This window comes from Dermatophilaceae bacterium Soc4.6, from assembly GCA_039889245.1.
Taxonomy (GTDB): domain Bacteria; phylum Actinomycetota; class Actinomycetes; order Actinomycetales; family Dermatophilaceae; genus Lapillicoccus.
This window is the reverse complement of record JAZGVH010000002.1, coordinates 226,033-283,703: the sequence shown is the minus strand read 5'-3', so window position 1 is coordinate 283,703 and position 57,671 is coordinate 226,033. Positions and strand designations below refer to the sequence as shown.

General features: G+C 71.6%; 45 protein-coding genes, 1 tRNA gene and 4 pseudogenes (2 of these 50 only partly in view). 23 read left to right on the top strand and 27 right to left on the bottom strand.

The genetic code is table 11. The annotated features are described in order from the left end of the window. Window positions 1–178, top strand: partial view of an enoyl-CoA hydratase/isomerase family protein gene (locus V3N99_01365; GenBank protein MEO3935381.1) — the final stretch only. The gene continues 683 nt to the left of window position 1, outside the view; only the last 178 of its 861 coding nucleotides appear in the window; the start codon falls outside the window, past its left edge; the stop codon is at window positions 176–178. Between the two features lie 111 nt (window positions 179–289). Next, window positions 290–2,248 carry an ABC transporter ATP-binding protein gene (locus V3N99_01360; protein ID MEO3935380.1) on the top strand — a complete coding sequence of 653 codons (1,959 nt, stop codon included), beginning with the start codon at window positions 290–292 and terminating at the stop codon, window positions 2,246–2,248. Between the two features lie 111 nt (window positions 2,249–2,359). Here V3N99_01360 and V3N99_01355 read toward each other — a convergent pair whose 3' ends face one another. Beyond that, a complete protein-coding gene (locus V3N99_01355; GenBank protein MEO3935379.1) occupies window positions 2,360–3,277 on the bottom strand; it encodes an SURF1 family protein in 918 nt (305 codons plus the stop codon). A 58-nt stretch (window positions 3,278–3,335) separates the two neighbouring features. On the opposite strand from V3N99_01355, the gene moaA reads away from it, so the two are divergent. Then, the gene (moaA, locus tag V3N99_01350) at window positions 3,336–4,373 is read left to right on the top strand and encodes a GTP 3',8-cyclase MoaA (GenBank protein ID MEO3935378.1); all 1,038 of its coding nucleotides are present in this window, start codon (window positions 3,336–3,338) and stop codon (window positions 4,371–4,373) included. Here the strand turns inward: moaA and V3N99_01345 are convergent. Both V3N99_01345 and V3N99_01340 read right to left on the bottom strand, forming a co-directional pair. Further along, window positions 4,370–4,597, bottom strand: coding sequence for a hypothetical protein (locus V3N99_01345; GenBank protein ID MEO3935377.1), 228 nt, complete (start codon window positions 4,595–4,597; stop codon window positions 4,370–4,372). The two genes, moaA and V3N99_01345, sit on opposite strands and share 4 nt — an antisense overlap. Beyond that, a complete protein-coding gene (locus V3N99_01340; GenBank protein MEO3935376.1) occupies window positions 4,572–4,979 on the bottom strand; it encodes a DUF3099 domain-containing protein in 408 nt (135 codons plus the stop codon). The genes V3N99_01345 and V3N99_01340 overlap by 26 nt, the downstream gene beginning before the upstream one ends. 166 nt (window positions 4,980–5,145) lie before the next feature. Between V3N99_01340 and fabG the strand changes: the two genes are divergently transcribed. From fabG to V3N99_01325, 3 genes are read left to right on the top strand one after another with little or no spacing between them, the layout of a single operon-like run. Further along, window positions 5,146–5,895, top strand: a complete 750-nt coding sequence (gene fabG, locus V3N99_01335) for a 3-oxoacyl-ACP reductase FabG (protein ID MEO3935375.1) — start codon at window positions 5,146–5,148, stop codon at window positions 5,893–5,895. Window positions 5,896–5,946: 51 nt separating this feature from the next. Then, window positions 5,947–6,708 carry an enoyl-ACP reductase FabI gene (fabI, locus tag V3N99_01330; protein MEO3935374.1) on the top strand — a complete coding sequence of 254 codons (762 nt, stop codon included), beginning with the start codon at window positions 5,947–5,949 and terminating at the stop codon, window positions 6,706–6,708. A 7-nt stretch (window positions 6,709–6,715) separates the two neighbouring features. Then, window positions 6,716–9,010 carry a tetratricopeptide repeat protein gene (locus V3N99_01325; protein ID MEO3935373.1) on the top strand — a complete coding sequence of 765 codons (2,295 nt, stop codon included), beginning with the start codon at window positions 6,716–6,718 and terminating at the stop codon, window positions 9,008–9,010. Window positions 9,011–9,031: 21 nt separating this feature from the next. Here the strand turns inward: V3N99_01325 and cphA are convergent, their stop codons facing one another. From cphA to serB, 3 genes are read right to left on the bottom strand one after another with little or no spacing between them, the layout of a single operon-like run. After that, entirely contained in the window at window positions 9,032–11,986 is a 2,955-nt protein-coding gene (cphA, locus tag V3N99_01320; protein MEO3935372.1) for a cyanophycin synthetase, read from the bottom strand. 35 nt (window positions 11,987–12,021) lie between these two features. Beyond that, window positions 12,022–12,933, bottom strand: coding sequence for a cyanophycinase (locus tag V3N99_01315; protein ID MEO3935371.1), 912 nt, complete (start codon window positions 12,931–12,933; stop codon window positions 12,022–12,024). A gap of 16 nt (window positions 12,934–12,949) precedes the next feature. After that, complete coding sequence (gene serB, locus V3N99_01310; protein MEO3935370.1) at window positions 12,950–14,218, bottom strand: phosphoserine phosphatase SerB; 1,269 nt, start codon at window positions 14,216–14,218, stop codon at window positions 12,950–12,952. Window positions 14,219–14,261: 43 nt separating this feature from the next. Between serB and V3N99_01305 the strand changes: the two are divergent. Continuing rightward, window positions 14,262–14,570 (top strand): annotated as a pseudogene (locus tag V3N99_01305) (HAD-IA family hydrolase). 99 nt (window positions 14,571–14,669) lie between these two features. Further along, window positions 14,670–16,280, top strand: a complete 1,611-nt coding sequence (locus tag V3N99_01300) for a DUF222 domain-containing protein (protein MEO3935369.1) — start codon at window positions 14,670–14,672, stop codon at window positions 16,278–16,280. A 338-nt stretch (window positions 16,281–16,618) separates the two neighbouring features. Here V3N99_01300 and V3N99_01295 read toward each other — a convergent pair whose 3' ends face one another. From V3N99_01295 to glgC, 3 genes are read right to left on the bottom strand one after another with little or no spacing between them, the layout of a single operon-like run. Beyond that, window positions 16,619–17,446 carry an LLM class F420-dependent oxidoreductase gene (locus tag V3N99_01295; protein ID MEO3935368.1) on the bottom strand — a complete coding sequence of 276 codons (828 nt, stop codon included), beginning with the start codon at window positions 17,444–17,446 and terminating at the stop codon, window positions 16,619–16,621. Window positions 17,447–17,505: 59 nt separating this feature from the next. Further along, window positions 17,506–18,168, bottom strand: coding sequence for a methyltransferase (locus V3N99_01290; protein ID MEO3935367.1), 663 nt, complete (start codon window positions 18,166–18,168; stop codon window positions 17,506–17,508). A gap of 30 nt (window positions 18,169–18,198) precedes the next feature. Next, window positions 18,199–19,452, bottom strand: a complete 1,254-nt coding sequence (gene glgC / locus V3N99_01285; GenBank protein MEO3935366.1) for a glucose-1-phosphate adenylyltransferase — start codon at window positions 19,450–19,452, stop codon at window positions 18,199–18,201. A 98-nt stretch (window positions 19,453–19,550) separates the two neighbouring features. Between glgC and glgA the strand changes: the two genes are divergently transcribed. Further along, window positions 19,551–20,741 carry a glycogen synthase gene (gene glgA, locus V3N99_01280; GenBank protein MEO3935365.1) on the top strand — a complete coding sequence of 397 codons (1,191 nt, stop codon included), beginning with the start codon at window positions 19,551–19,553 and terminating at the stop codon, window positions 20,739–20,741. Here the strand turns inward: glgA and V3N99_01275 are convergent. Then, complete coding sequence (locus tag V3N99_01275; GenBank protein ID MEO3935364.1) at window positions 20,720–21,757, bottom strand: WcbI family polysaccharide biosynthesis putative acetyltransferase; 1,038 nt, start codon at window positions 21,755–21,757, stop codon at window positions 20,720–20,722. The two genes, glgA and V3N99_01275, sit on opposite strands and share 22 nt — an antisense overlap. Then, a complete protein-coding gene (locus V3N99_01270; GenBank protein ID MEO3935363.1) occupies window positions 21,754–22,524 on the bottom strand; it encodes a hypothetical protein in 771 nt (256 codons plus the stop codon). Before V3N99_01270 ends, V3N99_01275 begins: the two co-directional genes overlap by 4 nt. A 103-nt stretch (window positions 22,525–22,627) precedes the next feature. Between V3N99_01270 and V3N99_01265 the strand changes: the two genes are divergently transcribed. The 5 genes from V3N99_01265 to V3N99_01245 all read left to right on the top strand — a co-directional run bounded on the left by V3N99_01265 (window position 22,628) and on the right by V3N99_01245 (window position 26,999). Beyond that, window positions 22,628–23,416: an ABC transporter ATP-binding protein gene (locus tag V3N99_01265; GenBank protein MEO3935362.1), complete on the top strand. Its 789-nt coding sequence runs from the start codon at window positions 22,628–22,630 to the stop codon at window positions 23,414–23,416. 38 nt (window positions 23,417–23,454) lie between these two features. Then, window positions 23,455–24,012: an NfeD family protein gene (locus tag V3N99_01260; GenBank protein MEO3935361.1), complete on the top strand. Its 558-nt coding sequence runs from the start codon at window positions 23,455–23,457 to the stop codon at window positions 24,010–24,012. An 89-nt stretch (window positions 24,013–24,101) separates the two neighbouring features. Then, window positions 24,102–25,280 carry an SPFH domain-containing protein gene (locus tag V3N99_01255; protein MEO3935360.1) on the top strand — a complete coding sequence of 393 codons (1,179 nt, stop codon included), beginning with the start codon at window positions 24,102–24,104 and terminating at the stop codon, window positions 25,278–25,280. 75 nt (window positions 25,281–25,355) lie between these two features. Then, entirely contained in the window at window positions 25,356–26,126 is a 771-nt protein-coding gene (locus V3N99_01250; protein MEO3935359.1) for a sulfite exporter TauE/SafE family protein, read from the top strand. Window positions 26,127–26,216: 90 nt separating this feature from the next. Continuing rightward, window positions 26,217–26,999, top strand: a complete 783-nt coding sequence (locus tag V3N99_01245) for an RNA methyltransferase (protein ID MEO3935358.1) — start codon at window positions 26,217–26,219, stop codon at window positions 26,997–26,999. 6 nt (window positions 27,000–27,005) lie between these two features. Here the strand turns inward: V3N99_01245 and V3N99_01240 are convergent, their stop codons facing one another. Genes V3N99_01240 through V3N99_01225 form a run of 4 tightly spaced genes read right to left on the bottom strand, consistent with a single transcriptional unit; the run spans window position 27,006 to window position 30,389 of the window. Then, the gene (locus tag V3N99_01240) at window positions 27,006–27,827 is read right to left on the bottom strand and encodes an acyl-CoA thioester hydrolase/BAAT C-terminal domain-containing protein (protein ID MEO3935357.1); all 822 of its coding nucleotides are present in this window, start codon (window positions 27,825–27,827) and stop codon (window positions 27,006–27,008) included. 54 nt (window positions 27,828–27,881) lie between these two features. After that, window positions 27,882–28,307, bottom strand: a complete 426-nt coding sequence (locus V3N99_01235) for a DUF3037 domain-containing protein (protein ID MEO3935356.1) — start codon at window positions 28,305–28,307, stop codon at window positions 27,882–27,884. A 1-nt stretch (window position 28,308) separates the two neighbouring features. Beyond that, complete coding sequence (locus V3N99_01230) at window positions 28,309–29,067, bottom strand: HipA family kinase (protein ID MEO3935355.1); 759 nt, start codon at window positions 29,065–29,067, stop codon at window positions 28,309–28,311. A 50-nt stretch (window positions 29,068–29,117) separates the two neighbouring features. After that, window positions 29,118–30,389 carry an MFS transporter gene (locus tag V3N99_01225; GenBank protein ID MEO3935354.1) on the bottom strand — a complete coding sequence of 424 codons (1,272 nt, stop codon included), beginning with the start codon at window positions 30,387–30,389 and terminating at the stop codon, window positions 29,118–29,120. Window positions 30,390–30,509: 120 nt separating this feature from the next. On the opposite strand from V3N99_01225, the gene V3N99_01220 reads away from it, so the two are divergent. Beyond that, window positions 30,510–31,055 (top strand): YbhB/YbcL family Raf kinase inhibitor-like protein, encoded by a 546-nt coding sequence (locus tag V3N99_01220; GenBank protein MEO3935353.1) that lies wholly within the window; start codon window positions 30,510–30,512, stop codon window positions 31,053–31,055. Window positions 31,056–31,075: 20 nt separating this feature from the next. On the opposite strand, the pseudogene V3N99_01215 reads toward V3N99_01220, so the two are convergent. The 3 genes and pseudogenes from V3N99_01215 to V3N99_01205 form a co-directional block, all read right to left on the bottom strand. Further along, window positions 31,076–32,284: pseudogene (locus tag V3N99_01215) on the bottom strand (acetate kinase). Between the two features lie 2 nt (window positions 32,285–32,286). After that, a complete protein-coding gene (pta, locus tag V3N99_01210) occupies window positions 32,287–34,401 on the bottom strand; it encodes a phosphate acetyltransferase (GenBank protein MEO3935352.1) in 2,115 nt (704 codons plus the stop codon). Window positions 34,402–34,418: 17 nt separating this feature from the next. Next, the gene (locus tag V3N99_01205; protein ID MEO3935351.1) at window positions 34,419–35,831 is read right to left on the bottom strand and encodes an MFS transporter; all 1,413 of its coding nucleotides are present in this window, start codon (window positions 35,829–35,831) and stop codon (window positions 34,419–34,421) included. 99 nt (window positions 35,832–35,930) lie between these two features. Between V3N99_01205 and V3N99_01200 the strand changes: the two genes are divergently transcribed. Further along, complete coding sequence (locus V3N99_01200) at window positions 35,931–37,256, top strand: alpha-hydroxy-acid oxidizing protein (GenBank protein MEO3935350.1); 1,326 nt, start codon at window positions 35,931–35,933, stop codon at window positions 37,254–37,256. Between the two features lie 100 nt (window positions 37,257–37,356). After that, window positions 37,357–37,439 (top strand) — tRNA-Leu (locus V3N99_01195). 556 nt (window positions 37,440–37,995) lie between these two features. On the opposite strand, the pseudogene V3N99_01190 reads toward V3N99_01195, so the two are convergent. From V3N99_01190 to V3N99_01170, 5 genes and pseudogenes are all read right to left on the bottom strand, one after another. Next, a pseudogene (locus tag V3N99_01190) lies at window positions 37,996–38,799 on the bottom strand (SDR family NAD(P)-dependent oxidoreductase). A 164-nt stretch (window positions 38,800–38,963) separates the two neighbouring features. Further along, window positions 38,964–39,380 (bottom strand): MarR family transcriptional regulator, encoded by a 417-nt coding sequence (locus V3N99_01185; GenBank protein ID MEO3935349.1) that lies wholly within the window; start codon window positions 39,378–39,380, stop codon window positions 38,964–38,966. Between the two features lie 32 nt (window positions 39,381–39,412). Next, window positions 39,413–39,541, bottom strand: a complete 129-nt coding sequence (locus V3N99_01180; GenBank protein MEO3935348.1) for a hypothetical protein — start codon at window positions 39,539–39,541, stop codon at window positions 39,413–39,415. Between the two features lie 518 nt (window positions 39,542–40,059). After that, a complete protein-coding gene (locus V3N99_01175; GenBank protein MEO3935347.1) occupies window positions 40,060–40,920 on the bottom strand; it encodes a glycosyl hydrolase in 861 nt (286 codons plus the stop codon). A 494-nt stretch (window positions 40,921–41,414) separates the two neighbouring features. Then, window positions 41,415–41,516: pseudogene (locus V3N99_01170) on the bottom strand (dihydroxyacetone kinase subunit L). Window positions 41,517–42,028: 512 nt separating this feature from the next. Here V3N99_01170 and V3N99_01165 point away from each other — a divergent pair. Both V3N99_01165 and V3N99_01160 read left to right on the top strand, forming a co-directional pair. After that, window positions 42,029–43,033 (top strand): patatin-like phospholipase family protein, encoded by a 1,005-nt coding sequence (locus V3N99_01165; GenBank protein ID MEO3935346.1) that lies wholly within the window; start codon window positions 42,029–42,031, stop codon window positions 43,031–43,033. 117 nt (window positions 43,034–43,150) lie between these two features. Further along, window positions 43,151–44,113 carry an Ig domain-containing protein gene (locus tag V3N99_01160; GenBank protein ID MEO3935345.1) on the top strand — a complete coding sequence of 321 codons (963 nt, stop codon included), beginning with the start codon at window positions 43,151–43,153 and terminating at the stop codon, window positions 44,111–44,113. Window positions 44,114–44,857: 744 nt separating this feature from the next. Here V3N99_01160 and V3N99_01155 read toward each other — a convergent pair. Further along, window positions 44,858–45,181, bottom strand: coding sequence for a response regulator (locus V3N99_01155; GenBank protein ID MEO3935344.1), 324 nt, complete (start codon window positions 45,179–45,181; stop codon window positions 44,858–44,860). On the opposite strand from V3N99_01155, the gene V3N99_01150 reads away from it, so the two are divergent. Next, complete coding sequence (locus V3N99_01150) at window positions 45,180–45,350, top strand: hypothetical protein (GenBank protein MEO3935343.1); 171 nt, start codon at window positions 45,180–45,182, stop codon at window positions 45,348–45,350. The genes V3N99_01155 and V3N99_01150 overlap by 2 nt on opposite strands. Before the next feature lie 5 nt (window positions 45,351–45,355). Here the strand turns inward: V3N99_01150 and V3N99_01145 are convergent, their stop codons facing one another. Next, window positions 45,356–47,539 carry a PAS domain S-box protein gene (locus tag V3N99_01145; GenBank protein MEO3935342.1) on the bottom strand — a complete coding sequence of 728 codons (2,184 nt, stop codon included), beginning with the start codon at window positions 47,537–47,539 and terminating at the stop codon, window positions 45,356–45,358. A 1,010-nt stretch (window positions 47,540–48,549) separates the two neighbouring features. Here V3N99_01145 and V3N99_01140 point away from each other — a divergent pair. After that, a complete protein-coding gene (locus tag V3N99_01140; GenBank protein MEO3935341.1) occupies window positions 48,550–49,323 on the top strand; it encodes a beta-phosphoglucomutase family hydrolase in 774 nt (257 codons plus the stop codon). Then, complete coding sequence (locus V3N99_01135) at window positions 49,320–51,677, top strand: glycosyl hydrolase family 65 protein (GenBank protein ID MEO3935340.1); 2,358 nt, start codon at window positions 49,320–49,322, stop codon at window positions 51,675–51,677. Before V3N99_01140 ends, V3N99_01135 begins: the two co-directional genes overlap by 4 nt. Here V3N99_01135 and V3N99_01130 read toward each other — a convergent pair. Together V3N99_01130 and V3N99_01125 are read right to left on the bottom strand one after the other, a co-directional pair. Next, complete coding sequence (locus tag V3N99_01130) at window positions 51,656–54,166, bottom strand: plasma-membrane proton-efflux P-type ATPase (protein MEO3935339.1); 2,511 nt, start codon at window positions 54,164–54,166, stop codon at window positions 51,656–51,658. The genes V3N99_01135 and V3N99_01130 overlap by 22 nt on opposite strands. Window positions 54,167–54,259: 93 nt before the next feature. Next, window positions 54,260–54,712, bottom strand: a complete 453-nt coding sequence (locus tag V3N99_01125; protein ID MEO3935338.1) for a PRC-barrel domain-containing protein — start codon at window positions 54,710–54,712, stop codon at window positions 54,260–54,262. Window positions 54,713–55,835: 1,123 nt separating this feature from the next. On the opposite strand from V3N99_01125, the gene V3N99_01120 reads away from it, so the two are divergent. Continuing rightward, window positions 55,836–57,671, top strand: partial view of an EAL domain-containing protein gene (locus V3N99_01120; GenBank protein ID MEO3935337.1) — the 5' portion only. It continues 399 nt past the right edge of the window; only the first 1,836 of its 2,235 coding nucleotides appear in the window; it begins with the start codon at window positions 55,836–55,838; its stop codon lies off the right edge, out of view.

Sequence of the window (57,671 nt, the reverse complement as noted above, 5' to 3'; positions counted from 1 at the left end):
CGGCGGGCTGCTGGCCGCGCCCGATCTCGCGCTGCGGGCCCTGAAGCCGCTGCTCCGGGCGGCCGTGACGTCGACCCCGTCGCAGCAGCAGGCGGCCGAGCGTGCGGCCAACGCCCGGTTGCTGGCCACCATGGCGCGGGTCGCGACGGGCGACGACGCCCCGTCCGGCCAGGAATAGCCGACCGCGCGGCATACGTTGCCTGCCTGCCTGCTGGCGGGCGCAGCACTGGGCCGCAGACGGTCACGAGCAACGAGCTGAGGAGGGGATGACGTGAGTCACTCCGGCTGGATGATGATGCGGTCGCTCTCGAGCGACGACTCCGTCAAGGACGTCTCGCTGGCGCCCGGTACGTCGCGTCGGGTGATGGGCTACGGGCGGCCCTACGTGGGTCCGCTGCTCGGGTTCCTGCTCATCGTGGTGGTCGACTCGGTGGTGCTCGTCGCGTCGCCCCTGCTGCTGCGCGACATCATCGACAACGGGGTGACCCCCCGGGACTCCTCGGTGGTCGTGCGGCTCTCGCTCGTGGTCGCGGCCCTGTCGGTGGTCGACGCGGGCCTGACGGTCTGGCAGCGGTGGTACTCCGCGAGGATCGGTGAGGGCCTGATCTACGACCTGCGGTCGGAGGTCTTCGGGCACGTGCTGCGCCAGCCCATCGCCTTCTTCACCCGGGCCCAGACCGGCTCCCTCGTGAGCCGGCTCAACTCCGACGTGATCGGTGCCCAGTCCGCCTTCACGACCGTGCTCTCCAGCGTGGTCAGCAACGTCGTGTCGCTCGCGCTGATCGTGGTCGCGATGCTCACCCTCTCGTGGCAGCTGACGCTGGCGGCGCTGCTGCTGGTGCCCTTCTTCATCGTGCCGGCCAAGATCATGGGCAAGCGCCTGGCCGCGCTGTCCTACCAGCAGATGAGCCTCAACGCCGAGATGGGCACCCGCATGACCGAGCGGTTCAACGTCGCGGGGGCGCTGCTGGTCAAGCTCTTCGGCGACCCGCGCCGCGAGGACGAGGAGTATGCCGTGCGCGCCGCCTCGGTGCGCGACTCCGGCATCAAGATCGCCATGAACCGCACCGTCTTCCTCGTGGCCCTGTCACTGGTGGCGTCGCTGGCCACGGCGATGGTCTACGGCTTCGGGGGGGTGATGGCGGTCAACGGGACCCTCACCGTCGGGACCCTGCTCGCGCTGGCCGCACTGCTCGCCCGTCTCTACGCCCCGCTGACCGCGCTGTCCAACGTGCGGGTCGACATCATGACGGCCCTGGTGTCGTTTGCCCGGGTCTTCGAGGTGCTCGACCTCCAGCCCCTGGTGCGCGAGGCCGAGGAGCCGGTCGCCCTCCCGGACGGACCGCTCGGGGTGCGGCTGTCGCACGTGGCCTTCCGCTACCCGTCGGCCGACGAGGTGTCGCTGGCCTCGCTCGAGTCGACCAGCAGCGGTGACCGCGGAGCCAGCGCCACGGTCCTGCACGACGTGTCGTTCGTCGCCGAGCCGGGGCAGCTGGTGGCCCTGGTCGGGCCGAGCGGCGCGGGCAAGACCACCATCACCTCCCTGGTGTCCCGGCTCTACGACCCGACCTCCGGCTCGGTCCTCCTGGGCGGTGTGGACGCGCGCGCCGTGTCCTCCCGGGCCCTGCGTGACGCGGTGGGTGTCGTGACCCAGGAAGCGCACCTCTTCCACGACACGATCCGTGCCAACCTGGCCTACGTGCGCCCCGAGGCCACCGAGGCGCAGATGTGGGAGGCCATCACGGCCGCCCAGGTCCGTCCCCTCGTCGAGGCCCTGCCCGCCGGTCTCGACACCGTCGTGGGCGACCGCGGCCACCGTCTGTCCGGAGGGGAGAAGCAGCGTCTCGCCATCGCCCGGCTGCTGCTCAAGGGGCCACGGGTCGTGGTGCTCGACGAGGCCACCGCCCACCTCGACTCCGAGTCGGAGGCGGCTGTTCAGCGCGCCCTCGACGTCGCCCTCGAGGGGCGCACCTCGCTGGTCATCGCCCACCGCCTGTCCACGGTGCGCGGCGCCGACCAGATCCTCGTGGTGGACGGCGGCCGCGTGGTCGAGCACGGCACCCACCGTGAGCTGCTCGAGGCCGGTGGCCTCTACAGCGACCTGTACGAGACCCAGTTCGCCACCGGCGTCGCCGTGCTCGACGAGGTCGACGAGGTCGACGAGGTCGACGAGGTCGACGAGGTCGACGAGGTCGACGAGGTGCCGTCCGCGCCCGAGGTCGAGCTGGCTTCGGGGCCAGCACACTGAGCTGCGGCCGCTGATCGGGGTGGGCGCCCACCGTCCGCTGCCGGTCGACGTGCTGAGCGACGTCGTGCGCCGTCGCGCCGACGAGGTCGACGCGGCCCCCGACCGGACGCGCTAGGAGTCCTCCTCGTCCCAGATGCGCACCTTCTTGGCTTTCACCGGCTTGGCCCGCTTGGCCGGCTGGTCAGCGCCGTAGGCGGGGCGGCCGGCCGGGACGAGCTGACGAGGAGCCGTCGCGACGAGGTCGAGACCGTCTGTGCCGCTGCCGGCGCCGTCGAGCTCGTCCCGCCGCTCCTGACGGTCGACCTTCAGGCGGTACCCGTAGAAGACGAACCCGAAGGCCGAGAACAGCCACCACTGGAAGGCGTAGGCCTGGTTGGTGCCGAGATCGGTGTCCGGTGGCTCGAGGTCGGCCGGGCGGGCCGGGGTGGCCCCGGAGCCGGTGCGCTCCGACTCGAGCACGAGGTAGGTCGGCAGGACAGGGCTGCCGATCTGCCCCTCGACGTCGGCGATGGCGATGCTGGCCAGCTGGCCACGCGGCAGGTCACGGCCGAGCGACGGCTCCGGTCGCCGCAGCCAGCCCTGCACGGTGACGGTGCCGCCCGGGGCGGATGGCACCGGGGGGAGCTGGGCTGCCGTGTCGGCGTTCTGCACCCAGCCCCGGTCGACCAGCAGGCGCCGTGTCGACCCCCCCGCGGTGGCGCCCGGTGTGAGCGTCAAGGGCACGAGGACCTCGAGGCCCGGCGACCCGCCCTGCACGCGGTTGCGCACCAGGAGCTGGTCGGCCGCGTCGTAGGTGCCCGTCGCGGTCACCCGGGTCCACTCACCGGACTCGGTGAGCGGGAGGCGGTCCACCAGGCCGCCCAGGTCGACGGCGGGGGCACTGTAGTTCGTGGTGACGGCGTCGGCGCGCAGCAGCTTGTCCTCGTACTTCCCCCACTGCCACCGGCCGAGGAAGACGCAGGCCACGGCGAAGGCTGCGGCGACGACGAGAGCCAGCAGCCAACGGGGGGACAGGACGGTGCGTGCCACGCAACGACGGTACGCGCCTCACCACCTGACCTAAGGTGGAGGGGTGACGAACCTCCCGATGCCGCGAGTCCGCGTCCCTTCCCTCCTGCCTGAGCCGCCGGAGCAGGCCGGTGCGGGGATGGTCGACACCTTCGGCCGGGTCGCCCGTGATCTGCGGGTGTCCGTCACCGACCGGTGCAACCTGCGCTGCACCTACTGCATGCCTGCCGAGGGTCTGCCGTGGATGCCGAAGACCGAGATGCTCACCGACGAGGAGCTGCTGCGCGTCGTCGGGGTGTTCGTCGGTCTGGGGGTGCGCCAGGTGCGGCTCACGGGGGGCGAGCCGCTCCTGCGCCGCAGCATCGTCGACGTCGTCGCGGGCATCACCGCCCTGCGCCCGCGCCCTCAGGTGGCGATGACGACGAACGGCATCGGGCTGTCCAGGCTGGCCATCCCGCTGGCCGAGGCGGGCCTCGACCGGGTCAACGTCAGCCTCGACACGATCGACCCCGAGGTCTTCGCCCAGCTGACGCTGCGCGACCGCCTGGGCGACGTGGAGAAGGGTCTGGCGGCCGCGGTCGAGGCGGGTCTGACCCCCGTGAAGGTCAACGCGGTCGCCATGCGAGGGGTGAACGACCACGCGGTGGCCGACGTGCTGTCGTGGTGCCTCGACCGTGGCTACGAGCTGAGGTTCATCGAGCAGATGCCTCTCGACGCCCAGCACAGCTGGGACCGTGACGCGATGATCTCGGCCGACGAGCTGCGCGAGCGGCTGTCGAGCCGCTTCACCCTGGAGGCGGTGCCCGGTCGGGGGAGCGCACCCGCGGAGCGCTTCCTCGTTGACGGCGGTCCGGCGACGGTCGGCATCATCGCCAGCGTCTCCGAGCCGTTCTGCGCCGCCTGCGACCGCACCCGGCTGACCGCCGACGGACAGGTGCGCAACTGCCTCTTCAGCGAGCAGGAGACCGACCTGCGCGGCCCTCTGCGAGAGGGCGCGACCGATGCGGAGCTCGCGGGGCTGATCCGCGGCGAGATGTGGCGCAAGGCACGCGGACACGGCATCGGGGATCCCGACTTCCAGCAGCCGAGCCGGCCCATGTCGGCCATCGGCGGCTAGTGCTGCCCGGGCTCCAGCGCCTCGACGGGCACCGTGTCACGCAGGAAGCCGCGCAACGAGAGGAACTCCCCCAGGGAGACCACGTGATCGGGGCACGCGAGCCAGACCTTGCGTCGCTCGACCGTGTGCAGCCTCGGGTTGTTCCACAGCAGCGCAGAGGTCGCGTCCGAGCGGCAGGCCCGGGCGCTGCACCGCAGCTCAGTCGCGCGAGGCGCTGACGTCATGCTGACCCGTCGACCCGTCCACCACAGGGCCGTCGTCGATGGTCCCGGTCAGGGCCCGCGTCTGCTTGGAGCGCGGGTCGACCCGGGTCACCGTGCCGCCCGTGCGGGGGCCGACGGCGTTGGCCAGGACGACCGCGATGTAGGGCAGGATCACCGCGCCCGCGACGAAGGTCCACCGGAGCCAGCCGGTGGTGACGATGGCGAGGACGAAGCAGATGCCGCGCAGCCCCATGGCCGTCAGGTAGCGGCGGGCACGGTCGGCGCGGTCGGCCGACACCGATGACGGGACGTCCGTGACGGACTGCACCGGGTGCGGCTGGGAGGAGGGATGATGGGGCCCGGCGTCGCGTGACTCACGCGTCGGGGTGTGGTATTCGGGCACCCTCCAAGCCTACGTCGCGCCTGACCCACTCGCTGGTCCGCCCAGGCCTCTCGCGCCCGCGCACGGGGAGTGTGTTGCGTCATACCCGGGGGTAGTGGGCTAGGTTCGTCAACGCACCTCCGGCGCCCCGCCGCCGCACCCCCTCCCGCACCGGAAGCGAGCATCGATGACCGACACCCCGACGACCGTCAGCAACCCGGAGGCCGCGGCGCCGCAACGGGTCCTGGTGACGGGGGGCAACCGGGGCATCGGCCTGGCCATCGCCCGGGCGATGTCGGCCCAGGGCGACGAGGTCGTCATCACCCACCGCTCGGGCAAGCCCCCCGAGGGGCTGCGCGGCGTCCTGTGCGAGGTCACCTCGACCGACTCGGTCAACGCCGCGTTCGACCAGGCCGAGAAGATCCTCGGTGGCCCCGTCGAGGTGCTGATCTGCAACGCCGGCATCACACGCGACGGGCTGATCATGCGCATGTCGGACGCCGACTTCGACTCCGTGATCGAGACCAACCTCTCGGGCGCGTTCAAGTGCAGCCGTCGGGCGGTCAAGGGCATGATCCGGGCCCGGCACGGTCGCATCGTCTTCGTCAGCAGCGTGTCCGGCTTCTCCGGCGCCCCCGGGCAGGCCAACTACGCCGCCAGCAAGTCGGGTCTGGTGGGCATGGCCCGATCCATCGCCCGCGAGCTCGGCTCCCGGGGGATCACGGCCAACGTCATCGCCCCCGGCTTCATCGACACCGACATGACCGCCGAGCTGACCGACGAGGTCCGCGCCGGCTACATGTCCAGCATCCCCATGGGCCGCTTCGCCTCGGTCGAGGAGGTGACCGGGGTGGTCCGCTTCCTCGCGAGCCCCGACTCGGCCTACATCACCGGTGCGGTGATCCCCGTCGACGGCGGTCTCGGCATGGGCCACTGAGCTCCCTACCGCCACCTGCACACCACCCCGAACCGACACCAAGGACCTGACATGGGCATCCTCGAGGGCAAGCGCCTTCTCATCACCGGCGTCCTGATGGACTCCTCCATCGCCTTCCACATCGCCAAGGTGGCCCAGGAGGAGGGAGCACAGGTCGTGCTCACGTCCTTCGGTCGCACGATGAAGATCACCTCCACCATCGCCAAGCGGCTGCCGACGACGCCGCCGGTCATCGAGCTCGACGTGTCGAACCAGGACGACCTCGACAGCCTGGCCGAGCGGCTCACGGAGCACGTCGACGGCCTCGACGGGGTGGTCCACTCGATCGGTTTCGCGCCCCCCGGTGCCTTCAACTTCATGGAGGGCACGTGGGACGACGTCGCCACCGCCGTGCAGATCTCGGCCTTCTCGCTCAAGAGCCTCGCGGTCGCGGCGCTGCCGCTGATGGCTCCCGGCGGCAGCGTCGTCGGTCTCACCTTCGACGCGAAGTTCGCCTGGCCGGTCTACGACTGGATGGGCGTGGCCAAGGCCGCGTTCGAGGCGACCAACCGCTACCTCGCGCGCGACCTGGGGGCGAAGGGCATCCGCTCCAACCTCGTCTCGGCGGGCCCGATCCGCACGACGGCGGCCAAGTCGATCCCGGGCTTCGAGCAGTTCGAGGCCGTATGGAGCGACCGTGCCCCCCTGGGCTGGGACCTCGCCGACCCCGTGCCCGCCGCCCGCGCCTGCGTGGCGCTGCTCAGCGACTGGTTCCCCGCGACGACGGGCGAGATCGTCCACGTCGACGGCGGGGTCCACGCCATGGGGCAGTGACGCCGGCGTGACCGACCAGCTGCCGACCGACCCCGCACCGGCGGTGACGGTCTCGGAGGTGCGGGTGCTCGACGGACCCAACCTCTACTTCACCCGCCCGGCGGTCAAGGTCAGCCTCCGGCTGCCCGGCTACCTCGCCCTGGACCGTCGTGGGGCGGTCGACCTGGCCAAGCGGCTGGGGCTGGGGGCGTCGAGCCCCGGCAAGCCCGGCACCGCGCAGCGTCAGCGTTTCGTGATGCGTCTCGCGGCCCACGTGACCCGTCGCGTGGCCGACGGCCTCGGGATCAGCCGCATGACCGTGCGGGCCCGTGCGGGCCAGGGCGTCGACGAGATCGTCGTGGCCGTGCCCTGGCGCCATCGCGAGTGGGGTCGCGCCACCGGTGAGGAGCTGGGCCCGCTGCTGAGCGAGCTCCTGCTGGCCGATCCCGACGACCCGCAGGCGGCCGACGACATCGTCGAGGCGGCAGCCGAGCGGATCCGCGAGCTGGAGCCGGGTGAGTCGAGCCAGGTCATCACCCCGCAGGTGCCGGTCGCCTCGATCACGGGAACCAACGGCAAGACCACCACCACCCGCATCGTGGCCCACGTGGCGATGACCGCCGGATACGTCACGGCCTGGAGCTCGACCTCGGGGGTCGTCGTGATGGGCGAGACCACCGAGCCCGGTGACTACTCCGGCCCCGGTGGGGCGCGCTCGGTCCTGTCCACGCCCGGCCTGGAGATCGGCGTCCTGGAGACGGCGCGCGGGGGGCTGCTGCTGCGCGGGATGGGTGTGGCGAGCAACGACGTCAGCGTCGTCACCAACGTCTCGGCCGACCACCTCGGACTGCAGGGCATCGACACGCTCGACCAGCTCGCCGAGGTCAAGGCCATCGTCACCACCGTCACCAAGCCCGACGGCTGGGTCGTGCTCAACGGTGACGACCCGCGCGTCTGGGCGATGCGGCACCGGATCAAGGCGCGTCCGTGGGCGTTCAGCCTCGACCCCGACTCTCCGGCCCTGCGCGAGGCCCTGACCGTCGGCGGGCGCGGGATCACGATCCTCGACGGAGACATCGTGGTGCTCACCCGCGGCAAGGACCCCGACCGGCTGGCCCGCATCGTCGACGTGCCGGTGACGCTGTCGGGCCTGTCGCACTTCAACATCGCCAACGCCCTCGCGGCCGCAGCGGCGGCGCTGGGCCTCGGTATGCCGCGGGCCGCCGTGGTCGAGGGCCTGCGCACCTTCGCCCCCGACCCGGTGCTCAACGAGGGCCGGCTCAACACCTACTCGATGCCGCTCGCGTCCTTCGCCCCCGCCGAGGTCGCCGGGGAGGCCGTCGAGGGGGCCGACCGCGGCAGCGCCACGGTGATCCTCGACATGGCGCACAACGAGGCCGGGCTCGAGGCGCTGCTCGAGGTCGCCGGCGGTCTGCGGGCCCCCGGTGGGCGGGTCCACCTCGGCCTCGGTGCCACGGGTGACCGGCCCGACGAGGCCATCGAGGGTCTCGGCGAGATCGCTGGCAAGCTGGCCGACCGGGTGGTGATCGCCCACAAGCCGAAGTACCTGCGCGGTCGCACGGTCGACGACATCGACTCGCACCTGCGGGCCGGGCTCGCCCGGGTGGGCACGGTCGACGTCGAGAGCTTCCCCCACGAGATCGACGGTCTGGCAGCGATCCTGCCGGAAGTGCGGGCCGGCGACGTCGTCGCCTTCATGGCCCACGACCAGCGCCCGCAGTGCGCCGCCTGGCTGGCCGAGCACGGCGCGACCCCCGACGATGCCCGCTCCATCAGGCGCAAGGTGATCGAGGCACGGGGTGAGCACGAGCTCGATGCCGAGATGGCGCAGCTCTGGTCCCTCGACGACGACCACGCCCGCGTCGAGCGTTTCCGGGTGCTGGCCCAGGAGCGTCCTCGCGACCACCGGATGACCTTCGAGCTGGCCAGTGCCCTCGACCGGGCAGGCCTCGAGGCCGAGGCGATCCCGTTGTACCGCAAGGTGATCGCGTCAGGGCTGCGCGAGCCGTTCCGACACCGGGCGCAGCTGCAGGCGGCCTCCAGCCTGCGCGTCGTGGGTGAGACCGACGAGGCCCTCTCGCTGCTTGACGAGGTCGCCCTCAGCCAGCCGCGGAGCGCGGCCGCCGCCGCGTTCCGGGCACTCACGCTGGCCGACACCGGCCGGGAGCGGGAGGCGGTCGCCGACCTGCTCGACGCGCTGGTCGACCACTCTCCCGACGAGGACACCACGGCCTACCGGGTCTCGTTGCGGGCGTATGCCGAGCAGCTGCGTGAGAGGGCCCACGCAGACCAGGATTCCTAGGACGGCGTCCTGGGCGACGGGCTAGACGATCCCGGACTCGCGGTCCGGCTCCTGCGAGCGGCGGATGCGCTTGCCGTCGCTCGGCAGGGGCTCGTCGTCGAGATAGGGCTGGCTGTCGGTCGTCTGCGGCGACCCCTGGCCCGACGAGCCGAGCGCCTCCTCCTCGGCCTCGGTCCCTTCGGTGCTCGCGGTCTGCGACAGCTCGACGGGGTCGAGGTCGGGGTCGCCGGCGAGCAGACCGCTGTGCGACCCGGCCTGGGCCCACGACGTGCGGCTCTCGAGCTCGGAGAGCACCTCGGCGTGCTGGTCGACGCACATCACCACGAGGTCGCCGGGGTTCGCGCGGGCCATGACGTGGCTGACGGCGGTGATCTCGTCGAGCACCGTCTCGACCTGGCGGCAGCGGGCGCCGTCGGCCATCGCCCGGCGCACCCCCTCGGCGACGAGCTCGGCGGTCTCACCGGTGGCGCGGCCGCGCAGGCGCTGGTCCTCGCGGACGACGATGACGTCGAAGTGCCTGGCCGCGACCTCGCCGAGCTCGCGCATGTCGTCGTCGCGGCGGTCACCGGCGGCCCCGATCATGCCGATGCGTGACATCTTCAGCTCGGAGCGACCCTCCTGCTGCAGACCGTAGGCATCGACGAACTGGCCGAGGGCGCGCATACCAGCAGCGTTGTGGCAGTAGTCGATGAAGACCTCGACGTTGCCGATCATGACCTGGTTCATCCGTCCGGGGGACAGGTAGTAGCTGGTCGTGAAGGTGCGCAGGCCCTGGCGGATGTCGTGCAGCGGCGCGCCCGCCGCGAAGGCGGCACCGGTCGCGGCCAGAGCGTTGGCGACGTTGAAGCGCGCCGTGCCCCCGAAGGTCGCGGGGAGCAGGTGGGTCCACGCGAGCTGCATGCTGCGCCGACCGTGGCGGATGACGATCATGTCGCCCCGCTCGGTCTGCTCCAGCACGACGGCACGCCCGCCGCGCCGGCAGGCCCTCTCGATGAAGTCGCGGCTCTCGCTGCCGGGGTACTCCAGGGAGAACCACACGATCTCACCGGAGCAGCGTCGACGCATCGCGCGCACGTTGGGGTCGTCGGCGTTGAGCACGGCGAAGCCGTCGCGGGGCACGGCCTCGACGACGACGGCCTTGACGGCGGCGAGCTGCTCGAGGGTGTTGATGCCCCGCAGCCCGAGGTGGTCGGCGTCGACGTTGGTGACGACGGCGACGTCGTTGCGGTCGTAGCCAAGACCCTCGCGGATGATGCCGCCGCGGGCGACCTCCATGACGGTGAAGTCGACCCGGGGGTTCTGCAGCACCATCCGGGCCGACTTCGGGCCCGAGGCGTCGGCCCTGATGACGAGGCGCTCGTCGATGACGATGCCGTCGGTCGAGGTCATGCCGACCTTGCGCCCGAGACCCTTGAAGATGTGGGCGATCATCCGCGAGGTCGTCGTCTTCCCGTTGGTGCCGGTCACCGCGACGATCGGCACCCGTGACGGCGTGCCCGGCGGGAAGAGCAGGTCGACGACCGGCTTGGCCACGAACTGCGGGACGCCCACGGTCGGGTGGGTGTGCATGCGGAATCCGGGAGCAGCGTTGACCTCGCAGATCGCTCCGCCCGTCTCGCGCACCGGCGAGGCGATGTCGGGTGCGATGAAGTCGATGCCGGCGACGTCGAGCCCGACCATGCGGGCGGCCTCCTCGGCGATCTCGACGTTGTCCGGGTGGGCGTCGAAGGTGCGGTCGATCGAGATGCCACCGGTCGACATGTTGCCGGTCAGGGCGAGCTTGACCATCTCACCGACGGGCGGCACCGACTCGAGTGACCAGCCAGCGTCGGCCAGCACCGCCTGGGCGGCCGCGTCGACCTTGATCTTGGTCAGCACCTTCTCGTGGCCCACACCCCGGCGTGGATCGGCGTTCGTGGTCTCGACCAGCTGGGCCACCGTGTGCTCCCCGTCGCCGATGACGTGGGCCGGCACGCGCTCGGCGATGGCGACCATGTGCCCGCCGACGATGAGGCAGCGGTAGTCGCGACCGGTGACGAAGGACTCGACGATGAGGGTGCCACGCCGCGACTCGGGCTTGGCGACGTCATACGCCTTCTCGACGTCCTCGACCGACTGGAGGTCGAGGCACACGCCTCGACCGTGGTTGCCGTCGAGGGGCTTGAGGACCACGGGGAAGCCGATGCGCTGGGCCGCCTCGACGGCACCCTGCACGGTGCGCACGGTCTCCTGCTTGGGGACGGGGAGCCCGGCCGACGCCAGTAGGGTGCCCGTCAGGTCCTTGTCGCTCGCGATGTCGACCGCGAGGGCCCCGGTCCTCGAGGTCATCGTGGCCCGGATCCGCTGCTGGTGGACGCCTTGCCCGAGCTGGACCAGGGAGGCGCTGTTGAGCCGGAAGTAGGGGATGTCACGGCTCACCGCCTCCTCGATGATCGCGGCCGTCGACGGGCCGAACGCGGTGCGCTGCGCGAGGCGCAGGAAGGTGTCGAGCTCGATGTCGAAGTCGAAGTCCGCCTCCGGCTCGACGAGGTGGTTGACCAGCCGGACGGCGAGCCGACCCGCCGCCAGACCGACCGTCTCGTCGGTGAAGCCGTAGATGACGTTGTAGTGCCCCGCACGCCCGCGCACGGCGCGGGTCTTGCCCCGGCGCTGGTCCTGCCCGGCCTCGGTCTGCAGCTGGAGCGCGACGTGCTCGGCGACGTGCCCCAGCCAGGTGCCCTCCTCGAGCCGCTCGACGAAGCCACCGGCATGACCGCGTGAGCAGCTGTGGCGGTGAAGGCCCGGCAGGGCGGCGACCAGCCCCTCGGTGAAGCCGGGGAGGGTGTCGGTGGGGTAGCCCTCGAGCACGCCGAGGTCGACGACGAGGTGGATCGCCTGCTCGTAGGACCACAGGTTGGGCCCGCGGTACACCCGGGACTCGGTGATGCTGACGTCCGGGGTCGGCGGACCGGTCGGGGTGGGTCGTGCTGCGGCCACGGGGGGTCTCCTGGGATGGGTGCGGACGCGAGGGTTCAGCTGGTTGCGGTCGTGAGGGTCGTGGTGGCGGCGGGCGTGCGCTCCCGGGCCGACGCGCTGCCGGCGTCCTTGTCCTGGTGCCGCTCGACGAACCCGACGAGGGTGGCCTGCTTGAGGTCGAAGGTGGCGCCGGCCGGGAGGGTGTGGACCACGGCGCCCGAGACGAGCAGCGGTGCTCCGCGACGCGCGTCGGGGGCGTCGGTCACGGCGGCCCGCCCGTCGAGGACGAAGACGGCCCGCGCCCCGAGGACCGTCATGAGCCGCTCGTCGTGGATCTCGACCGCGGTGTTCTCGTCGATGCCCACCCCGAGCAGGTGGGGGGAGTTCGCGATGATCGACATCAGGCGACCGTAGCGGCCTCGCTGGTCGAAGTGCTGGTCGAGCACGATGTCGTCGATGAAGCCGAGGCCGCCGGTGAGCTGGCTCATCCGCTGTCGCGGGGTGAGCCGCTCCTCGCCCATCGAGATCATGTGCCGGCTCATGATCGAGGCCCCGGCGGACGTGCCCGCGATGACCGCACCGCGCTGGTAGGCCGCGTGCATCGCCGCACCCACGGGCGTACCGGGGTAGAACTGGCTCAGCTTGAGCTGGCTGCCACCCGAGAGGAAGACTCCCGTCGCGTCGTCGAGCCGGGCCACGAGCTCGGGGTCGTGAGCCTCCTGCCGCGAGGTGGCGTGCACGACGCGGATGTCGGGCCCGGCCGTGAGCCGGGTGAAGGCGGCCGTGTATCCCTCGACGACCTCGTCCACGAACGACGAGGCGGTCGGCACGATGACGATGCGCGAGGACCGGCCGCCCGCGAGCCTGACGAAGCGCTTGAGGATGGTCGAGGTGCCGACCTTGTCCTCGGCGCCACCGATCACCAGCAGGGTGCGGGGGCGGGGCTTGGGGGCCTTCCGTGTCGCCATCGCCCAACCCTATGCGTCAGCCGCCGGGCAGGGGACGCGGCGTCACCGGAGCGGGTGTCGGCGTGCCGTCGAGGTCGTCGGCCTCCTCGACCTCTTCGCGGGTGATGCCGAGCAGGAACAGGACGGCGTCGAGGTAGGGGACGTTGACGGCGGTGTCGGCCTGCGCCCGGACGACGGGCTTGGCGTTGAAGGCGACGCCGAGGCCCGCCGTCCCGAGCATGTCGAGGTCGTTCGCCCCGTCGCCGATGGCGACGGTGCGCGACAGTGGCAGGCCCGCCTCGTCCGCGAAGCGACGCAGGGCGCGGGCCTTCCCGGCCCGGTCGACGATGTCGCCGACGACCCGGCCGGTGAGCCGGCCGTCGACGATCTCGAGGCGGTTGGCCTCGGCGTGGTCGATGTTGAGCTCGGCGGCGATCGGGCCGACGATCTCGATGAAGCCACCCGAGACCAGGGCCACCGTGAAGCCCAGACGCTTGAGGGTGCGCACCAGCGTGCGGGCGCCCGGGGTGAGGACGACGGCCTCGCGCACCCGGTCGAGCACCGAGGCGTCCAGGCCCTCGAGGGCCCGCACCCGCTCGCGCAGCGACTCGGCGAAGTCGAGCTCACCGGCCATCGCGCGGGCGGTGACGGCGGCCACCTCGGCCTCGCGACCGGCATACGCCGCGAGCATCTCGATGACCTCCTGCTGGATCAGGGTCGAGTCGACGTCCATCACCACCAGCCGCCGGCCGCGTCGGGCGAGCCCGGCGGGGGAGACGGCGACGTCGACGCCGAGGGCGGCCGCCTCGAGCGAGAGTTCGCGCCGCAGGCTGGGCAGGTCGGCGCCGGAGATGTCGAGCTCGACGGTGGTGACGGGGTAGCGCGACAGGCGGCGGATGCGGTCGATGTTGGCGCCGTGCGCCGCGATGCGGGCGGTGAGGGCGGAGACGACGTCGGCGGTCAGGGGCGAGGCCAGCACGGTGACGGCTGCGCGCCCCGTGCGGCGGCGGGTCGAGTCGCCCGAGCCGTGGCGCACCCGCACCTTCATCCCCAGCGACTCGCCGACCCGGCGGACCACTGCCTCGACCTGCGCCGTCCGCTCTCCGGCGGCGAGGAGGATGCCGAGGGTGAGATGGTCTCGCACGACGACCTGCTCGAGGTCGAGCACCTGCGCGCCGATCGCGGCGATGGCGTCGAACAGCGCACTGGTGACCCCCGGGCGGTCGTCGCCGGAGACGGTCACGAGGAGGGTCTCCTCGTCGGACTCCTCGTAGGGCAGGGGGGGTCGAGCGGGGCCCTCGGTCACGCCCCCAGCCTAGGGCTGGGTCGGCAGGCACCGGCTCGGGGTCCGTGCGCGGATCGCGTCGCTGGCCAACGCGACCAGCCGACTTCGCGCGGACTTGCGCCAGCTGGGGCTCGACGACGTCTTCGACGTCGTCGTGAGCAGCTCCGAGCTGGGTGTGGCCAAACCCGACCCCCAGGCCATCGAGCCCGCCTGCCGACAGCTCGGGGCCGAGCCCTCGCAGTGCTCGTTCGTCGACGACACGCCAGCCAATGTCGAGACGGCGGCCCGGCTGGGTCTGCGGGCTCATCTCTTCACCCGCAGCGACCGGCTCGCTGGCTTCCTCCTGACCGGCGGCGCTGGTGGCGACCTGTGAGCGATGGGGCTCGAGTGACTGAAGTCCGTTCTGTAGCAATTGATTTGGATGACTTGTAGAACTTGTACCCCTGTCAGTGGTCGCGTCTAGGTTGAGGTCATGGACAAGGACCTGCGGGGTGTCGAGGGCGGCGGCGAGGTGTCGACGTCCTCGGGTGCTGCGCCGGCCGGCGCGGTGGGCTCGCAGTCCGCGGTGACCGGCCGACTGGGTCCGACTGCACCCTGGTCCCAGGTGCACGGTGGATGGCGACGGGAGGGGCTCCCCTCCGGTCCGGTGCCCGCCTCGTCCGAGCCTCGGACCGCACCCCCGCCGCACGGTGTCGTGCCCGACGACGCGTGGGGGCAGGTCGTGGCGTGGTTGGAGTCGACGCAGGGTGTCGCGGGTGGCGCCCCGGTCTGGCGGCTGGGGGACGCGGGGCTGGGTGAGGTGCTGGGCAGGGTGGGTCGGGCCCGGGCGCTGCTCGCCGCGGCGGAGGTTGCCTTGGTGACCGAGGTGGTCGAGCGCGGAACGGCGTCGGCGGCGGGGTTCTCGGTGGTGGACTGGGTGCGTCAGGCGGAAGGGCGGGCCGCGCCGCTGCCAGGGGTGCGGGAGGTCTCGGCGGTGGTGTCGGTGGCCCGGGCGGTGGTCGAGCGACGGGTGGGGTCGCAGGCCGTCGCGGCAGCGGTCGCGTCCACGGCGTTGCCGGTGGGCAAGGCGGCACAGGTGACCCGGTTCGTGGAGCAGGTGCGCACGGTGGCAGACCCGGAGGGCCTGCTGGAGTGGGTGGCCGGGCTCGTCGCGGGGGCGAGCGACGACCTGCCGTCGTCGGCCGCTCCTGCCGACGGTGCCGCCGCGCACGAGGGCGCGGATTCTGGAGAGGATCTCGTGACCACGGGCGGTGGTCGCTGTCGGGGGGTCGACGAGCGCGAGCTGGCGGCAGCGTTGCGGCAGGCCGTGCGGCTCGTCAGGCCCGTGAGGGATCTGGAGGACCTGGAGCGGCGCCAGCGTCTGGGGCGTGGGTTGACACGCACGGATGGTGGCGGCAGCGAGTCGGGGATGGCGCACTACCGGATGACGTTGGATCCGGAGGGCGCGGCGGTGCTGGATGCGGCGGTGTCGGCGTTGTCGGCCCCGCGCAGACTGGCTGACGGGGCGCTCGAGCCTGGCGAGATGAGTGATCCGCGGTCGGCGGCGACGCGACGGGCGGATGCGTTGCTGGACCTGGTCGGTCGGGCGGTCACTGCCGGCGCTGGGGGTGCCGCGGGCGCTGAGAGCGGGGGGCCGGTGCCGCCTGTGGGGGAGAAGGCGCAGGTGGTGGTGACGATCGACTACGAGGCGCTGGTGCAGGGGCTGCGGGGAGCGGGGGTCACCATCTCGGGGGAGCTGCTGTCTCCGGGGGTGGTGCGGCGGATGGCGTGCGACGCGCGGATCATCCCCGTGGTGCTGGGCAGCCAGGGGCAGGTGCTGGATCTGGGGCGGTCACGGCGGTTGTTCAGTCCGGCGCAGCGGTTGGTGGTCTGGCGGCGGGATCGGCACTGCACGTATCCGGGGTGCTCGGTTCCAGCGACGTGGTGCGACGTGCATCATCCGCAGTGGTGGTCGAGGGGTGGGGGCACGGTCCTGTCCAACGCGGCCCTGTTGTGTCGTCGGCACCACACGGTGGTGCACGAGCGTGATTTCGTGGCGTCGGTCGACGACACCGGCGTCACGTGGCACGACGCGCCGTCCTGACGACCACGTCCCGGACCCCGCCGCCGGCGGGGTCCCCGGTGTGCCCGGCGGCCGCCTTGCCTACCCGGCTCGAGCACGCCCCGGAGGCTGAGGGGCCCTGGCGGCGTCGACGACCCGCTGCGAGCTCAACGTCGGTCGCGCCACCTGCCGCCGCCTCGACCCCAGCAGGTCGCAGACGTCCTCCAGGGGCTCTGCGCCTGCGGTCCCCACTGCGGGCACGCGCTGACCCGACCGCGTGGCGCTGGCCCACAGGCGGGGTCACGCGTCAGGCGCCGACCCTCGGACGGCGCCCGTCAGGATCGCGCCCGTCAGGATCGCGCCCGTCAGGATCGCGCCGGTCAGGCGTTGACGCCGTCGCGCCAGTCCACCAGCTCGCGCACCTTGGCCAGTGACCGCGGGTCGTCGTGCTCCTCACCGGAGATGCCGATGGTGAACAGCCGCACCCCCACGGCGTGCAGTGCCTGAGCGTTGGTGGAGTAGCTCTCCACCTCCTCGCGCATCCGCCCCGGCGTGGGGGCGACCCCGGCCGAGGTGGTGATCGCACCGGGGTCGCGGCCCACCTCGGCGCACCACCGGTCGAGGACTGAACGCTTGTGCGCCACCGTGTCCGGCCCTCCGAAGGTGTGCCAGATGTCGGCGTGCTCGGCCACGATGCGCAGTGTCTTCTTCTCGCCGCCGCCACCGATGAGCACGGGGATGTCGCGGGTGGGGGCGGGGTTGAGCTGCGACCACCGTCCCTTGATCAGTGGCAGGTCGCGGGCGAGGTCGTCGAGCCGGCTGCCCGCGGTGCCGAAGGGGTAGCCGTACTCCACGTAGTCGCGCTCGGCCCAGCCCGACCCGATGCCGAGCACCAGCCGCCCCTCGCCGCCACGGGCGCTGATGTGGTCGACCGTGCGCGCCATGTCGGCGAGCAGCTGCGGGTTGCGATAGCTGTTGCACGTCACCAGCGCGCCGATCTCGACCCGCTCGGTCGCCTCGGCCCAGGCCGCGAGCATGGTCCAGCACTCGAAGTGCAGCCCGTCCGGGTCGCCGCCGAGGGGGAAGAAGTGGTCCCAGTTGAGCAGCATGTCGACCCCCAGCTCCTCCAGGGTCGCGCACGTGCGGCGCAGGTCGTCGTACGACGCGTGCTGGGGCTGGACCTGGACGGCGATGCGGGCGGGCGGCATACGGCACATCCTGCCTGTTGGGTATGCGGCACGCTCGTCGGGCACCGCCCGTGTCGTGGTCAGCCGGGGGTGCGAGCCACGACGAAGTACCAGCTCCAGGGTGCGCCGTCGTCGAGCTCGAGGTCCACGTCGACGAATCCCGCTGCCTCCACCCGCTCCTGGAGCGGCTCGCCCCTCCAGTACTGGTAGAAGCGCGGCACCCCGAGCTTGTGGTCGCTCCACTCGGTGCCGTCGCCGACCTTGACGCTGAAGCCGAGCACCCCGCCCGGGACGAGGGCCCCCGCGATCTTGGCCAGCACGAGCGACAGCTCGTTGGGCGTGAAGTGGAGCAGCACGGCGTTGGCGAGCACGGCGGCATACGGGCCGTGGGTGGTGTCGATGAGGTCGTCGGTGAGCAGGTTGAGCACGTCGGCGTCGTGCCCCTGGGACCGCAGCATCGCGACGAAGGCGCGCGAGCCGTCGGTGCGGCGCACCCTGCGTCCGTGCTGCTCGAGGTATGCCGCGTCGCGCCCCTGCGCGCTGCCGACCTCGAGCACCTCGCCGGGAGGCGAGACGCGGGCGAGTCGGCGCAGGAACGTCCGGTGAGCGATCGAGCCCGAGCTCTCGGTCTGCTCGGCATACTGCTCGGCGTGCGCCTCGTAGACGGCGAGGGTGCGGGCGTTGCTGTCCGTCGGCGTCGACGGCACCAGGGCCGGGTCGGCAGAGGCGTCGTCGATGGTCACGGCCCTAGGGTCTCAGGTGGCTCGGGCGGGTCAGGGGGTGACCGTCTGGCCCTTGCCCACGACGGTGAGGCCGGACTCGGTGACCCAGAACCCGCGCGCCCGGTCGTGGTCGTGGTCGACCCCGATCTCGGCGTGCTCGGGCACGACGACGTTCTTGTCGACGATCGCGCGGCGGATGGTGGCGTAGCGGCCCACGTCGACGCCGTCGAGGATCACGCTGTCGCTGATCGAGGCGTAGGAGTGCACGTTGACCCGCGGGGCGATGACCGAGCCCGACACCTGACCACCGCTGATCACCACACCGGGGGAGACGGCCGAGTTGCGGGCCTCCCCCACGCGGTCGCCGTGCCCGTGCACGAACTTCGCCGGAGGCAGGGAGCCGGTGGAGGTGTAGATCGGCCACTCGTAGTTGTAGAGGTTGAAGACGGGGTGCACCGAGATGAGGTCCATGTTGGCGTCGTAGTACGAGTCCATCGTGCCGACGTCACGCCAGTAGCCCTGGTCGCGCTCGGTCGACCCGGGCACGACGTTGTCCTTGAAGTCGTAGACGTAGCCGCGGTCGTCGCGCACGAACGCGGGCACGATGTCTCCACCCATGTCGTGCTTGCTGCCCTCGAGCGTGTGGTCGCTGGTGACGGCGTCGATGAGCACGTCGGCGTCGAAGACGTAGTTGCCCATCGACGCGAGGACCTCGTGCGGGGCGTCGGGCAGACCCTTGGCGTCGGTCGGCTTCTCGCGGAACTTGCCGATCTTGCGCCGGTCGTCGTCGTCGACCTCGATCACGCCGAACTGGTCGGCGAGCTCGATGGGCTGACGGATGGCTGCGACCGTGACGCCGGCCCCCGTCTCGATGTGCTGGTCGACCATCTGCGAGAAGTCCATGCGGTAGACGTGGTCGGCGCCCACCACCACGACGATGTCGGGCCTGTCGTCCGCCAGGAGGTTCAGGCTCTGGAAGATGGCGTCGGCGCTGCCGAGGTACCAGTTCTTCCCGACGCGTTGCTGGGCAGGGACCGGGGCGACGTAGTTGCCGAGGAGCGTCGACATGCGCCACAGCGACGTGACGTGCTTGTCGAGGCTGTGCGACTTGTACTGCGTCAGCACGACCACCTTGAGGTACCCGCTGTTGACGACGTTCGACAGGGCGAAGTCGACCAGCCGATAGATCCCGCCGAAGGGCACCGCGGGTTTTGCCCGGTCGGCGGTCAAGGGCATCAGTCGCTTGCCCTCGCCGCCAGCCAGGACGATCGCCAGCACCTTTGCATTCTGCGTCCGTCGCGCCATGGGCTCACCTTAGGTCGGTGAGGCGGTCCCACGCGAGTGGCTGGCCGCAGTGATGGACAGGCTTCCAGCGGCGCCCCCTGCGCACTAGGGTGCGGTGCGTGCGCGTTGACATCCTGAGCAAGGAGTACCCCCCGGCGGTCTACGGCGGCGCGGGGGTCCATGTGGCCGAGCTCGTGCGGGCCCTGCGCGAGCGCGGCGACATCGACGTGCAGGTGCGCTGCTTCGGTGCGCCGCGCGACGAGGCAGGCACGTCCGCCTACGCCGACCTCGCCGAGCTGAGCACCGCGAACCCGGCCCTGCAGACGCTCGGCGTCGACCTCACCATGGCGCAGGACTGCGTGGGGGCCGACCTCGTCCACTCGCACACCTGGTACGCCAACTTCGGTGGCCACGTGGCGTCGTTGCTCGGCGGCATGCCACACGTCGTCACCGCCCACTCCCTGGAGCCGATGCGACCGTGGAAGGCCGAGCAGCTGGGCGGTGGCTACCGCGTCTCCTCCTTCGCCGAGCGCACCGCCTACGAGGCCGCCGCGGCCGTCGTCGCCGTCAGCGCCGGGATGCGAGCCGACATCCTCGCCAGCTATCCCTCGCTCGATCCCGGCCGGGTCCACGTCGTGCACAACGGGATCGACTCGCAGCTCTGGCAGAAGGCGGACGACCTCGACGTCGTGCGCAGCCACGGGATCGACCCCGACCGGCCGTCGGTCGTCTTCGTCGGGCGCATCACGCGTCAGAAGGGTCTGCCCTACCTGCTCCGCGCGGCCGCCGCCCTCCCGCCGGAGGTGCAGCTCGTGCTGTGCGCCGGCGCCCCGGACACCCCCGAGATCCTCGCCGAGGTCGAGGGGCTCGTGGCCGAGCTGCGTGCCCACCGCGACGGGATCGTCTGGATCCAGGAGATGCTGCCCCGAGCACAGGTGGTCGCGATCCTTTCTGCGGCAACGGTTTTCGCGTGCCCGTCGGTCTACGAGCCGCTCGGCATCGTCAACCTCGAGGCCATGGCCTGCGAGCTCGCCGTCGTGGCGACCGCCACCGGGGGCATCCCCGAGGTGGTCGTCGACGGCGAGACCGGCTGGCTCGTGCCCATCGATCAGGTGACCGACGGCAGTGGTATCCCGGTCGACCCGGAGCGCTTCGTCTCGGACCTCGCGGCCGCCCTCACCAACGCCGTCTCCGACCCCGATCGAGCCCGGCGAATGGGTCGTGCCGGTCGACAGCGGGCCATCGACAGCTTCTCCTGGGCGACCATCGGCGACCGGACCCTGGAGGTCTACCGCTCGGTGCTGGGCTGAGCCTCGGTCCACCGCTCAGACCTCGGCGCCACGAGTCCGAGGTGCGCCAGCTGGCGCTCCGATCGGCCCACGATCTCGGCGACGACGTCCGGCCGCCCCTCGTACCAACGCAGCTGGGCCGCCTCGATCGTCTCGACGTCGACCACCGCACCCTCGACCACCCACCCCGCTCGAGCGGCGACGTCGCCGAAGACGTCGGCGACCGCAGGCTCGACCGGGGCGTGGAGGCCGTTGAGCAGCGGTCGGGTCAGCCGGGTCGGGCGGGCTGCGAGCCCCAGGGCGGCCCGGATCCTCACCGCCATCGCGGCGAAGAGGTCGTTGCCCGGGTGGTTGATGGTGCGCATCTGCGGGCGCGCGGCGATCTCGAGCAGGTCGCTGGCGACGAGGGTCCCGTGCTGCGCCTCGCGCCGTCGCAGCTCGGCCACGGAGTCGGCAGCCACAGCCAGCACCGCCGCCCGGGTGAGCCGTGGCGTGGGGGGAGCGGCCTGACCGACCCCTGCCCACGCGGCCCGCACCACGGTCCGAAGGTCGTGGTAGGGCACCACCGGCGGGTCGGGCTGCGGCAGGTGCGGGGGGTGGACGAGCACGTGGTGGGGGGAGCGACCGGCATACCGCAGGCTCGGGACGAGCACCTGACGCAGCGTCGGTGACGTGTGCGCCAGCAGCTGCCGCGTGCCGATCGGCAGGCCGCGGTAGCCGGCGGCCACGGGCTGGGTGACGAGCAGGTCGAGCCGGGGCAGCAGCGCGCGGAGCGGCCCGAGGTCGTCGGCGGTCCACTCGTGCACGGCCGGGACCCGCACGGTGCGCAGGTCGTCGTCCTCGAGCACCAGCCGCAGCGACTCGGCCTGGCAGTTGCCCACCACCGCGAGCACCGGTCGGCGCGAGGTCCGGTCGGCGTCGGAGCCGAGCCCGTCGTAGAAGTCCGCGTAGTGCCGACGGCGCCCGTCGCCGGGCCCGGAGCCGGGCCCGGCGGTCGTCGCGCCCCTCGTCGCGCCGGGGGTCACGCCGGGGGTCACGCCGGCCGCCAGCCGGCGATGCTCATCACGGCCACGTTGGTCGCGCCGGCGAGGGCGTGGTCGGCCGCCACGGCGAGCCGCCGCAGACTGAGCTCGCGGTGCCCGGAGGTGTGCACATCGAGGGCCGGGCCTGCGGCGGACAGAGCCAGGCCCTCGTCGGCGATCACCCCCAGGCGCGCGGCCGTGGTCATGACCCGCACCGCCCGCGGCGGGAGACCGCCCGGCAGGCCCCACACGGCCGCGCCGAGGGCCCGGTCGGCGTCCTCGCGGGGCCCCGGCGTCCAGGGTCGGCCCTCCACGGACTCGAGCGACTCGGCGCCGTCGGCCACAGCGCGGGCCAGCGAGCGCTCGAGGTCGCTCAGGTCGAGGGACTCGAGCACGTGCCTGGCCACGGGCTCGGCGTCGTGGGCCGACCACCGCGCCATCGTGCCCTCGTCACCCTCCGACCCGAAGACCGCCAGCTCGGGCACGAGCAGGCCACCCACACCGGCCACGAAGACGCACTCGCCGGCCGCGGCGGCGGCGGCCGCGGCGTCGGGAGCGGTGCGCGGCATCCCGGAGACGTCGCCCGGTCGGGGCAGGGCAACCAGCAGGGCGCTCTCGCCGAGCTCACGCCACACCACGACCCGACCGAGGTCTCCCTCGACGTGGTCGAGGTCGGGGTGGGCCGCGGCGATGGCCTCGTCGAGGTCGGTCAGCCCACCGTGACCGTGCCACGCCGCGGTCACCCACAGGGCAGTGCGGACGGAGAGCGGCAAAGAGGACACCGAGCCACGGTAGTTCGCCGGCGGCACCGTCCGGTGTGCGGGGCGGCCGGTCCCGGCGAGCCGCTGTCCGCACCGGAGGTCCGCTCGTCTACTGTGGGGCCGCATGAGCGACGTCCTGGCCTTCGCAGGCGTCTGCGTCGAGCGCGGAGGCACCCTGCTGCTCGACGACGTGACCTGGGAGGTCGAAGAGGGGGAGCGCTGGGTGGTGCTGGGGCCCAACGGCGCCGGCAAGACGACCCTGCTGCAGCTGGCTGCCGCCCGCATCCACCCCACGCGTGGCGTCGTGGGGGTCCTCGGGGAGGTGCTCGGAGCGGTCGACGTCTTCGAGCTGCGACCGCGGATCGGGCTCTCGAGCGCGGTGATGGCCGAGCGGATCCCGCACGACGAGATCGTCGGCAACGTCGTGGTCACCGCCAGCTACGCCATCCTCGGGCGCTGGCGCGAGCACTACGACGACGTCGACTACCAGCGTGCGATGGAACTGCTCGGCGACCTCGGGGCCAGCCACCTGGCCGACCGGACCTACGGCACCCTCAGCGAGGGGGAGCGCAAGCGGGTCCAGATCGCCCGTGCCCTGATGGCCGACCCCGAGGTCATGCTGCTCGACGAGCCCGCCGCGGGTCTCGATCTCGGCGGACGCGAGGACCTCGTCGGCCGGCTCGGCGCGCTGGCCGCCGACACGGACGCCCCGGCGCTGGTGCTCGTGACCCACCACGTCGAGGAGATCCCTCCGCACTTCACCGACGTGCTCCTGCTTCGCGAGGGCAGGGTCGTGGCCGCCGGGCCGCTCGAGCCGACCCTGACGGCCGCGAACCTCAGCACGGCGTTCGGTCTTCCGCTCGTGGTCGAGCGCCACGGGCAGCGGTGGTCGGCCCGCGCCGCAACCGACTGAGGCTCGGAACCCCGCGCACCTCCCGCTCGTCGTAGTGTATGAGGGTCGCACCGGAGTGCACCGGTGGCGAGACGATCACGGGGGGTGGACGGGTGCTGGAGGAGAACAGCTGGCTCGTGTGGCTCGGTGTCGCACTCGCCCTCGGTGCCATCGAGGCCGCCACCGTCGACCTGGTCTTCATCATGCTGGCGGGCGGAGCGCTCGGTGGCGCCGCAGCAGCGGCCTTCGGTCTCGGGTTCCCCCTGCAGGTGGTGCTCGCCGTCGTCACGGCCGGTCTGCTGCTCGGGGTGGTGCGTCCGCTGGCCAAGCGCCGCTTCACCACCCCTGACCGGGTGCTGATGGGCACGGCCAGCTATGCCGGCCGAGAGGGCACCGTGGTCGAGGAGGTCACCGCCAGCTCGGGCCGCGTGCGCATCGGCGGCGAGACGTGGACGGCCCGCAGTGTCGGGGACCGCGTCGCGCAGCCGGGCGAGCGGGTCACGGTGGTGCGGATCGACGGCGCCACGGCCATCGTCGGCCCCGGGTCCCCACCGGTGCCTGGCCCGGCCATCGGACCAACTCCTCAGGACTCACCGCTGCCACCGGTCGGCGACTAGCCACCCGATCTCCCGCCCCACCAATCGGTGCGACGGTCACGCAAGGGCCGACCCCGGGGGCGGCCGGAAGAGAGGTTGGAGTGGGCACCGTGATCACACTCGTCGTAGTCCTCGCGCTCGTCATCTTCGCCGCGACGGTGCTGTTCCGCACCGTGCGCATCGTGCCGCAGCAGAATGCCCAGATCATCGAGCGGCTCGGCTCCTACAGCCGCACCCTCGACGACGGCTTCCACATGCTCGTGCCGTTCGTCGACAAGGTGAGAGCCAACATCGACCTGCGCGAGCAGGTCGTCACCTTCCCGCCACAGCCGGTGATCACGTCGGACAACCTCGTGGTCAGCATCGACACCGTCATCTACTACACCGTCACCGACGCCAAGTCGGCGGTCTACGAGATCGCCAACTACATCTTCGGTATCGAGCAGCTCACCGTCACGACGCTGCGCAACGTCATCGGGTCGCTCGACCTCGAGCAGACCCTGACCTCGCGTGACCAGATCAACGGCCAGCTGCGCGGCGTGCTCGACCAGGAGACCGGCCGTTGGGGCATCCGGGTCAACCGCGTCGAGCTCAAGGCCATCGACCCGCCCCACTCGGTGCAGGACTCGATGGAGAAGCAGATGCGGGCCGAGCGTGACCGGCGAGCGGCCATCCTCAACGCCGAAGGCGTCAAGCAGAGCCAGATCCTGACGGCCGAGGGTGAGAAGCAGAGCCAGATCCTGCGGGCCGAGGGCTCGGCGCAGGCGCGCATCCTCGAGGCGCAGGGTCAGTCGAGGGCCATCACCCAGGTCTTCGCCGCCATCCACCGGGGCAAGCCCACCCAGCGCCTGCTGGCCTACCAGTACCTCCAGGTGCTGCCCCAGCTGGCCCGCGGTGACTCCAACAAGATGTGGATCATCCCGTCGGAGGTCACGGACGCCTTGCGGGGAATCAGCGGGGCCCTGGGCGGCGACAAGTCCGTCGCGGGCGACGACGAGGAGGAGAGCTTGGCCCTCGAGGACTTCGGCCCGGAGGACAACGCCTTCGCCGACACCGCCCTGGCGGACCCGGCCAAGGCCCTCGCCGAGGCCCGAGAGCAGGCCGGCGCGGCCAGCGCCGAGGCTGCTGGGCACGCGTCAGCCACGGGAGTGCGCCGCCCGGTGGCGACCCCCGGCCCGACGGGCTTCGTCCCGGCGGACGAGCAGACGGACGAAGAGCGCCCGGCCTCGCCACAGACCTACGGACAGCCGCAGCCGGGGCAGCCGTGGGAGCAGCCGCCCAAGCGCTGACGTCCGAGCACGCCGCACGAGGCCCAGAGCGACCCCGTACGGAGTCACCCGGTCACCCGCGGTTAGGGTGGCCGGGTGACTGTGCTCGAGGCTGTCGCCGTCCTGCTCTCCGGGGTCCTCGCCGGCACCATCAACACGATCGTCGGCTCGGGCAGCCTGATCACCTTCCCGACCCTGCTCTTCCTCGGCGTGCCACCGCTGGTGGCCAACGTCAGCAACAACGTCGGGCTCGTGGCCGGTGGTGTCACGGGGTCCTGGGGCTACCGGCACGAGCTGTCGGGCAGCCGGGCGACCCTGCGGCGCCTGGTGCCCCTGTCGTTCGTCGGCTCGGTCATCGGGGCCGGGCTGCTGCTGGTGCTGCCCGCGGAGGCGTTCCGGGCCATCGTGCCGGTGCTCATCCTGATCGCCCTCGTGCTGGTGGTCGCGGGCCCGCGTCTCAACCGCGCCTCGGCCGCCCGACGCGAGACCGACCGGGCCCCCGGCTGGCACGTGTGGGCGGTCGGCGGTGGGGTCTTCGTCGCCGGGGTCTACGGCGGCTACTTCGGGGCGGCGCAGGGGGTGCTGCTGATGGGCATCTTCTCGGCTCTCAGCTCCGAGCGGCTCCAGCGGCTCAACGGCTACAAGAACGTGCTCAGCCTCGTGGTCAACGCCGTCGCCGCCGTCACCTTCATCCTCTTCGCGCGCAGCAGCATCGACTGGCTGGTCGTCGTGCTCATCGGCGTGGGTGCCTTCGTCGGCGGGCTGGTCGGCGCCCGCATCGGGCGGAGGATCCCGCCGAACGCCCTGCGCGCCGTCATCATCACCATTGGTGTCGTGGCCGTCGTCAAGCTGGTGGCCTTCCCGTGAGGACCTCGTGAGTCCCGCGTGAGCGTCATCGAGATCTCCACCCTCGACGTCGTCGGCCTCGCTGCGGAGGGTCGCGCCGCCGACGCCCACCTGCTGTCGGACTACGTCTCGCTCACCGACGTGGCCCTGCGCCGTCGCACCGAGCCGGAGCGAGGCCTCTATCTCGCAGAGTCGGAGAAGGTGATCCGACGGGCGCTCACCGCCGGTCACCGGCCGCGGTCGTTCCTGATGGCCCGGCGCTGGCTGACCGACCTGGCCGACCTCGTCGAGCAGGCCGAGTGCGACGGCGTGCCGGTCTTCGTCGGCGAGCACGACGTCATCGAGCAGCTCACCGGGTTCCACCTGCACCGGGGAGCCCTGGCTTCGATGCAGCGGCCGGTCCTCCCCGCCGTGGCGGACCTCCTCACGGGAGCCCGGCGGGTGGCGGTCCTCGAGGACGTCGTCGACCACACCAACGTGGGTGCGGTCTTCCGCTCGGCGGCAGCCCTGGGCGTCGACGCGGTGCTCATCACCCCGCGGTGCGCCGACCCGCTCTACCGGCGCTCCATCCGGGTGTCGATGGGTACGGTCTTCCAGGTGCCGTGGACGCGCATCGACCCGTGGCCGGACGGGATCCACGTGCTGCGCGAGGCGGGCTTCACGGTCGCAGCCCTGGCGCTGACCGACGACTCGGTCGCTCTCGACGACCTGGCCGCCGACCCACCCGAGCGACTTGCGGTGGTGCTGGGCACCGAGGGTGACGGGCTGGGGGCCAGGACGGTCGCGGCCGCCGACCTGGCGGTGCGCATCCCCATGGCCGGCGGCGTCGACTCGCTCAACGTCGCGGCCGCCAGCGCAGTGGCCTTCTGGGCCCTGCGTGCACCCACCCCCTGAGGAGGGTCAGCCGCGCAGGTGGAGGGCGCGCAGCAGGTGCGGCCAGGCCCAGCGGCCGAGCTCGGTGTCGGCCTCCGGGGTGCCGCCGCGCTGCATGGCGAGGCCGCCGACGACCGGGCTCTCCCCGGGGAGCACGGTGCGGTGGCCGGCGTCGTGGTGCACGACGACGCTGGTCGCGAGGCCGTGGGCGTCTCGACGCTCCTCGATGCGGCGGGCGAAGTCGACGCTCGGCCAGACCTGGTCGTCGCCGCCGGCCACGAGCACGACGTCGCCGCCAATGCGCTCGACGGGGATGGTCGCGGCGCGCACGAGGTCGGGCCGAGCGGCCAGGCTGGTCGCGTAGAGCGAGCGGAAGGCGGGCGGGTCGCTGTCAGGCTCCCAGCTCTCGTCGAAGGGCACGAAGGGCAGGGGCTCGCCCCCGTGCGACCAGTGCGACGTCTGACGTGCCTCCCCTCCGGGGCCGTCGTCCGCGACCCCGGCCCACACCACCGACGACGGGGCGAAGGCGGCGACCGACGTCACCCGGGGGTCCTGCGCGGCCAGAACCAGCGCCAGCTCGGCCCCGAACGACACCCCGACGACTGCGAGCCGGTCGCTGACCCCGGCCAGCGCGTCGAGGCACTCGGTCAGCTGCTCCAGCGGCACCTCATAGGGGCCGGGCGGCTGGCCCGGGCCGCCGAACCACCTCACCGACATCGCGAGCGCTCCGTGCTCGGCCAGCAGCCGCGCCCGCTCGTCGTCGACCCGACCGCTCGACCCGCTCAGAACGAGCACACCTGTGCCGCAGGGGGAGTCGGGGCGCAGGAGCACACCCTCGGGGCTGCTCAACCGATCCTCACCGACCATTCCCCGACCGTATGCCGGGGGTCGGCCCGGCGCCAGTCAGGCCACCAGCGTGCGCAGCAGCCGGGCCAGCTGCTGGGGTGGGTCGAGGCACACGCCACCGTGGCGGGGGCCCGGCTGCAGGACGGTGGAGCGCGACGCGGTGATCCACCCGTAGCGCTGGCCCGGGGTCTCGAGCGTGGGCAGGCCGCGCCCGGTCTCGCCCCGGCAGACCTGCTGCACCGCGAGCAGGGCGTGGCGCAGCTGGTCGACGTCGAGGCCGGGAGCGAGGGCGAGCAGCCGCGGGGCATCGAGGTGGAAGGCGGCATCGAGGAAGCCGGGCCCCTGGGCGAAGAGCACGACCCCGACGTTGACGAACTCCTCGCGCTCGACCCGCGGCACGCACCGGAGCACGACGTACTGGTATCCCAGGAACTCACCGTCGGCGGGACGAACGACGTTGGTGGTGCCGGTGATCGACGGCACCTCAGGCCCCCGGGACCCAGGCACGAGAAGAGAGGCGCGCCTGCAGCAGCGCCTGGTACGACTCGCGGACCGCTGCCGCGTCGGCCAGCCACGGGGTCGTCTCGAGCCAACCGGTGGGCACCTGCGCGACCACCTCGGCCACCGCTGACGGGGTGAGGCGGGCGACGAGCTCGTCGTGCACGGCGGCCACCGATGACGCGACGTCGCGCAGCACGTGCTTGGCGGGGTCGAACGGCAGGTCGGCAAAGCGGGTGGGGTCAGGTGCCCTTCCCGGCCACGAGTGGTGCACGTACAGTGCGGCACCGTGGTCGATCGCCCACGTCCGGCGGTGCCACACCAGCAGGTTGGGATTGGCCCAGGTGCGGTCGACGTTGGCGGTCAACGCGTCGAGCCAGATGATCCGCGCTGCGAGGTCGGGCGGTGGAGGGGCGGTGCCGTCGTAGCCGAAGGAGCCCGGCAGGAAGTCGACCCCGAGGTTGAGCCCGAGGCTCGCGGTGAGCAGGTCCTGGACCTCCTCGTCGGCCTCGTACCTCGCGATCTGCGCGTCGAGGTGGAGCACCACCAGGCGCGGCACGGGCACGTCGACCAGTGCGGCCAGCCCCGCCACGAGGACCTCGGCGACGAGCACCTTGACGCCCTGTCCGGCCCCGCGGAACTTCGCGACGTAGGTGCCCTCGTCGGCGGCCTCGACGAGACCGGGCAGCGAGCCGCCCTCACGCAGAGGTGTCACGTAGCGCGTCACGACCGTCTGCTCCAGCACGTCTTCAGCCTAGGGGGGTGGGCGCGGGGGTTCCAGCGGGTTCCGCAGGGTCAGGCGGCCGGCAACGCGGGGGAGCGCTCGCCCGCGGCCAGCCAGCGGCGCGCCACGACCACCGCGACCGCGAGGTACCACAGGCCCGCGCCCACGACCACGACGGACGACGCCCCGTCGGGCGGCAGGACCAGGGCAGCGAGGACGGCGCCGAGGATCAGGACGGCATTGAAGAGCACGTCGTAGAGCGCGAAGAGCCGGCCGCGGTAGACGTCGGCGACCACCTGCTGCACGGTCGTGTCGACGCAGATCTTCACGCCCTGGGTCGTCACGCCCAGGCCGAAGGACGTGACGGTGATGGCCCACTGGGTGAAGAACGCCCCGGGCACGACCACGACGACACCGGCGAGCGCGCTCAGCAGGGACACGTAGCGGGCCGTCCCGAGCCGCTCGGTGAGCGCCGGGGTCACGACGGCCGCGACGCCGAAGCCGAGCCCGGCCGCCGCCGCGGCCACCCCGATCCCCTCGAACCCGGTGCCCGTCCCGGGGAAGTGCCGACGGTAGAGCAGCACCGTGGCGACGAGCACGACTGCGTAGGGCAGCCGGATGGCCGCAGCGACGCCGAGGCCGAGGCGGGCCAGCGGTGGCAGGTGCCGCACGGCCGCCACCATCCCGTGCAGCACGTCGCCGGCGGCGCGGCGCACCTCGGTCGGCACCTCGTCGAGCGACGGCCCGAGCGGGGGCAGACGAAGGGCGACCAGCGCCGAGAGGGCGTAGCAGCCGGCGCCGACCACGAGGATGAGGGCGTCGCTGCCCCCGACACCCCGCACCCCGCCGCCGGCCGCCAGACCGACGAGGTAGGTGAGGCTGCCGCAGGTCGGGCCGACCGAGTTGGCCGTCACGAGCAGCCCGCTCGGCACGACCCGGGGCTGCCCGGCCGACAGCCCCGCGAGCAGGAAGCGGTTGACCGAGAAGGTGACCAGCACGAGCGCGTAGAACAGGGGCCCCTGGTCGTGACGGGCGACGTCGGCGGCCAGCAAGAGCAGCAGCACCACCCGGGCGGCGTTCGCACCGACGATCACCAGCCGCCGGGGCCACCGGTCGAGCAGCACCCCGACGAAGGGACCGAGGGCGGTGAAGGGCAGCAGCACCACGGTGAGGGCGACGGCGATGGACCGCGCGTCCGGGGCCTGCTCGGGTGAGAAGAGCAGGTTCGACGCGAGGGCGACCTGGAAGACCCCGTCGGACAGCTGCGACACCAGGCGCACGGCGAAGAGCCGTCGGAAGCCGGTCACCCGAAGCACGGCGGCCAGGTCCCGCGCAAACGTCACCCCCACAGCCTAGGTGGCCGGTGCCCCCGTGCCGGTCCGACGGGCGCGGGGTAGCGTGCGAAGCAGGACGCTCAGCAGTGCGTCCCCCGATCCCGAACCCCACGTCCCAGGAGGACTCCTGTGCCCGACTACTCGTACGACCCGTATGCCGCCCTGCCGCAGGTGCCGTCCTTCGAGGTCACCTCGACCGACGTCGCCGACGGAAAGACCCTCGGCACGGCGCAGGTCAGTGGCATCTTCGGCGCCGGTGGGCAGGACGTCTCGCCGCAGCTGAGCTGGTCGGGATTCCCCGAGGGCACCAAGAGCTTCGCCGTGACGATGTACGACCCCGACGCCCCCACCGCCGCAGGGTTCTGGCACTGGGCCGTCCTCAACCTCCCGGTGTCCGTCACCGAGCTCGCCACCGGAGCGGGTGACGCCGAGGGCTCAGGGCTCCCCGACGGGGCGATCCAGCTGAAGACCGACGGCGGCGTGACGCAGTACCTCGGTGCCGCGCCACCGGCGGGCCACGGTCACCACCGCTACTTCGTCGTGGTGCACGCGGTCGACGTCGAGACGCTCGCCGTGCCGGCCGACGCGACACCGACCATCCTCGGCTTCAACCTGTTCTCCCACACCCTCGGGCGGGCCCAGGTCGTGCCGGTCTACGAGGTGGCTGCCGGCTGAGCGACCACGGGTCGAGGGGGTCAGCGCTGGACGAGATCCCTTGCCTGACGGGCGATCTCGAGCTCCTCGTCGGTCGGCACGACGAGGACCGAGACCGCACTGCCCGGCGACGAGATGACGTGCTCGCCCCCGGTGGCGGCCGCGTTGGCCCTCTCGTCGAGCGTGATGCCGAGCAGGTCGAGGCCCGACAGGGCGGCCGACCGCAGCACCGGGCTGTGCTCCCCGATCCCGCCGGTGAGCACGACGGCGTCGAGCCGACCGAGCGCGGCGGCATAGGCGCCGACGTAGGTGCGGATGCGGTAGGCGGTGACCTCGATGGCCAGCTCGGCGTCGGCGTCGCCGGCCTCGGCGGCGGTGACCACCTCACGGAAGTCGCTGTGCCCGCTGAGGCCACGCAGGCCGCTGCCCGACGTGACGACCCGGTCGAACTCCTCGACCGGCACGCCGGCGCGCGCCAGGTGCCCGGCGATCGCGGGGTCGAGGTCACCCGACCGGGTGCCCATGACGAGCCCCTCGACGGGCGCGAGACCCATCGACGTGTCGATGCTGCGCCCACCGAGGATCGCGGCGGCGCTGGAGCCGTTGCCGAGGTGCAGCACGATCAGGGCGGTGTCCTCGACAGCGCGCCCGAGCAGGCTCGCGGCCCGGCGCGAGACATAGGCGTAGGACGTGCCGTGGAAGCCGTAGCGGCGCACACCGTGGTCGTCGCGCCAGAGCCTGGGCACGGCATACGTGTGGGCCCGTGGGGGCAGGGTCTGGTGGAAGGCGGTGTCGAAGACCGCGACCTGCGGCACGTGGGGAAAGTGGCTGCGCGCCAGCCGGATTCCCTGGAGGTTGGCGGGATTGTGCAGTGGCGCGAGTGGCGAGAGCCGGTCGATGCCGGACTCGACGTCGTCGTCGACCAGGGTGGCGGCGGCGAAGGAACGGCCGCCGTGGACCACGCGGTGACCCACGGCGGCCAGCTGGAGCTGCGCGAGGTCGGGGCCGTGATCGGCGAAGGCGTCGAGCAGGGCGGTGAACGCCTCACGGGCGTCGACGCACTCGACGCGACGCTCGTGGCGGACGCCGTCGCTGGTCGTGTGGTGCACGTTGGGTGCGGAGCCCTCGGTCGCCTCGCCGATCCGCTCGACCAGGCCGACCACGAGGGGCGCCGAGCCGTCGGGGGCATCGGCGTCGAGCAGCTGGTACTTCAGTGACGAGGAGCCGGCGTTGAGGACGAGCACGAGGGTGGTCATGTCGGGGCTCCTGCGGCCGCCGGTGTCGGGGGCTCTGCAGGGGCGGCCGCCTGCACGGCGGTGATGGCCACGGTGTTGACGATGTCGCGCACGAGCGCCCCCCGGCTGAGGTCGTTGACCGGGCGGCGCAGCCCCTGCAGCACCGGGCCGATCGCGACGGCACCGGCGCTGCGCTGCACGGCCTTGTAGGTGTTGTTGCCCGTGTTGAGGTCGGGAAAGATGAGCACGGTGGCCCGCCCGGCGACGGCGGAGTCCTTCAGCTTGGCGGCGGCGACGGCCTCGTCGACGGCGGCGTCGTACTGGATGGGCCCCTCGACCGACAGATCTGGAGCCCGCTGCCGCACCAGCACCGTGGCCGACCGCACCTTCTCGACGTCGGCTCCGGTTCCCGAGCCTCCGGTCGAGTAGGACAGCATCGCGATGCGTGGCTCCACCCCGAACTGACGGGCGGTGGCTGCCGACGAGACGGCGATCTCGGCGAGCTGCTCGGCGGTCGGGTCGGGGTTGACGGCGCAGTCGCCGTAGACCAGCACCCGGTCGGCGAGACACATGAAGAAGACGGAGGACACCACCCCACCGCCTGCCGACCGCAGCATCTCCAGGGCCGGTCGGATGGTGTGGGCGGTCGTGTGCACCGAGCCGGAGACCATGCCGTCGGCCAGGCCGTCGCGCACCATCATCGTGCCGAAGCAGCTGATGTCGCCGACGGCGTCCCAGGCCTGCTCGGCGGTGACCCCCTTGTGCGCGCGGGCCGCGGCGTACTCCTCGGCGAAGCGGGTGCGCAGCCGGTCGTCGCGCGGGTCGTGGGGGTCGAGCAGGGTGGCTCCGGCCAGGTCCAGCCCGAGCTGGCCCGCCCGGGCCGCGATGAGCTCAGGGTCGCCCAGCAGCGTGAGCCGCACGACCTTGCGCCGGAGCAGCTGGTCGGCCGCCGCGAGGATGCGCGGCTCCTCGCCCTCGGGCAGCACGATGTGTCGGTCGGCCTCCCGCGCCCGGTCGAGCAGACGGTGCTCGAACATCAGCGGCGTGACCACGGTCGTCGGTGCGACGTCGAGCCGGTCGAGCAGGCCCGGCACGTCGAGGTGCTGCTCCACCAGCGCCAAGGCGGTCTCGATCTTGCGGGTCGCGGTGCGGGTGAGACGGCTCGTGACGGCCGAGAGCAGGGCGGTCGTCTGCATCGTGCCGGTGTCGCACGCGATCACCGGCACGTGCACGTCGAGACCGTCGACGAGCCGGGCCACGGGCGCCGGCAGGTCGAACCCGCCGTTGAGCAGGATGCCGCTGGGGCTGGGGAAAGTCCGTGAGCCGTGCGCCATGAGCAGGCCGAGCAGCATGTCGCCGCGGTCAGCCGGCGAGACGACGACACAGCCCTCGACCAGCCGTTCCAGTGCGTTGGGCATGGTCATGGCGGCGACGACCAGACCCGTCGCCTCACGGTCGAGGAGGGCGTCGTCGCCGTGGAGGAGCCGACCGCCCACAGCGGCCGACAGCTCGCGCACGGTGGGGGAGTCGAGCACCGGGTCGGCCGGCAGCGCGTAGGCCGCGAGCCCGCCGAGCGCCTCATTCAGCCGGTCGGCGGTGCTCGACAGGATCACCGGCGCGACGCGGTTGGCGACGACGGCCAGGATGGTGGCGTGGTGGGCCCGCGCGTCGTCGACGGTGACCACCGCCGCGGTGGCGATCTGCTCGGGGGTGCGTCCCGCCCCGGTGACCACGAGCACCATCGGCGCGTCGAGGTTGGCGGCGATGGTCGCGTTGGTGGAGAACTCCGTCGGCGTCGCGACGTCGGTGTAGTCCGAGCCGACGACGAGCACGACGTCGCAGGTGCGGGCCAGCGCGTGGAAGCGGTCGACGACGGTGCCCATCGCCCGGTCGGGGTCGTGGTGGAGGTCGTCGTAACAGACACCGGCCGCATCCGCAGCGGTCAGGCCCGTGCCGAGTCGCGACAGGAGGAGCGCCAGCACGTGGTCGGCCGCGGGGTCGTCGGTGCGCACGATGGGGCGGAAGACCCCCACGCGGCCGACCCGACGGCTGAGCTGGTCGAGCAGGCCGAGCGCCACCGCCGACTTGCCGGAGAACCCCTCGGCGGAGGCGAGATAGAGGCTGGTCGCCATGACGCCACGCTAGTGGGTCAGGGAGCGGGGTCGGCGGTGGGCTCCGGCCGAGCATCGCCACGGATCAGGGCCCAGGAGACGCCGGCCCCGGCCGCCAGCAGGGCGGCGGCCACGAGCATCGCGGCCCGGAAGCCGGCGCTGAGCGCTGCGGGGCGGGCGTAGTCGGCGCCCGACAGTCCGACGACTGCCGGCAGGGCAGCCACCGCGAGCAGGCTCCCGGTGCGGGCGACCGCGTTGTTGACCCCGCTGGCCACACCGGCGTAGCGGTCGGGGGCAGCATCGAGGACGGTCACGGTGAGGGGGGCCACCAGGAGGCACAGCCCGAGGCCGAACACGACGACCCCGGGGAGCACCCCGGACGCATAGCTGTCACCCGCACCTACCCTGCTGAGCAGCAGGACACCGCCCGCGCAGGTGAGTGGTCCGAGCGTCATCGGCACCCTGGGCCCGATCCGCGTGGACAGCTGCCCCCCGCGGGCGGCGAGCAGCAACATCAGGACGGTGAGCGGCAGGGTGGCCAGACCTGCGGCCAGCGGCGGGTAGCCCAAGGTGGTCTGCAGCTGGAGGGTGAGGAAGAAGAGCACGGCGCCGAGGGCGGCATACGTCAGGAGGGTCATGAGGTTGGCCGCGGTGAACTGTCGCGACGCGAACAGCCGGGGCGGCACCATGGGGTGGCGCTGGCGGTCCTCGAGGATGACGAAGCCCGCCAGCAGGAGCAGCCCGGTCAGGACGACCGCGGTCGCCCGCAGCGCGCCGAGCGACCCGGCCTGGATGAAGCCGTAGGTGGTCACGGCGAGGGCGAGGGTGGCCGTGAGGGCCCCCGTGACGTCGAGGTGGTGGTCGGCGAGCTCGTCGCGCGTCTCGGGCACGAGCCGCAGCGCGACGGCGACGGTGAGGGCCCCGAGGGGCACGTTGATCAGGAAGGCCCAGCGCCAGCTGGCGTACTGCACCAGCCAGCCGCCGACGAAGGGCCCTGCGGCAGAGGCGATCCCACCAAGACCGGTCCACGAGCCGATGGCCCTGGCCCGGTCGGGGGGGCGGATGCTCGCGTGGATCATCGCGAGGCTGCCGGGCACGAGCAGCGCCGCCCCGACCCCCTGCACGACCCGTGCCACGATGAGCTGGGAGGGATACTGCGCGAGCCCGCAGGCGGCGGAGGCGACCGCGAACCACGCCACACCGACGACGAAGACCCGGCGTCGACCCAGCCGGTCGCCCAGCGAGCCGCCGAGCAGGATGAGCGAGGCCATGGTGACCAGGTAGCCGTTGCTCACCCACTGCAGGTCGGCGAGGGTCGCGTGCAGGTCGGCTCCGATGCGCACGACGGCGACGTTGACCACGGTGGCGTCGAGCATCGCCATCCCGCTGCCGAGCACCGCGGCGACGACGACCCCGCGCCCGGTCCGCGATCTCAGGGCGATCTCTGACACCCCAGCATCCTGGCAGGCGGGTAGCGTGCCTGCAGCAGATGGTGTCGCGGCCGCCGCATCATCCACCGAGGGGCGTGCGCCCGCCGCAGGAGGTATGCCGTGGCTGCAGGACCCACGCCGACCGGCCCGGCCATCGGGCCGGGCCGAGCCCGCCAGAACGCCATCTACCGGGCGGGGGCGCTCGGCCGTCGACCAGTCGTGCCGACTGGCCCCGACGAGCTGGAGGCGCAGGCCCGGCGGGCGATGAGCAAGGAGGCCTGGGCCTACGTCGGCGGGGGAGCGGGAGCCGGGGCCACGATGCGGGCCAACCGGGCTGCGTTCGACCGCTGGGCGATCGTGCCGCGGATGCTGCGCGACGTCTCGAGGCGCGACCTGGGCACCGAGCTGCTCGGCCGGCGGCTGCCGGCCCCGCTCCTGCTCGCGCCGATCGGTGCTGCGGGCCTGGTGGCGCGTGACGCCGACGTGCACATCGGGGCCGCGGCAGCGCTGCTCGGGCTGCCCTACATCTTCTCCAACCAGGGAAGCTCGCCGATGGAGGAGACGGCCGCCGGGATGGGGGAGTCGCCACGGTGGTACCAGCTCTACTGGTCGACCGACGAGCAGCTGGTCGACAGCCTCATCGGGCGGGCCGAGCGGATGGGAGCCGACGCCCTCGTCGTCACGCTCGACACGACGATGCTCGGGTGGCGACCGCACGACCTCGACCTCGGATCGCTGCCCTTCGCCCGGGGCATCGGTATCGCGCAGTACACCTCGGACCCCCGGTTCCGGCAGATCGTGCGCGAGAAGGTGGCTGCCCGTCGGGCCGGGTCCGCGACCCCGTCGGGTGACCGTGTCTCTTTGACGCCGGGGGCGATCCGCACCCTGGTCTCGATGGCCCGGGAGACGCCGGGAGGGTTCGTCGACAACCTCCGCTCGCCCTATCCCCGAGCCGCCGTCGAGACCTTCCTCGAGATCTACTCCAAGCCGTCGCTCACCTGGGACGACATCGCCACCCTGCCCTCGCGGACCCGCCTTCCCGTGCTGCTCAAGGGGATCCTGCACCCCGACGACGCCCGTCGGGCCCTCGACCTCGGTGTCTCCGGGCTGGTCGTCAGCAACCACGGCGGGCGCCAGGTCGACGGGGCGATCGCCTCGCTCGACGCCCTGCCCGACGTGGTGGCGGCCGTGCGGGGTCGGGTCCCCGTGCTGCTGGACAGCGGCATCCGGACCGGCGCCGACGTGGTCAAGGCGCTCGCACTCGGGGCCGACGCCGTGACGGTCGGGCGCCCGCACGTCTACGGTCTGGCGATCGACGGCCGGGCCGGCGTGCTGGCCGTGCTGGAGAACCTCGTGGCCGAGCTCGACCTCACCCTCGGCCTATCCGGGATGACGTCCATCGGTGAGCTGCGCGAGGAGGGCGCACGGGTGTTGCGCCGCGTCTGATGCACTTGCGGCTCCGACGCCGTTTGGGAGGTGGACGACCGTGCGTGCTAACGTTTCTGGCGCAGCAGGGAACGACGAAACGGGCCCTGCTAAGCACCCTGTCCGGGTGGCGGAATGGCAGACGCGCTAGCTTGAGGTGCTAGTGCCCTAACGGGCGTGGGGGTTCAAGTCCCCCTCCGGACACGATGATGGACACACACTGCGGAGGCGGTTGCGGTGACGCGGGATCCCTCGGGGTCGTACCGCAGTGCGTGAAGACGGGGAGCGTCAAGCTGAACCGGTTGCCGTAGAAGGCCCTCTGGGGCTCGCCGATGACGACGACACTGAAGCCTCGTTGCTCATCGGCGAGTGCGGCGAGGAGCCGACAGGCCTCAGGGCGGCGCTTCCACGGGAGGGACCGCGAGCGACCAATGTCGAAGAACACCCCGACGATCATGCATCCCGCCGGCGCCACCAGTTGAGGCGCCAGGCTGACCTGCGCCACGAGCGGGCAGGATGTGACCCAGGTCGCCGAGGCGATCACCGAGCAGCTGCCGGTCGGCGAGGACCCGACACCTGGTGGAGCTGACCGTCGACCACGTCCCGAAGACTGGCGACAACCTCGGTGACGAGTTCGAGCACGCACTCGCTCTGGTCCTCGACGGTCGCGCCCGCTCATGGCAGATCTTGAGCTCGCCCGATGGAGGCCGTGGCGATGGCCAGAAGAGCGGCGCTGGGCGACTGAATCTGTCAGGGCAGGTCAATCACCAGGACGTGTGTCCCTACTGGCGCGGTCCGCGAGACCCTGACTGGCGGCGAGCAGGTCTCGCTGGCGGGTGACGTCGGTGATGAACGGGTCGGGGGTGAACCGTCCGCGCTTGCCGGCGAAGCCGGGTGACGCGGGAGACCAGTGTTCGTCCTCGAGCAGCTCGAGCAGGTGCTGGGCGACCTGGTCGGGGGTCCGCTTGTTGCGGGTGAACGGGAAGAACAGGGCCCGGGTCGTCCAGGGCAGTTCGCGCAGGATGGCGGTGTCGGTGTTGCCGGGGCCGTATCCGAGCGCGGCGATGCCGTAGCGGATGCCGGCCTGGGCGGTGAGCAGGTCGTTCGCGGTCTGGGCTTGGCTGTGGCTGGCGAACCCGGTGCGGGCGGAGACGGCGTCGAGGTCATGGAACTCGGTGCGGGCGCGCTTGGGCAGTCGGGGTGCGGCGGCGGCGATGTTGACCAGGCGGGTCTGGGGACCGAGCAGGCCGCGGCGGTGTGCCTGTTCGAGGAAGACGTAGCGGGAAAGGTAGCTGACGGCGAGGTCCTTCTCGATGCCCTCGGGGGTGTGCTCGGGTCGGGTGAGGAACACCCCGACCCCGTGGACGAGCACGTCGATGTTCGGGGTGATCGCGGCGAGGTCGTCGACGGCGGTCCGGACGGCTCGCATCGAGCTGAAGTCGCTGACGATGGCCTGCATCGAGCCGGGCAGCCGGAGCGCAGCCGACTCAGCCACCAGGTGCTCGGCCTTCTCCGCGGACCTGCCGAGGATGACGACCCGGGCGCCGTGACGGCGGAGCAGGCGGGCCGTTGCGGCAGTTGGTGCCTCCGGTGACGACGGCGGTGCGGCCGGCGTGGCGAGATGATGCGGTCATGAGGTGGGCCTCTCGTGAGTGAGTGAGGTGGTGACTGATTGAAGTTCAGGACTGAACATTTGGACGGTTGTCGAAGGGGCGCCTCTGTGCGACGTCACCTCTCGCGGATGGTGTGGAGCACGTCGGCGGTGAGGTCCATCTGCGACACCGACAGGTGCGCGAACAGCGTCAGCATGAACCGGGCCCGGGTGGGCCCGAGCGAGTCGAAGGTCTGCCGGCCGGCTTCGGTCGCCCTCAGGCGGACGGCCGCGCCGGCCGGCACCCGGTCCACGAGCCCGGCAGCCTCGAGCTTGGAGACGAGCATCGACACGTTGCCGGTGGTGACGTTCAGGCGCTCGCTCAGCTCGCGCTGAGACAGGTCCGGGGCGCTGATGACGTGGAGCAGGACCTGGAACTGGGCGTGCGTCAGGCCGAACGGCTTCAGCTCGGCCTCGACGCCCCGCGTGATGTCGTTCATCACCAGCCACAGCTCGCCGAACAGCCGCCTGGCCGACTGCTCACGCGCGCTCATGTGAGTATGTTCAGTGCTGAACAGGACTGCTGTCAAGCCGGCCGGAGGGTCCCGGGTCCCAGGGGGGAGTGGGTGAGCCGCACGACCTGGCCGTTCGTCTCGTTGAGAAGGGGGCCGAAGCCGAGGTCGTCGAGCAGGTCGACGGCGTCTGCCTTCGGCACGGGCCCGGTCCTCTTGACGAGGCGCGCACCGGTCAGGGTGTCGAGGTGCTCAGGGACCGTGTCGGGGTGCGGGTCGGCGAGTACCGAGAGGGAGGCAAGGTCGACGGGCAGCGACTGCCCACGTCGTAGCTCGAGGTCTTGGTCGCCGAGGCGCGCGCGGTGCCCGGCCCGGCCTCCGGGGCGCGGCGGCGTGGGACGGCTCGACGTTCTTCCTCGCCAACGAGGACATCGCACAGGGATGCAGCTTCACCGAGTTCCAGGCCGACCCCACCTGCGACACACCCGCTCACCGTTCTCCAACTTCTCCACCCGGATCACAGCCCTTCACTAAACCGAGTGAGGCACCACGCCCCCTCTGCGGTGCTGACCACGAGTGCGTCCCGTCACCTGACCAGGCGGTCCCGTACCACCTCGTCATCCGTGTGCACATGACCTGCTGGGCCGACACCGCTCACCCAAACGGCGGCTGCAGCACCAAGCTCTCACATCACGACGCCGACCTGGGGGCTCTCATCGGGTCAGCGGGGCGGGGCTGCGAGTTGCTCCAAGGTGGTTCGGAACGCCGGCACGTCACCGCTGCCCAGCGCATAGTGCCCGGTCGCCCCAGTCGTCTGCGGTGTCGTGTTGAAGTAGACGAACCCCGACACCCGGGTGGTTTGCCGCAGATAGGGCCCTAGGTTGCGCAGCCACGCCGCCTTACCCGCACCGTCGACCCCGATCTCGGCCAGCACCAACGGTTGCGGACCCAGCCGAGACAGGGCCTCGACCGTGGGACCGAAGGTCTCCTGCGGCTGGGAACCGCCGTGCTCGTAGCCAGTCAGGCCGAGCACGTCGACGACGTCGTCGCCGGGGTACAGCGCGCCCACGTCGTCGGCACTCCGTTCCGAGCCGAGCGCGGCAGGGGCGAACACCCACCGCACCTTCAGCTGCGGGACCTGCTGCTCGAACAGGGCGTGCACGTGCCGCCATGCCGCGACGTACTGCGCGGCGGTGTTGCCGTTGACGCCGACCGCCCACGGGTACCAGTCGCCGTTCATCTCGTGCGCGAACCGCAGGTAGATCGGGCCGCGGGAGGTGGCCAATGCGCGCGCCTGCATTCGCAGCTCGGCGTCGAAGCGGCCGGCCAGCAGCGCCGCCAGCGAATCAGCCGGGTCGAGGCGCTTGCCAACGGCCCCGCGGTGCCACGGCTCGAGCGTGACGAACGGGGTCAGCCGGGCGGCGGCCATCTGCCGCACGACCTTGGCGGTCCAGGTCGCGTCGTAGCGGATGAACATGCTCGACACCGTCGGACGCGAGCCGACGGCGGCGGCGAACGCGGTGACCGCCGCCGGCTCGGCGTCGGGCACGTCGACACCGAAGAACACCGGGTGCCATCGCACGGGGCGATCCCCGCCCGGCGAGTCACCCGCCGGCCCGCCCGGCGAGCATGCCGCCAGCCCACACGCGATGGCGACGGCGACGGCCGCCCACCTGACGGTCCACCGCGCTGACCGCCGGTGCCGGCTGGCGGCAGTCCGGTCACCTGCGGTGGGAGCACTCGGCGGCACCCGGCCAGCCCGCAGCCCCATGCCGCGACCAGCGCGGACGGAGCGGACAACACGGCTCACGTACCGAGCTTCCGGTCGATGCGTGAGATCGAAGCCAGGCACCCGTGTCACGGTACGGCACAAACGGGACTAACGGGACGGGCGCGCCGAGGGCGGGGGTCGCACCCTGTCAGGAACTCCGCCCCCGCACAGGCGGGGGAGCCGTCATCCGGTCCGGGAGATGAACAGCGACGCGGTCATGGGGGCCAGGAACGTCGACCAGCTGACGCTCATCCGAGTCGCGTCATGGTGCGCCAGGGTCAGCTCGGTCATGGGTCGGCCCAGGCTCATGCCTGCTCGGTCGATCGGCGCAGCTCCTGGAGCAGCAGGACGTAGGCCGTTGCGCCCGGGTCCGGGTGACCCGCACCCCGCTCGCCGACCCACGCAGCACGACCCCGGCGGCCCTATCCGAAATTGGGTGATGGCCTAAGAGCGTCGAATGTCGCAGAGTCTTGACCGCCCGTGTTGGTGCGGGTGACTTGGGGTTGTTGTGACGCGTCTGCTGTTGAACCCCTGGTCCCCACCGGGCCATCGCCGCCCGCTCGTGACCTTCGAGGTCCGGCCACGAGTTTCGCGAGGTCCGGTGGCCCAGGACCTTCAGACCGGCTTCAGGGCCATGCGCCGGAGAGCGCCGAGCATTGAGCGACAGGCCGCAGGGTCCCGGGACCACTTGGTGCTCTCCTCACTGCTGGGACAGCGAGGAAGCAACCATGAGCCTGACCTCTGCCCACCCGGTCTCGCGAGTCAGACCAGGAACCTTGTGTGTGGGCGAGAGCGCGTCGCTCGTTCGGGGAGCTCGTCGCCGCAGACGTTGACCAGGCACCGGTCCGCGAGGATAGTCGGGTGGCGGTAGCGCGAGCCGCGGAACGGCTTGCACCCCATGGGCTGAGGGGGGTTCGTCATGGCTGACGCAGATCTGGTGCTTGAGGGCGGCGGCGTCAAGGGCGCCGCCCTGGTTGGGGCCTTGTCGGTGCTCGACGGTGCACCGGACCCCTACCGGTTCCATCGGATCGCGGGGACGTCCGCCGGGGCCATCGTGGCGTCGCTGCTCGCGGCCGGCTACAGCGTGGGCGAGCTGAAGGAGGTGATGGACGAGCTCAACTTCTCCCAGTTCGAGGACGTCAGCCCGGTCCTGCGTCACTTCAAGCTGCTCGGCGAGGGGTTCGGGCTGCTGTTCGAGGAGGGCCTCTTCCGGGGAGACTTCCTGCACTCGTGGGTCGCCGAGAAGCTGGCGGCGAAGGGGCTGCACACGTGGGGGCAGCTGAAGGACCTCGACGCCCACAGCTCCCTGCCGCCCGAACGGCAGTACAAGCTGGTCGTCGTGGTCTCGGACGTCTCCCGCGGCCGCGAGCTCCGCCTGCCGTGGGACTACCAGAAGCTGTGTGGGGTCTCCCCGGACAACCAGCCCGTCGCCGATGCCGTCCGGGCGTCGGCGTCGATCCCCTTCTTCTTCCGCCCGTTCCGGATGAGGGTGGACCCGGCCGTCGCCGGCGGCCACCCCGAGATCCTGTGCACGGACGGGGGGATGCTGTCGAACTTCCCCATCGACCTGTTCGACCGCACCGACGGGGGCCAGCCGCGCTGGCCCACCCTCGGGGTCAAGCTCTCGGCGAAGGCGCAAGCCATCGACCCGGGGTGGCACCCGAACCCTGGCCCGCTCGAGCTCGCGACGTCGCTGATCTCGACGATGACCAATGCCCACGACCAGCTGTACGTCAGCGACCCGTCCTTCTCCTCCCGGACGGTCTTCGTCGACACGACGGGCTACAAAGCGACCGACTTCCACCTGACCGCTGACGACAAGGCCACCTTGTTCAGCAATGGCGTCTCAGCCGGGACGGCGTTCGTGGACACCTGGGACTGGGAGGGATGGAAGGCGCAGTACCGCCCCACCGCTGCCTCATGAGGCCCGCCCAAGGCGGCGGCGGCCACCCGTGCGTGATGAGCGCCCCCCATTCGTGCCCACGGAAGTGAGCCCTGATCGTGAGCCCCGACCAACGAGTAGCACCGTGAAGGGAGACCGATGAGCGCGTGGACTGAGCTTGCGACGTGGATAACCCCGCAGGATGTCATCACCCCGACGTCGTTGCCGACCTCGACAGGGACCTCGACGGCGGTCTCGACGGGGACCGGTGGGGGTGCGGGGGGTGCGGACAACGTCGGAGCGTTGCCCGACTGGCTCCTGACCGACCTGGTCGTCATTGTCGTGGCCATCGTCGCGGCCATGTTCGTCTTGAGCTGGTGGAGCTTGAGCGCGCCGCGGTCGACGCTGAGGAACGTCCTGGGTCTGAACGCTATTCGACGGCGAGCTAGGGAAGACAACTCGAAACTCATCACCCCGGAGCTGATCAGCACCCTTGCGACGTCGGCTCGCAGCGGCAAGCGCACGACCCGCACGACGTTGGCTGTCGGTGGTTTCTCCGTCTTGTTCGTTGTCGTCCTGGGGGTTTTCGGCCTCTCCGGAGCGGGCGTGCGGGACCTGCGGTCGCAGGTCGTTGCGTCCTTGACGACCCTCGTCGCCACGATCGCGGGGTTCTACTTTGGCGCTCAGACCGCGGCGGGGTCCTCGTCCGGGTCCGGGTCCGGGACCGCTGCCACTACGGCGGCGCCCCAGATTCGTCCGGTGAAGGGCGGTCCGCAGTTCACCGCAGGCAAGGCCGGCCACTGGGCCCCCAGCCTCTCGGGGTCCCCAACGCCGACAGTGCAGCTGGCCGACGGGAGCGCCCCTCTGCCGGTGGGGCTCACCTTGGACGCGGCCACGGGCGCCATCTACGGGACACCGACGTCAGCAGGGACCACCCAGGTCGCCCTGGTGGCCAACAACGGCCTACCGCCGGCGGCCACGCTGGACGTCACCATCACCGTCGCCCCCGCCGCTGCAGCGGATGACGCTGCTGCCGGTGTGGGTGCTGGGGGTGCTGGCGATGCGGCGGGCGACGGCGCGGAGCCCGCTGGTCCTGCGGATGGTGTGGTCGCGCCTGGGTGACGGGGGGCCGCCGGCTCGGACGGGGACACCTCCTGAGCAGACCTCTCGGGGCGTCAGATCATCTTCGGGAAGGTGCGCTCCTTCACGGCCACCCACCGAAGGCCATCCACAGGTTCTGGTCATTGCTACCCGGATGATCGTTCAGACCAAGGCGGCAAGTAGCGGTGGTGCCCACCACCACAGGCCCATGACCAACGCCGACGGCCAGCATGGCGACACCGGCAACGAGGACGACGCCTCCGATCAGTCCACGCAGCCGCAGACCGCGTGGCGCCATACCGACGTCGCGGGACATGGCGGCGACCGGCGGGGTGCGCGCGGCCTTGAGAGCGGGGAGGGTCGCTGCGGCCGGGGTGACCAGTGTGGTGCGGTGGGACCCTGCGAGCAGCACACGTGGGCGGCCAGGTCGATTGCCGCACCGGGCCTCGCGGCACACAGGACGATCTCCACCTCGGCTCCCTCCTCGGGGTTTGCGTCGTTACGTAAACCAGTCCAGGGGAAGGAGCATCCAGGCTCACGGGACGGATTCGCCGGCAGCGGTGTTCGGCCAGCCTCGGGCAGCCGCGCACCTCGTCCCAGGAGCGTCTCAGCCACGCCCGCGACCGGTTCTGCCGCACGGGCCGACGGTCACGCAGCCCGGCTCAACCCCGCCCTGGCGCGCTCGGACCAGCAACAGTCCGCCGTTGCGCGGGCACTCGGCTGAACTGAGCACGACCGGATTCGGCTGTAGAGCACCGGGGCGACTCAGAGTCTGGCGGCGAGCTCGTCGAAGTACTCCAGCATCAACCCGAGGTCGTGTGGCTTGGTCCAGAACTGGTCGGCACCGGCATCCACCAGCGGCGCCGCCTTGGCCCCGATCGTGCCGGCACTGAGCACCACGACAGGGATGTCGCTCGTCTCGCGGTCCTGCTTGAGGGCCGTGAGCACCTGGTCGCCCGTGCCGTCGGGAAGGTGCATGTCGAGCAAGATCAGGTCTGGACGTTGTGTGCGCGCGGCCTCGATCCCGGTGCTGACGAGACCTGCGTGGACAAGTCGCCAGACTGGTCGCAGCTCGAGGATGTCTGCCATGACGCTGACACTCTCGAGGTGGTCCTCGATGTACAACAGCACGAGTGATCGCGCGGATGTGCCGTTCGTGTGGGCGTCGGCTGTGGAGGGCTCCATCGGTCAGGACACCGCCGAACCCGTGTGGTGCGGCTGCTGGGCGTCGCTCATGGTCGATCCTGGGCAGTGGTGACGCGATCAGAGGTCACTGTCGACGCCTCCAGCGAAGGTGAGGATGCCGGGAAGGGTGACCGTGAAGATGCTCCCGAGGCCGTCTGCTGTCTCGACCTCGAGCCGGCCGCCCATCAGGTTGACCAAGCGTCTGGACAGCGGCAGACCGATCCCCGTGCCTTCGATGTCGGTCGACTGACGTCCCAGCCGGTCGAAGGCGTGGAACAGCCGGGGGAGGTCCACCTCGGGGATGCCGAGGCCGGTATCGATGACAGCGATGTCGACGGTCCCGGTGTCGTCGTCGGCGTTGATCTCGATGGTGACGCTGCCGCCGGGGCGGTTGTACTTGACGGCATTGGACAGCAGGTTGAGCAGCACCTGCCGCAGGCGGCGCGGATCTGCGGTGACTCGGCAGGCCGTCGCCAGGAGCGGGTCGAAGTGCAGCGCCAGGCTCAGCTGTGTGGCGCGCGGCTGGACGAGCGGCAGGGTGTCGGCGATGAGCTCGGCCACGGCGAACTCCTGCTGGGTCACCGTGAGACGGTCCCCATCGATGGCGGTGATGTCGAGGACGTCGTCGATCATCGCGAGCAGGTGTCTGCCTCCAGCGAGGATGTGCTTGACATGTCCCTCCCGTTTGAGGCTGAGGGGGTCGATCTCGAGGAGCTGCGCGTACCCGAGGACGGCATTGAGTGGGGTGCGCAGCTCGTGGCTGAGTCTCGAGAGGAACTCGTCCTTGGCCGCGTTGGCGCGCTCGGCCTCCGCCTGCGCGACGGCCAGGGCGGCTTCCGCGGCCTTCCGGGCGGTGATGTCCTCGGAGATGGTGGTGTACCGGCGCACGGTCCCGTCCGGGTCGACGATCGGGGTCACCCGGGTGAGGAGCCAGCGTGTCCGCCCGTCCGCACGGACCAGTTGCCACTCCAAGGTCACCGCCTCGCCCGCGGCGGTCCGGGTCAGGATCGCACAGGTCCCGACCTGGTCCGGGTGTGCTTCGGCCAACGAATCGGCAAGCGGGGGAACGGGTCCGGATGGATCGACACCCATGAGGGTCAGGTAGGCGGCGTTGGCGTACAAGGCTTCAGGGGGATCCAGCTGGCCGAGCATGAAGCCGACGTCGGTGTGGGTCGCCAGCTCGTGAAACCGCTCGGCCATTTGTGCTTCGGCGGACTTGCGCAGAGTGATGTCGTGGACCTGTGACACCAGATACGACGGGAGTCCTTGGGCATCGCGGACGACGGTGACCGCGAAGTGGACCCAGATCGGCTCACCAGACGCGCGGATGTAGCGCTTGTCGGTGTCCCAGTGCGTCGTGACACCGTCGGCCAGGAGCGCGATGTTCGTCTCGGTGCTCTGACGGTCGTCGGGATGGGTGATGGCTGTAGACGTGGTGGCCAGCAGCTCGTCCTCGGAGTATCCGGTCAGGGCGCAGTAGGCGGGGTTGACCTGGACGAGCCGGCCTGGACGGTCACCGTGCAGGTCGATCAACGCCATGCCGATGGGCGCCCGGTCGAAGGCGATCCGAAAGCGTTCGTCACTGACCTGCAGCTGGGCGTCGGCAACCTGGTAGGCGCTGACTTCCCGGATGCTCGCCAAGACCGCATGACCAGTCGGCAGGGTGATCGAGCTGACGTCGACCTCCACCGGCAAGGTCGTGCCGTCCTTGCGAACGGCGAAGATGCTCGGCCCAGCGATCCGGTCGAGGGGGGTGTCACCCCTGGTCACGGCCTGCGTGCTGGCGCGAAGAGCGTCGTGGAGGTCAGCACCGACGATCACCTGCACCGGGCTTCCCACCAGCTCATCTGGCTGGTACCCGAACAGCGCTACCGCTTGCGCGTTGATTCGCTCGATCACCCCTGCGGAGTCGATCACGACTACCGGGGCGGGCACGGCTTGCAGCAGCCGCCACGCTCGGCTCTCGCTGTCGGCCAGCTCCAGCTCCATCGCGGCGTTCGCCACCGACCAGTACCGGTCGATCGACGACGCTGCCCGGTCGGACGACGAGGTGTCCCGGTCGAGGCTCGACGACAGCCGATCGTGGGCTCCTGCGACCCGGTCTGCGAGGGCGACACCTCGTCGGAGCGCAAAGAGGTCGCGGTCGCCGGCCGACGCAGCCCGGTCGGCTTGCGCCGTCTCACGATCGAGCCCGGCCGTCCCCCGGTCGATCCTGGACCTGTCTCGTCTCGCAGCCCCGGCGACCCGGTCGGCTGACCCCATTGCCCGGTCAACTGCTGCCTCAGAGCGTTGATGGGCCGCGGCAAACCGGTCTGCCTGCGCCGATCGGCGATCCGAAGCGACCAGGGCCAGGTACGGGAGCATGGCCGCCGAGCTCCGGGTCTCGCTGGGGGACCTCGATCGCGCGCTCCGGGCGCTCTTCTCCACGTCTTGGTCTCGTGTGTCGGCGGTCCGGTCGCGCTGGTCGGCCTCCGTGTCGGCTCGGGCGGCGCCGAGGTCACGAACCTCGGCGGCGAGATCCCTCTGGAGCGCGGTGTCGTCCCGGTCTGCACCCGAGGTGTCGTCCTGTGTGGCGCTGGTGTCGCGACGCGTAGCCTCAGCATCGCGTCGCAGGGCGCCCGCGTCGCGATCAGAAGCGGCACTGCCGCTTACCTCAGCCGCTTGGTCACCGAGGCTCGACAGCGCGTCCCGTCGGTCGGCATCCAGGTCGCGCCGACCGGCAACGCCGTCTCGCAGGCCAGCCGCGTCGTCGAGAGCGTCGGCGGCCGCGCCTCGACGCTCCCCACCGGCACGCGCGCCGTCCGGCGTCGTGGGGGTGTCAGACATGCTGGCGAACCCGATGAGCCCACAGGTCGGCCAGCCACTGGGGCGCGGTCGGTGCCTCCCAATTCATGTGAGGCCCACCCATCGGTTGCGTCCCGGTTGACACCGAGGCATAAGCGGATCATAGCGGCAAGCAAGACAAAATATCGGACATGTCACCGGACGACGCCGGACACCCTTCCCTCCGAACGGATCCGCCAGGATGGGGCCACTGGAGCGGGGGGCTGATGCGCCAAGGCCGTCGTGCTGCCGCGTCGGTGCTACTGACCTGGAGGCCGCTACCCATCGCCTCGGTGAGATTTGGGCCGACGGCTGGCGACGACCTCCGGTCGCATGTGATGGATCGGTGGGCGACCAGGCACATCATCATCCCGGTTGTAGTGTGGGAGGGCTCCTGCGTCGTGTGACGGTGCCCGGTGAGTGAACTGCTGAGTCAGGACGTGTCCCCGGTGAGCCGATCCGCGATCACGACGACCGGACTTCGTGCCGGCACCAGTGCCTGCCTCTTCGACCTCGACGGTGTCCTCACCGACACCGCCACGGTTCACGCCCACGCCTGGAAAGAGATGTTCGACCGCTTCCTGACGGCGCGGGCGCAGGAGGCCCACACACCGTACGACGCCTTCGACCAGGTCACGGACTACGACACCTACGTCGACGGCAGGAGCAGGGCCGACGGCACGCGGGCCTTCCTTGCCTCACGTGGGATCGCCCTGCCCGAGGGCGACCCGGGCGACGAGCCCGGCGCACCGACGGTTGCCGGCCTCGCGGCCGCCAAGAACGCCATCGTGCTGCGCCGCATCCGCCACGACGGCGTCGAGCCGTACCCGGGGTCGCTGCGCTACCTGAAGGCCGTGCGGTCGGCCGGTCTGCTGACGGCGGTGGTCTCCTCCAGCGCCAACTGCGCCGAGGTCCTCGAGGCCGCTGGCCTCACTGACCTCTTCGAGGTGCGGGTCGACGGCCTCACCGCAGAGGACCAGCACCTGGCCGGCAAGCCTGCGCCCGACACCTACCTCGCGGCCGCGAAGCTGTTGCACGTGGAGCCGGGGGAGTCGGCGATTTTCGAGGACGCGCTGTCCGGAGTGGCTGCGGGTCGGGCGGGAGGCTTCGGTCTCGTGGTCGGTGTCGACCGGGTCGGGCAGGCAGCCGAGCTGCGTGAGCACGGTGCCGACGTCGTGGTCGACGACCTTGCCGACCTGCTCGGCGGGGTCGACGAGGCATGATCGCCCACCCGGCCTATACGACCGAGCCGTGGTGCCTGCGTGAGACCAGCCTCGACCTCGGGGTGCTGGCGCAGGGCGAGTCGGCGTTCGCCCTGTCCAACGGGCACATCGGGTGGCGCGGCAACCTCGACGAGGGCGAGCCGTGCGGCCTGCCCGGCTCCTATCTCAACGGCTTCTTCGAGGCCCGCCGGCTGCCCTACGCCGAGGCCGGTTTCGGCTACCCGGAGGCCGGTCAGACGCTCATCAACGTCACCAACGGCAAGCTCATCCGCCTCGTGGTCGACGACCAGCCCTTCGACCTGCGCTACGGGCAGCTCGTCTCGCACGAGCGGGTGCTCGACTTCCGCACCGGGCTCCTCACCCGCGCCGTCGAGTGGGTGTCACCGGGGGGCCAGCGGGTGCGGGTCCACTCGACCCGGCTGGTGTCGCTGGCCCAGCGGTCGGTGGCCGCGGTCCGCTACGAGGTCGAGGTGCTCGACACCTCCGCACGGGTGGTGCTCCAGTCGGAGCTGGTGGCCAACGAGTCGTCGCCGCCCTCGGGCGGCGACCCACGCGAGGCCGCCGACCTGCAGGCGCCCCTGCTGTCGGAGGGACATTCCTGCACCGCGTCGGGTGCGGCACTGCTGCACCGTACGGCGGTCAGCGACCTGCGGCTCGGCGCGGCGATGGACCACCGGCTCGACGGTCCGCCGTCGGTGGAGGTCTCGAGCGAGAGCTTCGACGACCTGGGCCGGGTCACAGTCACCGCGACTCTCGAGCCCGGACAGCGCCTGCAGCTTGTCAAGTTCGTCACCTACGGCTGGTCGGCCGTGCGGACCCAGCCGGCGATCACCGACCAGGTGGCGGCGGCACTGACCGTTGCCGTCGAGACGGGATGGGAGGGGTTGGTGGCCGAGCACGGTGCCTACCTCGACGACTTCTGGGGGAGGGCGGACGTCGAGGTCGACGGCGACGCCCGGGTGCAGCAGGCGGTGCGCTTCGGCCTCTTCCACATCCTGCAGGCGAGCGCCCGCGCCGAAGGGCGGGCGGTCGCGGCGAAGGGGCTGACCGGGACGGGCTACGACGGTCACGCGTTCTGGGACACCGAGACCTTCGTGCTGCCGGCGCTCAGCTACACGTCCCCGGGCGCGGCGGCCGACGCCCTGCGCTGGCGTTTCTCGACGCTGACGAAGGCCAGGGTGCGTGCCACCCAGCTGGGGCTGGAGGGGGCGGTCTTCCCGTGGCGCACCATCGACGGGGACGAGTGCTCGGGCTACTGGCCCGCCGGCACGGCGGCGTTCCACCTCGGCGCCGACATCGCCGACGCGGTGGTGCGCCACGTCCTCGTCACCGGCGACGAGGCGTTCGAGCGTGGCATAGGGCTCGAGCTGCTCACCGAGACCGCCCGGCTGTGGTGCTCCCTCGGGCACCACGACCCTCACGGACACTTCCGGATCGACGGGGTGACCGGTCCGGACGAGTACTCGGCCGTCGCCGACAACAACGTCTTCACCAACCTCATGGCCCAGCACAACCTGCGATGTGCGGCCGACGTGGTCGAGCGCCACCCCGACCGGGCGCACGACCTGGGCGTCCCGGCCGACGAGGTGGCGGCGTGGAGAACCGCGGCGCAGGCCATGGTCGTGGCGTACGACGACGCCCTCGGCGTGCACTCGCAGTCCGAGGGGTTCACCAGCCACGAGGTCTGGGACTTCGACACCACCACGCCGGAGCAGTACCCCCTCATGCTCCACTTCCCGTACTTCGACCTCTACCGCAAGCAGGTGGTCAAGCAGGCCGATCTGGTGCTGGCCATGCACCTGCGCGGCGACGCGTTCACTGCAAAGCAGAAGGCGCGCAACTTCGCCTACTACGAAGCGCTCACCGTGCGCGACTCCTCGCTCTCGGCGTGCACCCAGGCGGTCGTGGCCGCCGAGACGGGTCACCTGGACCTCGCCTACGACTACCTGACCGAGGCCGCGCTGATCGACCTCGACGACCTCGAGCACAACACCCGCGACGGGCTGCACCTGGCCTCACTGGCCGGCACCTGGATCGCTCTCGTACCCGGGCTCGCCGGGCTACGCGAGAGCGGCGGGAGCCTCGCCTTCTCGCCGCGGCTACCGGCCGGGCTCACCCGGCTGCGAGCCACGGTCGGCTTCCGGGGCAGCCGCCTGCGGCTGACCGTGACCCCGCAGACGACGACGTACGACGTCCTCGAGGGAGGGCCGGTGTCCCTGCGGCACGACGGGCTGCCGGTGTCGGTCTCGCTCGGCGACCCGGTGACCGTGCCCAACCGTGCATCGCAGGTGGGTCCGACGCCGACCCAGCCGCGACACCGACCCCCCCTGCCTCACCGCGAGAGCGCCACCTGACGACCTGAGCTCGCCCCGCGGTCGAGGACGCGGTACGCCAGCAGCTTGACCCGGTCGGTGGCCAGCGCCCAGGCGATGGCGTAGACCCAGACGAAGGCGGCCCAGCCCCAGCCGAGTGGCTCCATGAACAGCCCGTAGACAGCGATGAACGTGGCGATGACCTGGGTGCCGACAACGGCGGTGAGCAGGATGCGCGCGGGCCGGATCGACCAGAACGGGCCCCGGGTGCGGGTGAGGAAGATCGTCATGTGCCCGGCGACGGACAGCTTGAGGTACATCATCGTCTGCAGCTGGGGCCGGTCGAGGCCGAAGACGCGGTCACCGAGGAAGAAGAGCAGGAACGCGGAGACGACGCCGACGACGCCGAGCACGGTGGAGACGCCGAGGACGAGCCGCATGTTCCACGCTTCGGGCTTCATCCGGTAGCGCACGTTGTCGTAGGCGATGGACAGGATCGCACCGTCGTTGAGGAGCGCGAGCATCACGATCATGATCGCCGTGACGGGGTAGAAGTTGAAGACGAGGATCGCCAGGGTCATGAAGAGCAGCACCCGCAGCGTTTCCGCGATCCGGTAGATGGCGTAGGAGTTCATCCGCTGGAAGATCCGACGGCTCTCCTCGATCGCGTCGATGATCACCGACAGCCCCGGGATCAGGAGCACGATCGCCGCGGCGGCGCGGGCGGCGTCGGTCGCACCGGAGACGGCGATGCCGCAGTCGGCCTTCTTCAGGGCAGGTGCGTCGTTGACGCCGTCACCGGTCATGCCGACGATGTGTCCTCGCGCTTGGAGGACCTCGACGATGTGGTACTTGTGCTCGGGGAAGACCTGCGCGAATCCGTCTGCGGTCTCGATGGACTCGGCCACCGACGTGGCCTCGTGCGCCTTGGCGTCACCCAGGACGGCGGCGTCGAGGATGGTGTCGCCCAGCCCCACCTTGGCCGCAGTCTCCCTGGCGATGGCGATCGCGTCGCCAGTCACCATCTTGACCGAGACGCCCATCTGGAGCGCGGTGGCGATGGTCGACGCGGCGTCGTCGCGGGGCGGGTCGAAGAGGGGCAGCACCCCGAGGAACCGCCAGTCGGGGTGGTCGTCGTCCTCGCCGTCGGAGCGGGCCACGCCCAGTGACCGGAAGCCCCGGGCGGCGAAGTCGTCCACCGCCGAGGTGATCTGAGCCGTCTCGTCGTCGGAGCCGGCGGCGAGGGCGATGATGACCTGGGGTGCGCCCTTGCTGACGGTGAAGGTGCTCCCGTCGGCGGCGGTGACCGTGGCCAGTGTGCGCTTGTGGACCGGGTCGAAGGGCTGGAAGTGGGTGACCGAGTAGCCCTGCAGCCCAATCGGGTCGGCCAGGCCGCCGAGCACCGCGAGGTCGATGGGGTCGTCGTCGTCGGCCCGCGAGGCGAGGGCCCCGGCGAGCACGACGTCGGCGGGCGTGACGTCGGTGGCGGTCCAGGGGTCGCCGAGGGTGAGGGCGTTCTGGGTCAGGGTGCCGGTCTTGTCGGCGCAGAGCACGTCGACCCCGGCGAGCTCCTCGATCGCGACCAGCTTGGTGACGACGGCCTCCTTGGTGGCCAGGAGCCGCGCGCCGACCGCCATCGTCACCGACAGCACGGTCGGCATGGCGACCGGGATGGCGGCCACCGTCAGCACCAGCGCGAACTGCAGGGTCGTGAGCACCGGGTCGCCACGCAGGAGGGAGACGAGCACGATCACCGCCACGAGGGCGACCGCGAGGATGATGAGGTAGTTGCCGATCGTGAGCACGGCCCTCTGGAAGTGGCTCACGGTGTGGGCGTCCTGCACGAGCTCGGTGGTCCGGCCGAAGTAGGTGCGGGTGCCGGTGGCGTAGACGACCGCGCCGATCTCGCCGCGTCGCACGATCGAGCCCGAGTAGACCGCGGCGCCGGCCGGGCAGGTCGTGGGCAGCGACTCGCCGGTCAGGGCCGACTGGTCGACCTCGATCTCGTCGCCGTCGAGCAGGCGCACGTCGGCCGGCACGATGTCACCGAGGCGCAGCCGGATCACGTCGCCGGGCACCAGCGCTCGGGCGGCGGAGGTGATCCACACGCCGTCGCGTTGCACCCGGGCGTTGACCGCGAGGCGGGCCTTGAGGGCGTCGACGGCGTTGCCGGCCTGGCGCTCCTCGCTGTAGCCGACCACGGCGTTGGCCAGCAGCAGCACGAAGATGATGACGAAGTCGGCCCAGTGTCCCACCGCACCGGACAGGACGACCGCGATCTCGATCATCCAGGGGATCGGGCCCCAGAAGTAGGACAGGAACTTCAGCAGCGGGTTGGTGCGGTGCTCAGCGATCTCGTTGGGCCCGTAGGTCTCCAGCCGAGTGGTGGACTCTGCCTGGGTCAGCCCGTCGGGCGAGGTGTCGAGCTGTGACATCACCTGCGCCACGGGGAGCGAGCTGAGGTCGGTCGCCGGGTCGGGTGCTGCGCCGGGTGAGGACCCGGCGTGGGTCCGCGTGTCGTGGGGAGCCATCAGGCCGTTGCTCTTTCCTGAGAAATGATCTGGTGAGGAGCCGGTGCGCGGCGAAGGAGAAACGGGTGAAGAAGGGCTTCCTACCGGCCACCCTCAAAGACCCGGATATGCCCGCGATCCGTGTCCGGCCCCCCAGAGGCCCGTGGGGTACAGGTAGCCTCCGACCCAGGACGGGGTGTAGCCGTAGTGGTTGTAGATGTCGGCATGGTGGGGCCGGTCGCTGACGAGGTCCGGGTCGTAGCCGGGCGCCGCCGCGACCCGCTCGCGGGACTGGTCGATGAAGACGGCGTCCTCGGTGATCTTGGTGACGGCGTCGACGGGTATCAGGCTCTCCTTCTCGCCGAAGCCGAGGAACCCCCCGTGCTCGACGAGGAGGAAGCGGATCTTGTCCTCGCGGTCGTCGACGAGCAGGTCGGTCACCTTGCCGATGCCGTGTCCGTCCTTGTCCTTCACCTCGCGGCCGCGGACGTCGTCGGCAGATCCGTCGACGGTCTCACCTCGGTCGCCCAAGGTGTGGAGGGCGCTGTCGTGGTCGATGCTGGTCATGGAAATGGTCTCCTAGAAGTAGTGGCGCCGGATCGTGGTGGTCAGGCTGGGATGACCGGCGAGTGGCTCACGCCGGAGGTGCGGGAGGTGCGGTCGGCGGCACAGCCGCTTCTGTGGGGCGCCCACCACAGGTCAGCGCCGACGTCAGGGTGGGCGGGACGAGACAGCCTCGTCTCGGTGGGATGGAGTTCGCGGGGGAGCCTGCAGAGTCCTTGAGTGCGCGACGTGCCCGGGTCTGTCCGGCTCGGAGTGTGAACTCCTCGCGCTCGACGGCGGACGGCCGAGTGCGTGCGGTGAGGGCTGTGGTCCCAGCGCTCCCCACGCTACGACATCGCCGGTTGGGGTACTCGGGACCTTCGTCACCTGAGGCGATCCACACGCGCGGGCAGCGCCCCCGCCACGACTGGCGCCAGCTGGCGACCAGCCCGTCTTGCCCCGCAGCGGCGTCCCCGACCACCTTCGCCCGCCCTGCCCAGAGACCGTGTTGCTCTGACGAAGACGTGACGCCGCGATCACCGGGGCGCACCTGCGAGGGACCCGGCCCGCAACCCCGCTCACGACCTTGGCCATGCCGCCGTGGCACAGCACGTCGAGGTCGTCGATGCTGTCGGCGCCAGCGACGATCACCGCGACCACGCACTCCCCCAGCTGCTGCAGCCCGGGCCGTGCGGACCACCGCCTCACCGGGACCGGACCCGCCGACCAGATCAGGTGGGGTTATCGAACGAGCGATCGATCGGGTGGAATGCGTTCATCTGTCGGATGTCTTTTCGGAGCCGGTGATCTTGCCTACGTGAGCCCAGTTCACCTGCACCACACGGACGAGAAGCTGGCGCCGGGGGGGGTGCGCTCTGTCGCGGTCCCGGTCCGCGAGGTGCGCACCGCGGGGGCCATCAGCGGGGGAGTGGACCGCCTGGCAGCGGCGGCCCCACCTCGAGCTCGCCGTACGCCCCGAGCCGGGTCCCGCCCACGCGCTCGGGGACACGTAACGGGAACGACGTCGAGCGTTCCGCTCAGCACTGGCGAGGCGCAGCCGATGGGACATGCGCATGGTCGGGGTCTCCGGGCGTGCTCGTGATCGACGGGCGGGGAGAAGATGGCGAAGCCTCAGCGGATTCGTGGGGTGCTGACCGTCCTCGTGACGTTGGCGATCGTGGTCGGCGAGTTCATGTTCCTCAGCTCCGTCTACTCGCGAGGGGCACCCGTCCGGGCGCAGCACACGCTGGCGGTCCAGCTGGCGAGCGGCCTGCACGAGGTCGACGGCTCCCGGGCCCCTGCCCTCGTGGACGCCGCGATGCCAGGCCTGCTGGCGGCCGGGGTGCCGAGCGGACAGCTCGAGGCACTCCAGCAGGCCACGCGCGCTGTGTCTGTCGCACCCACTGACGCCCGGAGCCTGCTGACGGTGCGGACGACCGCCGATGCCCTGCAGGAGCGGCTGGCCGCTCAGGCGCGCTCCATCGACGTCCAGGCCAACCTCATCTACGTGGCCCTGCTGGTCGTGGTCTCGCTGGGGTGGATGGTGTGGTTCCGTCGGCTCGTGGGCCGTCACCGTGAGCTGCAGCGTCAGATCACCGAGCAGCAGGCGTCCTCGGTCAGCGAGCAGCGCCTGGCGGCGCTGGTGCACAACGCCTCCGACCTCGTCGCGGTCCTCGACGCCTCGACGACCATCACGTATGCGACCTCATCCGCTCTCGCCGTCGTCGGCCTGTCGGCGGAGGACCTCACCGGCCGTCAGCTGCTCTCGATCATCGCCCCCGAGGATGCCCAGATCCTCGCCCAGCACCTCGTCAGCAGTGCCCCGAACGACGAGCACCCCGTACGCCTGCGCATGCACCATGCCGACGGTCGCACCCGGCAGGTCGAGGGCAGCCTGGTCAACCTCGTGGCCGACAGCGCCGTCAGGGGTTTCGTCCTGACGGTGCGCGACGTCACCGACCGGGTCGCCCTGGAGGAGCAGCTGACCCACCAGGCCCTGCACGACCCGCTGACCGGTCTGGCCAACCGGCGCCTCTTCAACGACCGCCTGGCGCACGCGATCGAGCGGCGCAAGGCGGACGACGCCGAGATCGTCGTCCTCTTCTGCGACCTCGACGACTTCAAGGACGTCAACGACCGCTCGGGCCACGACATCGGCGACCAGGTCCTGGTCCACGTCGCCGAGCGGGTGCAGGCCGCCCTGCGCATCGGGGACACCGTCGCCCGGCTCGGCGGCGACGAGTTCGCGATCCTGATGGAGGGGGCGTCCCTCGCCGACGGCCTCGACGTCGCCCACCGGGTGGTCGCGTCGGTCTCGGAGCCGATCCTCCTCCAGGGCCGCGAGGTCGCGGTCGGGGTCAGCGTCGGCGTCGCCGCGAGCGGACCGGGTGCCCGTGGTTCCGACACCGCAGCCGCCCTCGAGGGCGGCGCACCCTCGCCGGAGGCCACGCCCCTGTCGAGCGCCGAGATCCTGCGCAACGCCGACGTGGCGATGTATCTGGCGAAGGACCGCGGCAAGGCCGGCGTCGCCGTCTTCGAGTCCCGGCTGCACGAGCAGGCCATGGAGCAGCTGCAGGTGCGGGTGGACCTCGAGCAGGCCCTGTCCAGCGACGAGCTGGTCCTGCACTTCCAGCCGACCGTCGACCTCACCACCGGCGAGATCGCCGGCTTCGAGGCCCTGGTCCGCTGGCAGCACCCCACGCGGGGTCTGCTGCCGCCGATTTCCTTCATCCCGACGGCCGAGCGCACGGGCCAGATCGTCCCCCTCGGCCAATGGGTCCTGCGCACGGCCTGCGTCGCGGCCGTCGGAATGCAGACACCCGGGCGTCGGGTGACGATCTCGGTGAACGTCGCGGCTGCCCAGCTCGCGAGCCCCACCTTCTGCGACGAGGTGAAGCAGGTGCTGCACGACACGGGTCTCCCGCCGGAGTGCCTCCAGCTCGAGATCATCGAGAGCGTCCTGCTCGGAGACCTCGACACCATC

What these genes read in the sequence shown, in the direction of transcription:
- V3N99_01360 (MEO3935380.1), top strand. Translation starts at nt 290, where the DNA reads ATGATGATGCGGTCGCTCTCGAGCGACGACTCCGTCAAGGACGTCTCG.
- moaA (MEO3935378.1), top strand. Translation starts at nt 3,336, where the DNA reads ATGCCGCGAGTCCGCGTCCCTTCCCTCCTGCCTGAGCCGCCGGAGCAG.
- V3N99_01345 (MEO3935377.1), bottom strand. Translation starts at nt 4,597, where the DNA reads ATGACGTCAGCGCCTCGCGCGACTGAGCTGCGGTGCAGCGCCCGGGCC.
- fabG (MEO3935375.1), top strand. Translation starts at nt 5,146, where the DNA reads ATGACCGACACCCCGACGACCGTCAGCAACCCGGAGGCCGCGGCGCCG.
- fabI (MEO3935374.1), top strand. Translation starts at nt 5,947, where the DNA reads ATGGGCATCCTCGAGGGCAAGCGCCTTCTCATCACCGGCGTCCTGATG.
- V3N99_01315 (MEO3935371.1), bottom strand. Translation starts at nt 12,933, where the DNA reads ATGGCGACACGGAAGGCCCCCAAGCCCCGCCCCCGCACCCTGCTGGTG.
- V3N99_01300 (MEO3935369.1), top strand. Translation starts at nt 14,670, where the DNA reads ATGGACAAGGACCTGCGGGGTGTCGAGGGCGGCGGCGAGGTGTCGACG.
- V3N99_01295 (MEO3935368.1), bottom strand. Translation starts at nt 17,446, where the DNA reads ATGCCGCCCGCCCGCATCGCCGTCCAGGTCCAGCCCCAGCACGCGTCG.
- glgC (MEO3935366.1), bottom strand. Translation starts at nt 19,452, where the DNA reads ATGGCGCGACGGACGCAGAATGCAAAGGTGCTGGCGATCGTCCTGGCT.
- V3N99_01265 (MEO3935362.1), top strand. Translation starts at nt 22,628, where the DNA reads ATGAGCGACGTCCTGGCCTTCGCAGGCGTCTGCGTCGAGCGCGGAGGC.
- V3N99_01260 (MEO3935361.1), top strand. Translation starts at nt 23,455, where the DNA reads ATGAGGGTCGCACCGGAGTGCACCGGTGGCGAGACGATCACGGGGGGT.
- pta (MEO3935352.1), bottom strand. Translation starts at nt 34,401, where the DNA reads ATGGCGACCAGCCTCTATCTCGCCTCCGCCGAGGGGTTCTCCGGCAAG.
- V3N99_01185 (MEO3935349.1), bottom strand. Translation starts at nt 39,380, where the DNA reads ATGAGCGCGCGTGAGCAGTCGGCCAGGCGGCTGTTCGGCGAGCTGTGG.
- V3N99_01165 (MEO3935346.1), top strand. Translation starts at nt 42,029, where the DNA reads ATGGCTGACGCAGATCTGGTGCTTGAGGGCGGCGGCGTCAAGGGCGCC.
- V3N99_01160 (MEO3935345.1), top strand. Translation starts at nt 43,151, where the DNA reads ATGAGCGCGTGGACTGAGCTTGCGACGTGGATAACCCCGCAGGATGTC.
- V3N99_01150 (MEO3935343.1), top strand. Translation starts at nt 45,180, where the DNA reads ATGACGCTGACACTCTCGAGGTGGTCCTCGATGTACAACAGCACGAGT.
- V3N99_01155 (MEO3935344.1), bottom strand. Translation starts at nt 45,181, where the DNA reads ATGGCAGACATCCTCGAGCTGCGACCAGTCTGGCGACTTGTCCACGCA.
- V3N99_01145 (MEO3935342.1), bottom strand. Translation starts at nt 47,539, where the DNA reads ATGGGGTCAGCCGACCGGGTCGCCGGGGCTGCGAGACGAGACAGGTCC.
- V3N99_01135 (MEO3935340.1), top strand. Translation starts at nt 49,320, where the DNA reads ATGATCGCCCACCCGGCCTATACGACCGAGCCGTGGTGCCTGCGTGAG.
- V3N99_01130 (MEO3935339.1), bottom strand. Translation starts at nt 54,166, where the DNA reads ATGGCTCCCCACGACACGCGGACCCACGCCGGGTCCTCACCCGGCGCA.
- V3N99_01125 (MEO3935338.1), bottom strand. Translation starts at nt 54,712, where the DNA reads ATGACCAGCATCGACCACGACAGCGCCCTCCACACCTTGGGCGACCGA.